This is a genomic window from Nocardia sp. NPDC056952, from assembly GCF_042674185.1.
Lineage (GTDB): Bacteria > Actinomycetota > Actinomycetes > Mycobacteriales > Mycobacteriaceae > Nocardia.
Genome location: NZ_JBHURA010000018.1, coordinates 1 through 52,445, shown reverse-complemented (window position 1 = coordinate 52,445; position 52,445 = coordinate 1). Strand labels below are relative to the sequence as shown.

General features: G+C 67.7%; 55 protein-coding genes and 1 tRNA gene. 26 read left to right on the top strand and 30 right to left on the bottom strand.

Going from position 1 to position 52,445, the window contains the following annotated elements:
• Positions 1 to 162: 162 nt before the first annotated feature.
• Positions 163 to 1,098 (bottom strand): cobalamin biosynthesis protein, encoded by a 936-nt coding sequence (locus ACFTS5_RS33370; RefSeq protein WP_378639128.1) that lies wholly within the window; start codon positions 1,096 to 1,098, stop codon positions 163 to 165.
• Between the two features lie 117 nt (positions 1,099 to 1,215).
• Between ACFTS5_RS33370 and sigJ the strand changes: the two genes are divergently transcribed.
• Positions 1,216 to 2,142 carry an RNA polymerase sigma factor SigJ gene (gene sigJ / locus ACFTS5_RS33365; RefSeq protein ID WP_378639125.1) on the top strand — a complete coding sequence of 309 codons (927 nt, stop codon included), beginning with the start codon at positions 1,216 to 1,218 and terminating at the stop codon, positions 2,140 to 2,142.
• 17 nt (positions 2,143 to 2,159) lie between these two features.
• Here the strand turns inward: sigJ and ald are convergent, their stop codons facing one another.
• From ald to ACFTS5_RS33350, 3 genes are all read right to left on the bottom strand, one after another.
• Positions 2,160 to 3,272 (bottom strand): alanine dehydrogenase, encoded by a 1,113-nt coding sequence (gene ald / locus ACFTS5_RS33360; protein WP_378639123.1) that lies wholly within the window; start codon positions 3,270 to 3,272, stop codon positions 2,160 to 2,162.
• Positions 3,273 to 3,338: 66 nt separating this feature from the next.
• Complete coding sequence (locus tag ACFTS5_RS33355) at positions 3,339 to 3,923, bottom strand: hypothetical protein (RefSeq protein ID WP_378639122.1); 585 nt, start codon at positions 3,921 to 3,923, stop codon at positions 3,339 to 3,341.
• Between the two features lie 95 nt (positions 3,924 to 4,018).
• The gene (locus ACFTS5_RS33350) at positions 4,019 to 4,789 is read right to left on the bottom strand and encodes an MBL fold metallo-hydrolase (RefSeq protein ID WP_378639119.1); all 771 of its coding nucleotides are present in this window, start codon (positions 4,787 to 4,789) and stop codon (positions 4,019 to 4,021) included.
• A gap of 71 nt (positions 4,790 to 4,860) precedes the next feature.
• Here ACFTS5_RS33350 and ACFTS5_RS33345 point away from each other — a divergent pair, with 71 nt between their 5' ends.
• The 4 genes from ACFTS5_RS33345 (at position 4,861) to ACFTS5_RS33330 (ending at position 7,276) form a co-directional block, all read left to right on the top strand.
• On the top strand, positions 4,861 to 5,817 hold the full coding sequence (locus tag ACFTS5_RS33345) for a GlxA family transcriptional regulator (protein ID WP_378639117.1): 957 nt from the start codon (positions 4,861 to 4,863) through the stop codon (positions 5,815 to 5,817).
• An 8-nt stretch (positions 5,818 to 5,825) separates the two neighbouring features.
• Positions 5,826 to 6,341 (top strand): gamma carbonic anhydrase family protein, encoded by a 516-nt coding sequence (locus tag ACFTS5_RS33340; protein WP_101469311.1) that lies wholly within the window; start codon positions 5,826 to 5,828, stop codon positions 6,339 to 6,341.
• A gap of 115 nt (positions 6,342 to 6,456) precedes the next feature.
• Entirely contained in the window at positions 6,457 to 6,645 is a 189-nt protein-coding gene (locus tag ACFTS5_RS33335; RefSeq protein WP_378639113.1) for a hypothetical protein, read from the top strand.
• A gap of 7 nt (positions 6,646 to 6,652) precedes the next feature.
• On the top strand, positions 6,653 to 7,276 hold the full coding sequence (locus ACFTS5_RS33330; RefSeq protein ID WP_378639111.1) for a TetR/AcrR family transcriptional regulator: 624 nt from the start codon (positions 6,653 to 6,655) through the stop codon (positions 7,274 to 7,276).
• Here ACFTS5_RS33330 and ACFTS5_RS33325 read toward each other — a convergent pair.
• Positions 7,244 to 9,034 (bottom strand): Eco57I restriction-modification methylase domain-containing protein, encoded by a 1,791-nt coding sequence (locus ACFTS5_RS33325; RefSeq protein ID WP_378639108.1) that lies wholly within the window; start codon positions 9,032 to 9,034, stop codon positions 7,244 to 7,246. The two genes, ACFTS5_RS33330 and ACFTS5_RS33325, sit on opposite strands and share 33 nt — an antisense overlap.
• A gap of 194 nt (positions 9,035 to 9,228) precedes the next feature.
• Here ACFTS5_RS33325 and ACFTS5_RS33320 point away from each other — a divergent pair, with 194 nt between their 5' ends.
• Positions 9,229 to 11,064: a VWA domain-containing protein gene (locus tag ACFTS5_RS33320; protein ID WP_378639105.1), complete on the top strand. Its 1,836-nt coding sequence runs from the start codon at positions 9,229 to 9,231 to the stop codon at positions 11,062 to 11,064.
• A gap of 115 nt (positions 11,065 to 11,179) precedes the next feature.
• The gene (locus ACFTS5_RS33315; RefSeq protein WP_378639103.1) at positions 11,180 to 11,875 is read left to right on the top strand and encodes a nitroreductase; all 696 of its coding nucleotides are present in this window, start codon (positions 11,180 to 11,182) and stop codon (positions 11,873 to 11,875) included.
• Between the two features lie 22 nt (positions 11,876 to 11,897).
• Here the strand turns inward: ACFTS5_RS33315 and ACFTS5_RS33310 are convergent, their stop codons facing one another.
• From ACFTS5_RS33310 to aceE, 8 genes are all read right to left on the bottom strand, one after another.
• Positions 11,898 to 12,362, bottom strand: coding sequence for a winged helix-turn-helix transcriptional regulator (locus ACFTS5_RS33310; protein WP_378639100.1), 465 nt, complete (start codon positions 12,360 to 12,362; stop codon positions 11,898 to 11,900).
• 99 nt (positions 12,363 to 12,461) lie between these two features.
• Positions 12,462 to 12,857, bottom strand: coding sequence for a hypothetical protein (locus tag ACFTS5_RS33305; protein ID WP_378639097.1), 396 nt, complete (start codon positions 12,855 to 12,857; stop codon positions 12,462 to 12,464).
• A 377-nt stretch (positions 12,858 to 13,234) separates the two neighbouring features.
• A complete protein-coding gene (locus ACFTS5_RS33300; protein WP_364410755.1) occupies positions 13,235 to 14,665 on the bottom strand; it encodes a carboxyl transferase domain-containing protein in 1,431 nt (476 codons plus the stop codon).
• Between the two features lie 117 nt (positions 14,666 to 14,782).
• Positions 14,783 to 16,039, bottom strand: coding sequence for a KasA/KasB family beta-ketoacyl-ACP synthase (locus ACFTS5_RS33295; RefSeq protein ID WP_266299014.1), 1,257 nt, complete (start codon positions 16,037 to 16,039; stop codon positions 14,783 to 14,785).
• Positions 16,040 to 16,048: 9 nt separating this feature from the next.
• Positions 16,049 to 16,354, bottom strand: coding sequence for a meromycolate extension acyl carrier protein AcpM (acpM, locus tag ACFTS5_RS33290; RefSeq protein WP_056821158.1), 306 nt, complete (start codon positions 16,352 to 16,354; stop codon positions 16,049 to 16,051).
• Between the two features lie 81 nt (positions 16,355 to 16,435).
• Positions 16,436 to 17,350 carry an ACP S-malonyltransferase gene (locus ACFTS5_RS33285; protein WP_378639093.1) on the bottom strand — a complete coding sequence of 305 codons (915 nt, stop codon included), beginning with the start codon at positions 17,348 to 17,350 and terminating at the stop codon, positions 16,436 to 16,438.
• A gap of 127 nt (positions 17,351 to 17,477) precedes the next feature.
• On the bottom strand, positions 17,478 to 18,779 hold the full coding sequence (locus tag ACFTS5_RS33280) for a PucR family transcriptional regulator (protein ID WP_378639139.1): 1,302 nt from the start codon (positions 18,777 to 18,779) through the stop codon (positions 17,478 to 17,480).
• A gap of 44 nt (positions 18,780 to 18,823) precedes the next feature.
• On the bottom strand, positions 18,824 to 21,706 hold the full coding sequence (gene aceE / locus ACFTS5_RS33275; RefSeq protein WP_378639091.1) for a pyruvate dehydrogenase (acetyl-transferring), homodimeric type: 2,883 nt from the start codon (positions 21,704 to 21,706) through the stop codon (positions 18,824 to 18,826).
• Positions 21,707 to 21,922: 216 nt separating this feature from the next.
• Between aceE and ACFTS5_RS33270 the strand changes: the two genes are divergently transcribed.
• The 5 genes from ACFTS5_RS33270 (at position 21,923) to ACFTS5_RS33250 (ending at position 23,891) form a co-directional block, all read left to right on the top strand.
• The gene (locus ACFTS5_RS33270) at positions 21,923 to 22,471 is read left to right on the top strand and encodes a hypothetical protein (protein WP_378639088.1); all 549 of its coding nucleotides are present in this window, start codon (positions 21,923 to 21,925) and stop codon (positions 22,469 to 22,471) included.
• A 127-nt stretch (positions 22,472 to 22,598) separates the two neighbouring features.
• Complete coding sequence (locus ACFTS5_RS33265; protein WP_101469203.1) at positions 22,599 to 23,021, top strand: DUF3052 domain-containing protein; 423 nt, start codon at positions 22,599 to 22,601, stop codon at positions 23,019 to 23,021.
• A gap of 73 nt (positions 23,022 to 23,094) precedes the next feature.
• Complete coding sequence (locus ACFTS5_RS33260) at positions 23,095 to 23,559, top strand: peroxiredoxin (protein ID WP_067456651.1); 465 nt, start codon at positions 23,095 to 23,097, stop codon at positions 23,557 to 23,559.
• Positions 23,560 to 23,591: 32 nt separating this feature from the next.
• Positions 23,592 to 23,663, top strand: a tRNA-Val gene (locus ACFTS5_RS33255).
• 15 nt (positions 23,664 to 23,678) lie between these two features.
• Positions 23,679 to 23,891 carry a hypothetical protein gene (locus tag ACFTS5_RS33250; protein WP_378639084.1) on the top strand — a complete coding sequence of 71 codons (213 nt, stop codon included), beginning with the start codon at positions 23,679 to 23,681 and terminating at the stop codon, positions 23,889 to 23,891.
• Positions 23,892 to 24,237: 346 nt separating this feature from the next.
• On the opposite strand, the gene ACFTS5_RS33245 is transcribed toward ACFTS5_RS33250, so the two are convergent.
• Positions 24,238 to 24,990 carry a GTP-binding protein gene (locus ACFTS5_RS33245; RefSeq protein ID WP_378639082.1) on the bottom strand — a complete coding sequence of 251 codons (753 nt, stop codon included), beginning with the start codon at positions 24,988 to 24,990 and terminating at the stop codon, positions 24,238 to 24,240.
• A gap of 119 nt (positions 24,991 to 25,109) precedes the next feature.
• Between ACFTS5_RS33245 and ACFTS5_RS33240 the strand changes: the two genes are divergently transcribed.
• Both ACFTS5_RS33240 and ACFTS5_RS33235 read left to right on the top strand, forming a co-directional pair.
• Positions 25,110 to 25,556, top strand: a complete 447-nt coding sequence (locus tag ACFTS5_RS33240; RefSeq protein ID WP_378639079.1) for a Zn-ribbon domain-containing OB-fold protein — start codon at positions 25,110 to 25,112, stop codon at positions 25,554 to 25,556.
• Positions 25,549 to 26,751: a lipid-transfer protein gene (locus tag ACFTS5_RS33235; RefSeq protein WP_378639076.1), complete on the top strand. Its 1,203-nt coding sequence runs from the start codon at positions 25,549 to 25,551 to the stop codon at positions 26,749 to 26,751. Before ACFTS5_RS33240 ends, ACFTS5_RS33235 begins: the two co-directional genes overlap by 8 nt.
• A 69-nt stretch (positions 26,752 to 26,820) precedes the next feature.
• Here ACFTS5_RS33235 and ACFTS5_RS33230 read toward each other — a convergent pair whose 3' ends face one another.
• A complete protein-coding gene (locus ACFTS5_RS33230; RefSeq protein ID WP_378639074.1) occupies positions 26,821 to 27,474 on the bottom strand; it encodes an FMN-dependent NADH-azoreductase in 654 nt (217 codons plus the stop codon).
• Positions 27,475 to 27,607: 133 nt separating this feature from the next.
• On the opposite strand from ACFTS5_RS33230, the gene ACFTS5_RS33225 reads away from it, so the two are divergent.
• The 5 genes from ACFTS5_RS33225 to ACFTS5_RS33205 all read left to right on the top strand — a co-directional run bounded on the left by ACFTS5_RS33225 (position 27,608) and on the right by ACFTS5_RS33205 (position 31,820).
• Entirely contained in the window at positions 27,608 to 27,949 is a 342-nt protein-coding gene (locus ACFTS5_RS33225) for a winged helix-turn-helix transcriptional regulator (RefSeq protein WP_378639071.1), read from the top strand.
• A 208-nt stretch (positions 27,950 to 28,157) separates the two neighbouring features.
• Positions 28,158 to 29,930, top strand: coding sequence for a hypothetical protein (locus ACFTS5_RS33220; RefSeq protein WP_378639136.1), 1,773 nt, complete (start codon positions 28,158 to 28,160; stop codon positions 29,928 to 29,930).
• A complete protein-coding gene (locus ACFTS5_RS33215; protein ID WP_378639068.1) occupies positions 29,927 to 30,121 on the top strand; it encodes a hypothetical protein in 195 nt (64 codons plus the stop codon). The genes ACFTS5_RS33220 and ACFTS5_RS33215 overlap by 4 nt, the downstream gene beginning before the upstream one ends.
• Entirely contained in the window at positions 30,118 to 30,495 is a 378-nt protein-coding gene (locus ACFTS5_RS33210) for a hypothetical protein (protein ID WP_378639065.1), read from the top strand. Before ACFTS5_RS33215 ends, ACFTS5_RS33210 begins: the two co-directional genes overlap by 4 nt.
• Positions 30,492 to 31,820: a hypothetical protein gene (locus tag ACFTS5_RS33205; RefSeq protein ID WP_378639062.1), complete on the top strand. Its 1,329-nt coding sequence runs from the start codon at positions 30,492 to 30,494 to the stop codon at positions 31,818 to 31,820. The genes ACFTS5_RS33210 and ACFTS5_RS33205 overlap by 4 nt, the downstream gene beginning before the upstream one ends.
• 5 nt (positions 31,821 to 31,825) lie before the next feature.
• On the opposite strand, the gene ACFTS5_RS33200 is transcribed toward ACFTS5_RS33205, so the two are convergent.
• A complete protein-coding gene (locus ACFTS5_RS33200; protein ID WP_378639059.1) occupies positions 31,826 to 32,968 on the bottom strand; it encodes a serine hydrolase domain-containing protein in 1,143 nt (380 codons plus the stop codon).
• A 186-nt stretch (positions 32,969 to 33,154) separates the two neighbouring features.
• Here ACFTS5_RS33200 and ACFTS5_RS33195 point away from each other — a divergent pair, with 186 nt between their 5' ends.
• Entirely contained in the window at positions 33,155 to 33,799 is a 645-nt protein-coding gene (locus tag ACFTS5_RS33195; RefSeq protein WP_378639057.1) for a GNAT family N-acetyltransferase, read from the top strand.
• Positions 33,800 to 33,850: 51 nt separating this feature from the next.
• Here ACFTS5_RS33195 and ACFTS5_RS33190 read toward each other — a convergent pair whose 3' ends face one another.
• From ACFTS5_RS33190 to ACFTS5_RS33180, 3 genes are all read right to left on the bottom strand, one after another.
• Positions 33,851 to 34,123, bottom strand: a complete 273-nt coding sequence (locus tag ACFTS5_RS33190; RefSeq protein ID WP_378639054.1) for a hypothetical protein — start codon at positions 34,121 to 34,123, stop codon at positions 33,851 to 33,853.
• Positions 34,113 to 34,679, bottom strand: a complete 567-nt coding sequence (locus ACFTS5_RS33185; protein WP_378639051.1) for an RNA polymerase sigma factor — start codon at positions 34,677 to 34,679, stop codon at positions 34,113 to 34,115. Before ACFTS5_RS33185 ends, ACFTS5_RS33190 begins: the two co-directional genes overlap by 11 nt.
• A gap of 232 nt (positions 34,680 to 34,911) precedes the next feature.
• Positions 34,912 to 35,673 (bottom strand): class I SAM-dependent methyltransferase, encoded by a 762-nt coding sequence (locus ACFTS5_RS33180; protein ID WP_378639049.1) that lies wholly within the window; start codon positions 35,671 to 35,673, stop codon positions 34,912 to 34,914.
• A 153-nt stretch (positions 35,674 to 35,826) separates the two neighbouring features.
• Here ACFTS5_RS33180 and ACFTS5_RS33175 point away from each other — a divergent pair, with 153 nt between their 5' ends.
• Positions 35,827 to 36,717 carry a ribonuclease Z gene (locus tag ACFTS5_RS33175; RefSeq protein ID WP_378639046.1) on the top strand — a complete coding sequence of 297 codons (891 nt, stop codon included), beginning with the start codon at positions 35,827 to 35,829 and terminating at the stop codon, positions 36,715 to 36,717.
• A gap of 38 nt (positions 36,718 to 36,755) precedes the next feature.
• Here ACFTS5_RS33175 and ACFTS5_RS33170 read toward each other — a convergent pair whose 3' ends face one another.
• Together ACFTS5_RS33170 and ACFTS5_RS33165 are read right to left on the bottom strand one after the other, a co-directional pair.
• Positions 36,756 to 37,166: a hypothetical protein gene (locus ACFTS5_RS33170; RefSeq protein ID WP_378639045.1), complete on the bottom strand. Its 411-nt coding sequence runs from the start codon at positions 37,164 to 37,166 to the stop codon at positions 36,756 to 36,758.
• Between the two features lie 74 nt (positions 37,167 to 37,240).
• A complete protein-coding gene (locus tag ACFTS5_RS33165) occupies positions 37,241 to 37,894 on the bottom strand; it encodes a TetR/AcrR family transcriptional regulator C-terminal domain-containing protein (protein WP_378639043.1) in 654 nt (217 codons plus the stop codon).
• A gap of 93 nt (positions 37,895 to 37,987) precedes the next feature.
• Between ACFTS5_RS33165 and ACFTS5_RS33160 the strand changes: the two genes are divergently transcribed.
• A complete protein-coding gene (locus tag ACFTS5_RS33160; RefSeq protein ID WP_378639040.1) occupies positions 37,988 to 38,359 on the top strand; it encodes a nitroreductase family deazaflavin-dependent oxidoreductase in 372 nt (123 codons plus the stop codon).
• A 42-nt stretch (positions 38,360 to 38,401) separates the two neighbouring features.
• Here ACFTS5_RS33160 and ACFTS5_RS33155 read toward each other — a convergent pair whose 3' ends face one another.
• Together ACFTS5_RS33155 and ACFTS5_RS33150 are read right to left on the bottom strand one after the other, a co-directional pair.
• Positions 38,402 to 38,938 carry a DUF3145 domain-containing protein gene (locus ACFTS5_RS33155; protein ID WP_378639037.1) on the bottom strand — a complete coding sequence of 179 codons (537 nt, stop codon included), beginning with the start codon at positions 38,936 to 38,938 and terminating at the stop codon, positions 38,402 to 38,404.
• A 103-nt stretch (positions 38,939 to 39,041) separates the two neighbouring features.
• Positions 39,042 to 39,857: a serine hydrolase domain-containing protein gene (locus tag ACFTS5_RS33150; RefSeq protein ID WP_378639035.1), complete on the bottom strand. Its 816-nt coding sequence runs from the start codon at positions 39,855 to 39,857 to the stop codon at positions 39,042 to 39,044.
• 39 nt (positions 39,858 to 39,896) lie between these two features.
• Between ACFTS5_RS33150 and ACFTS5_RS33145 the strand changes: the two genes are divergently transcribed.
• Positions 39,897 to 41,093, top strand: coding sequence for a serine hydrolase domain-containing protein (locus ACFTS5_RS33145; protein ID WP_378639032.1), 1,197 nt, complete (start codon positions 39,897 to 39,899; stop codon positions 41,091 to 41,093).
• Positions 41,094 to 41,170: 77 nt separating this feature from the next.
• Here the strand turns inward: ACFTS5_RS33145 and aztD are convergent, their stop codons facing one another.
• The 3 genes from aztD to aztB form a co-directional block, all read right to left on the bottom strand.
• On the bottom strand, positions 41,171 to 42,331 hold the full coding sequence (gene aztD / locus ACFTS5_RS33140) for a zinc metallochaperone AztD (protein WP_378639029.1): 1,161 nt from the start codon (positions 42,329 to 42,331) through the stop codon (positions 41,171 to 41,173).
• 26 nt (positions 42,332 to 42,357) lie between these two features.
• A complete protein-coding gene (gene aztC, locus ACFTS5_RS33135; RefSeq protein ID WP_378639134.1) occupies positions 42,358 to 43,278 on the bottom strand; it encodes a zinc ABC transporter substrate-binding protein AztC in 921 nt (306 codons plus the stop codon).
• 104 nt (positions 43,279 to 43,382) lie between these two features.
• Positions 43,383 to 45,539 carry a zinc ABC transporter permease AztB gene (gene aztB, locus ACFTS5_RS33130; protein WP_378639026.1) on the bottom strand — a complete coding sequence of 719 codons (2,157 nt, stop codon included), beginning with the start codon at positions 45,537 to 45,539 and terminating at the stop codon, positions 43,383 to 43,385.
• On the opposite strand from aztB, the gene aztA reads away from it, so the two are divergent.
• On the top strand, positions 45,531 to 46,208 hold the full coding sequence (gene aztA / locus ACFTS5_RS33125; protein WP_378639024.1) for a zinc ABC transporter ATP-binding protein AztA: 678 nt from the start codon (positions 45,531 to 45,533) through the stop codon (positions 46,206 to 46,208). The two genes, aztB and aztA, sit on opposite strands and share 9 nt — an antisense overlap.
• A gap of 10 nt (positions 46,209 to 46,218) precedes the next feature.
• Entirely contained in the window at positions 46,219 to 46,575 is a 357-nt protein-coding gene (locus ACFTS5_RS33120; protein WP_378639022.1) for an iron chaperone, read from the top strand.
• Here ACFTS5_RS33120 and ACFTS5_RS33115 read toward each other — a convergent pair whose 3' ends face one another.
• The 3 genes from ACFTS5_RS33115 to ACFTS5_RS33105 all read right to left on the bottom strand — a co-directional run bounded on the left by ACFTS5_RS33115 (position 46,576) and on the right by ACFTS5_RS33105 (position 49,470).
• The gene (locus ACFTS5_RS33115; protein WP_378639020.1) at positions 46,576 to 47,706 is read right to left on the bottom strand and encodes an NDMA-dependent alcohol dehydrogenase; all 1,131 of its coding nucleotides are present in this window, start codon (positions 47,704 to 47,706) and stop codon (positions 46,576 to 46,578) included.
• Positions 47,707 to 47,810: 104 nt separating this feature from the next.
• A complete protein-coding gene (locus tag ACFTS5_RS33110; protein WP_378639017.1) occupies positions 47,811 to 48,335 on the bottom strand; it encodes a DinB family protein in 525 nt (174 codons plus the stop codon).
• Between the two features lie 70 nt (positions 48,336 to 48,405).
• The gene (locus ACFTS5_RS33105; protein ID WP_378639131.1) at positions 48,406 to 49,470 is read right to left on the bottom strand and encodes a phosphotransferase family protein; all 1,065 of its coding nucleotides are present in this window, start codon (positions 49,468 to 49,470) and stop codon (positions 48,406 to 48,408) included.
• Positions 49,471 to 49,540: 70 nt separating this feature from the next.
• Here ACFTS5_RS33105 and pabB point away from each other — a divergent pair, with 70 nt between their 5' ends.
• Positions 49,541 to 51,601, top strand: coding sequence for an aminodeoxychorismate synthase component I (gene pabB, locus ACFTS5_RS33100; RefSeq protein ID WP_378639015.1), 2,061 nt, complete (start codon positions 49,541 to 49,543; stop codon positions 51,599 to 51,601).
• 66 nt (positions 51,602 to 51,667) lie between these two features.
• On the opposite strand, the gene ACFTS5_RS33095 is transcribed toward pabB, so the two are convergent.
• Complete coding sequence (locus tag ACFTS5_RS33095; RefSeq protein ID WP_378639012.1) at positions 51,668 to 52,159, bottom strand: hypothetical protein; 492 nt, start codon at positions 52,157 to 52,159, stop codon at positions 51,668 to 51,670.
• Positions 52,160 to 52,445 lie beyond the last annotated feature (286 nt).

Genomic DNA, 52,445 nt, shown 5'->3' with positions numbered 1-52,445 from the left:
GTTAGGCGCCGCGGAGATGCGACGAAGGAGCGATTCCGCGGCGCCTAACCGGCGGCCCCTCAGGGCCGCGGACACGCGCGCGCCAGCGCGCCAATAAACACAGCCTCAAACCGTCTGGGACTACTTATCCCCCGTCATCCCGCTCACTACCAACCCGCACGCCTACCGCCCGCCCCGCATCCAGGCGATCACACCCGCAACCACAACCGCCCCAACCTGCACAGCCCCGGACATCCGCACCGCACGCCGCAGATCCGCAGCAGTAGGTATCGGCCCGTCACCCAGCGTCGGCCGAAGTTCGGTCCCATGCCGATACTGCGTACGTCCACCCAACCCGATACCGAGGGCTCCCGCCATAGACGCCTCGACAACCCCCGCATTGGGACTCGGATGCCCGGCAGCGTCACGCCGCCATGAGCGCAACGCACCCGAAGGTTTCCCGCCGACCACCGGAGCGAGGGCCGCCGTGAGCAGCCCGGTGACACGGGCAGGAACAAGATTGGCAACATCGTCGGTACGGGCAGCAGCCCAGCCGAACCGCTCGTACCGCTCGTTCCGGTACCCGACCATCGCGTCGAGAGTGTTGACCGCGCGATACCCCAGCACCCCCGGCACACCCGCGACCGCACCCCACAGCAACGGCGCGACCGCCGCATCCGAGGTGTTCTCGGCGATGGATTCGAGCGCGGCGCGCGCAAGCCCGTCGGCATCGAGCACCGACGGGTCCCGCCCACACAGCGAAGGCAACAGGTCACGGGCACCGGCGAGATCGCCGGCGTCGAGACGATCGGCCATAGCGTGTCCGGCACGAACGAGGCTGCGACCGCCCAACGCGGTCCACGTAGCCACCGCGGTCAGCAGCACAGCACCAGCGCCCCTGCTCCGGGAAGCCAGCACACCGATCCCGATCACCGAGCCGACCGCGATCACCTCGTGCACCACCCCGGCACGTCGATCGTCGGCATAGGTCTTGGCTTCCAATGCCACTGCCGCCGAACCGAACCCGGCGACCGGATGCCACCGCTGCGGATCGCCGAAGACCCGATCGAGCACAAATCCCAGCACCAGCCCGACCGCCGTCGATGTCCCGTTCCGCACCGGCCGAGGGTAGCCCTCGACCCGAATGTCACACCCGCGACCACTGCTTCGTCATCACTGTGACGGCGCTTCTAGACTCGCCGGGACCGAGCAAGATCAACCGAACGGGCGCACATCATGACCGCACCGCAGCCTCTCGATCAGGCCGAACTGGCCCGCCGCTTCGAGGAACACCGCCCCTACCTGCGGCGTCTCGCCTACAGCACACTCGGCAGCATCAGCGACGCCGAAGACGTGGTGCAGGACGCGTGGCTGCGCCTGCAACGGCAGTTCGACGCGGGCAAGGCGGACGAGATCGACAACCTGCGTGCCTGGCTCACCACCGTCATCGGCCGCCTCGCCCTGGACCAGCTCGGGTCCGCGCGCGCTCGCCGCGAACAGTACGTCGGCGAGTGGCTGCCCGAACCCGAGGTCACTTCCTGGGACGATCCGGCCGACCGCATCTCCCAGGACGAACGCGTCACCACCGCGCTGCTGGTCGTGCTCGAGTCGCTCTCGCCCGCCGAACGCACCGCGTTCGTATTGCAAGACGTGTTCGGCATGACCGGCCCCGAGGTCGCCGAGGTGGTCGGGCGTACGCCTGCCGCGGTTCGGCAGCTCGCCTCCCGCGCCCGCAAGCACGTCGAGAACGGCACTCCACGTTTTCCCGCTTCGCCCGCCGAACAGGAGAAGGTCGTCTCGGCGTTCTCGCTGGCCTGGCGCTCGGGTGATCTGAGTTCGCTGCTCGGCATTCTCGACGAGAACGTGGTCCTCACCGCCGACGGCGGCGGCAAGGTGCCCGCCATCCGTCAGCCGGTGCGCGGGGCGGAGCTCATCGCCAAGATGCTGCTCGGCTGGTACACCGCCGCGAACGGCTGGGGTCGGGCGGTGCTGGTCAACGGCATGCCGGGCCTGGTCGTCTTCGACGGCACCAATGTCGGCGTCTTCTCGTTCGTCATCGACGCCGGTCGCGTCGTCGCCATCAATGTGGTGCGCAATCCCGACAAGCTGCGCGACCTGCCCATCGACGGCGATCCGGACTGGTACCTGGGCGGCGGCCGGTAGCCGCGACGCGGCCCCGGTTACGCGCCGAGGGAATATCCGTGCGCGGCCGCGACTTCGGCGGACAGCAGCTTGCCGTCGACAGCCGTGAGTCCCGCGGCCAGACCGGGGTCGGCGGCACAGGCTCCGCGCCAGCCCTTGTCGGCGATCACCGTGGCGAACGGCAGGGTGGCATTGGTGAGCGCCACCGTCGAGGTGTGCGGCACCGCGCCCGGCATGTTCGCCACGCAGTAGAACAGGGAATCCGCCACGGCGAAGGTCGGATTCGCGTGGGTGGTCGGCCGGGTCGAGGCGAAGCAACCGCCCTGATCGACGGCGATATCGACGAGCACCGAGCCGGGCCGCATCCGCGCGACGAGTTCGTCGGACACGAGTTTCGGTGCCCTGGCCCCCGGAACCAGCACCGACCCGATCACCAGATCCGCGGCGACAACGGCTTTTTCGATCTCGAGCGCGTGCGAGGCGAGGGTGCCGACCCGACCGGCGAAGCGAGCGTCGAGCTCGCGCAGGCGCGCCAGGTTCGTATCGAGCACGCTCACCACGGCGCCCATCCCGACCGCGATACTCGCGGCGTTCGTCCCCGCGACGCCGCCGCCGAGCACCACCACATCGGCCGGCCGCACCCCGGGCACTCCGCCGAGCAGCACGCCGCCGCCCCCCATCGGCGCCATCAGGTGATAGGCCCCGACCTGCGTGCTGAGCTTGCCCGCCACCTCGCTCATCGGTGCGAGCAACGGCAGCGACCCGTCGGGCCCGCGCACCGTCTCGTAGGCGATGGCGACGACTCCCGCGGACAGGATCGCGTCGGTGCACTCCTTCGATGCCGCCAGGTGCAAGTAGGTGAACAGCACCTGATCGCGGCGCATCAGTGAGTATTCCCGCGCGACAGGCTCTTTCACCTTCACCACCAGATCGGCCTGTGCCCAGACCTGATCGGCGTCGGCCACGATCCACGCACCCGTGGCGCGGTAGTCGTCGTCGGCGAAGCCGGACCCGACACCGGCCCCGGCCTGTACGAGCACCTCGTGCCCGTGCGCGACCAGTTCGGTAGCGCCCGCCGGAGTGAGCGCCACCCGGAACTCCTGCGGCTTGACCTCCGTCGGCACCCCGACGACTACGCCCGTTCGCGTCATCCGGCAAGCCTAGGACCTGGGCCGGAGCTCAGCCGTCGGCTCGATCGCGTGTCGCGGTCGCGCCGACTACGCCGGGGCCGGAACCGGCGGGCTGGACGTGGTTTCCGGGGCTGTCGCCGGGACGGTGGTGGTGGTCGGCGGTGCTGTTGTCTGCGTCGAGGTCACCGCGGGTGGCGTGGTGGTCGGGGCGAGGGTCGTCGTGACCGGCGGGACCGTTTCACCACACTCGTTGTGACCGCAGGAGTCTGTTCCGCACTCCGGGCCGGGCACACAGTTGTACCCGGGTGGGATGCCGCATTCGTTGTGACCGCAGGAGTCCGTTCCACACTCCGGCCCCGGCACACAGGTGTACCCGGGCGGGATCTCCCCTTGCGCGGGCGACCCCGGCGCGGCCTGCGTGGGTGAGTGGTAATACGACGACTCCGGCGTCGACCCACCACCCGAACCTCCCGGAACAGTGGATGCCGCAGGCGAACTCGTCGGCGTCACGGACGGCGTCGTGGTGGCCGACGTCTTCGATACCGAAGTCGATCCCGAATCACCGGAGTCACCACCGCCCGACGAACAGGCACCGACAGCGAACACCACCAAAGCCATCAGCACACCGAGCACGATCCGGAACAGGTTGCCCCTCGGTAACTTCCGCGACATGTCTTCTCCTCAGCCCAAGGCCCCGCACCTGGCAGGACCAGGTGCGGGGCCGCACGAAAGATGTTAGATAGCAGAACTATTCGTTGAATCGCCGCTCACACGGAAAACATTTCACCTCGCACCGGCACGATCAGCTGGTGCGCGCGCTCGGCGTAGGCGAAGGTGCGCTCGAGATAGTCCAGCGACTCGCTGAAGTGACCCCACCCCTCCGCGTGCACGGCGACGATCACGGCATCGCCGAGCACCGCGGCGGCCGCGACGGCGGTGCGGGCGTTCAACGTGACATCACTGTCGCCGAACCGCCCCACATTGGCCCCGCCGATGTTCAGCACCGCGGCATCGATGCGCCCGACCCGCTCGACGATCCGCTCCACCAACTCCACCGAGGCGTTGTCGCCGGAGACGTACACCGTGGGCTCACCCGGCGCGCGCAGCACGAATCCGGTGACCACACCGCTGAACGGCTCGCATCCCGGCGGCCCGTGCAGTGCGGGCACCGCGGTGATCTCCACCGCGCCGACGGTCACCGTCTCCCACGGCGCCAGGCCACGCACATCCTCGATCCGGCTGGCGGCATCCGGTGTCGAGAGGACCGTGTGGACCTCGGCGAGAAGCGCACGGCCGGCGTTGTCGAGGTTGTCGGCGTGCTGGTCGTGCGAGAGGAGCACCACGTCGATCGTCCCGATCTCCTCGACCGGTACGGCCGGACCGCTGAGTTTGTGCAGGGTGATCGGACCCGGGTAGTCGCCGGGCTCGTCGAAGGTCGGATCGGTGAGCCAGGTCAGTCCGCCGTAGCGGAAACGCAGGGTCGGGCCGCCGATATGCAGGGCGGCTGCCAGGGCGGGGCGGGTGATCATCTCGGTCATGCCGATAACTTTCGCCGAGCGGGCCACCACCCGACAGTGGCCTGCAGGCCGTACAACGCTAAGATCGGGCCATGACCTCGGTGGCCGTGATCGCGTTCGACGGAATCAGCCCGTTCCACCTGTCGGTGCCGAGCCTGGTGTTCGGCAGATCCGGTACCGGCGTCGACGACACGTCGCCCTATGACGTGCGGGTCTGCGCCGAGGAACCCGGAACACTGTCCACCGCGGCCGGTTTCGACATCACCGTCCGACACGGTCTCGATACCGTGAGCACCGCCGGCCTGGTGGTCTTTCCCGGATGGGTCCGCGACCAAGGGATTTCGCCCGCGCTGAACGAGGCGGTCCACATCGCCCACGCCAGGGGCGCGCGGCTCGTCGGCCTGTGCCTCGGCTCCTGGGCGATCGCGGCGACCGGACTCGCCGACGGCCGCGAGGTCACCACCCACTGGGCCGCCGCCGACGCACTGGCTCTGGCCTACCCCGACGTCCACGTACGCGCCGACACCCTGTGGAGCGACCTGGGCGACGTGATCACCTCCGCGGGCGTCGCCGCCGCACTGGACTGCTGCCTGCACATCGTCCGCACCGACCTCGGCGTCCGCGCTGCCACCGAACTGGCGCGATCGCTGGTCACCGCACCGCACCGCCACGGCTCGCAGGCGCAGTACATCCCGATCGCGGTGCCCGACGACGACCCCGACGACCCGATCGAATGCGCGATGGCCTGGGCTCGCGCCCGCCTCGACACCGCCGTCGACCTCGACCATTGGTCCCGCGAGGCGCTGATGTCGCGGCGCACCTTCACCCGCCGCTTCCGCGATCGCACCGGCACCAGTCCCCAGCAGTGGCTCCTGCAGCAGCGCATCGACCATGCCCGGCTGCTGCTGGAATCGACCGACGACACCGTCGACCGGGTCGCCCGCGATACCGGCTTCGGCAGCACGGTGAGCCTGCGCCACCACTTCCACCGCGTGCTCGGCACGTCTCCGGCGGCCCACCGCGCGCAGTTCCGCGGTGCGGCGCAATAATGACGTTCATGATCATCAAGGTGAGCGGGTTCACTCCCGAGATCGACGACACTGCCTGGATCGCGCCGAACGCGACCGTGATCGGGCGGGTCCGCCTGGGCGCCGAGGTCGGCGTCTGGTACTCGGCGGTGCTGCGCGGCGACCTCGAACAGATCAGCATTGGCGCGCGCACCAATATCCAGGACGGCTGCGTGCTGCATGCCGACCCCGGTTTCGCCCTCACCGTCGGCACCGGGGTCTCGGTGGGACACAACGCGATTCTGCACGGCTGCACCATCGGCGACGATGTTCTCGTCGGCATGGGCGCGACCGTGCTCAACGGCGCGGTGATCGGCGCGGGCAGCCTGATCGCGGCCAATGCCCTGATTCCCGAGGGCGCGCAGATTCCGCCCGGCTCACTCGTGGCGGGCGTGCCGGGCAAGGTGCGCCGCGAACTCACCCCAGCCCAGCAGGACGGCATCAAGCTCAACGCGGCGGTGTATCTGCACAATCTGACCAACCATCGCGACGCCGAGGTGTTGTGACCCGTCACACTGAGCAAGTGACCAGTAGGGAACCCTGATAGCATTTCTCCTGCGTATTGCGTCCGATCATAAGAGTGGCGGTCGGCACCGGATACGCGAGGCAGGAGGTATCACGGTGGCTTACGTGCATTCCGGTGTGCGCCGAGCGGCGGGACGGCTCAGCGTGGCCGATATCGCGGCCCAGCCCGGCGGGGTCGAGGCACTCCAATCCCGTGTTCACGAACTCCGTTCTCGCGGAGTACATTTCGCGGCCAATGCGATCGAGCAGGAGATGGCCGCCTTGGATCTGCCGCCGCGGGGATAATGGGGTAATGCCTACCGTTACGTCGATCCTCGCGCGGATACTCGAAAAGCCCGTCACCGACGGGGAGAAGCTGCTCGACAGCGCGCTGTCGGCATTTCTGGACTTCGGGATCAAGCGCACGAGCATGGGCGAGATCGCGCGGCGGGCCGGCATCAGCCCGGCCACCCTCTATCGGCGGTACGAATCCAAGAACGAGCTGGTCGAAGCGGTCGGCGTGCGCGAGGCGCAGCGCTATGTGACCGAGATCGATGAGCGAGTACGCGCGGTCACCGAACCCGGCGAGCAGCTCGTCGAGATCTTCGTCGCCTTCGTCACCACCATCGCAGGCAATGAGCTGCTGCGCCGGTTGCTCAGCACCGAGCCGGAGATCATCCTGCCCCGGCTCACCACCGACGCCGGGCCGATCCTCGCCGTCGGGCGCGCGTATCTGGCCGAGAAGCTGCGCGAGCTCCAGGTCAGCGCGCCGGTGCCCGAATTCGATCCCGATCTGGTCGCCGAGATCATGGCGCGGCTCGCGCTGTCGCTGGCACTGACCCCCGACGGACTCATTCCGCTCGACGACGCGGAAGCCGGGCGGGAGTTCGCGCGGCGCACACTGCTACCGATGGTCGGCCTCCGCGACATCCGCTGACACGCCGAAGGCCGCCGCCACCACCTCGTCGATGCCCGAATCAGCCACCGGTACACCGTCTTCCAGCAGTGCGCGCACCCTTCGCACGACCTCACCCGCCGCCGGGCAGCCAGGATCGGGCACCGGCAGTCGCGCCACGTACTGGGTGATCCAGCGGCGCCGGCCCGAGTACAGCCGGTTGCCGCAGACGGCGTCGTAGAACCGCAGTCCCAGTGCCGAATTCGCCACGCCCATCAGCAGATACGCCAGATCGATGGCCGCGCGACCCGCACCGAGATCGGTGAGCGAGATCCAGTAACAGTCACCGTTGACCACCGCACCCGATCGGTCGAGGGCGAATCGCGGACGTTCGCTGATGTCGGGAAACACCAATTTCGGTGCGCCCCAGAGGTGTGGGCGCTGGGGAACCCAGATCTCGAACCACTTCCGGCCACCGTCGAGCACGTAACGTCTGCCCGACAGAGCTTGTTCGTGCGACTGTAAATATGCTGCTGCACAGGGGAATTCGGATAGGTCGATCGGGGTGCGGCGGGGCTGCAGCAGATCGTAGGGATAGAGCACCTTCGTGCCGCGTGCCATCGCGACCCGCCAGGGTTGCAGATCGTGGTGAGTGATCAACTCCCGCAGCAGTTCCGGTTCCGGCGTCGGGTCCATCTGATCCCAGCGGTCCGAGATGAACACCCGATCGGCTGTCGTCTTGATCCCCACCCGGATCCGCGCGGCCTCCCCGAACGAGCGCCAGGTGCGGTCGGCGATCCGGCCGAGCCAGTCATCGACAGCGGGGCGCGACATGCGCCACGCGGTGTCACCGTGACGGCCGGAGCGGATACCGCCTCGCGGGGCGACCAGCCCCGCCGACTCCGCGTTCACCGCCGGTGGGGCCAACGACTTCGCCGGCCGCACCTCTGTCACGGGCGCACGGGCCACCGCGTCGCCTGTCGCCAGCACCCCGACCTCCACCGCGAACACCCGCCCCCCAGCGCCGACGCGGCAGGCATCCTCGCCCGCCAGCGCGTCGAAAAGCGCGGTGGTGCAGTCGGGTTCGACCCCCGATTCCTCATAGACCGAGACATAGCGGCAGTCGGGTGGTCCGGTGGCACGCAGGGCGACGGTGATCGCGGGCAGCACCGCGGCGGCGAAGAGTTTGGTGTCACCGAGGTCGTAGAGCTCCACCGGTGTCAGTTCATCGGTGAGAATTCGGCGCAGGTTCGATCCGGCCCGCGTGGTGAGAAAGCGGTTGGCACAGAGCAATCCGAGCACTCCCCCGGCAGTCAGCAGCCGCGGCGCGATGGCGACGAAGGGATGGGTGAGGTCGATCCGCCCGCGCAGGCCGAACTGTTTGCTCAGCAGTTGTGCGGTCGCGCCGCCCAACTGCTGGGTGCGGACATACGGCGGATTGCTGATGATCAAATCGAACGAGCCGTCGGCCAGCTGGGCCGCTGCTGCCAGGAAATCGCCGCCGCGGCACTCTATTTCGATGCCGAGCGCGGCGGCCCGGTCGGCGGTTTCGGCGACCGCGTGTCGATCCAGGTCAAATCCCGTCAGGCGTACCGCCATATCCGGTGCAGTCGAGGCGACTTCCCGACGTACGGCCAGCAACAGCTCGCCGTCCCCGCACGCCGGGTCGAGCACGCGCAGCACGCCGGCGCGTGGGGTGTACCGCAGCGCTCGTCGCGCCAGGAACCGCGCGAGCTCCGGTGGCGTGTAGTGCCTGCCGTGCCGTTTACGCTCCTGTGCGTCGCGGGCCTGCAAAGCCATGCGTTCGATTGTGCCCCGGAACCGCCCCGATGCGCCGCAGGCGCGAGCCGGGCCGCAGCGCGACGACCTCACCTGCGCAAACCCGATCGAGTGTTTCAAACAGTGGTTTGCGCCACTTGATCAGGGGTGGAGCGAGCAGTGGGCGATAGGTAACGTCTGTCCGGTTTCACCCCGCTGCACCGAAGCCGAGGACGATGCCGAGACTCAGCACGCTGACCGCCGCACTCACCGCCGTAGCCCTCACCGTGCTGCCCGCGTTACCCCCGGTCCTCGCGCAGGCCGACCCCGGCCGGTACGCACCGACCATGCTCATCCTCGATGCCTCGGGCTCGATGGAGCGCCCCGATCAGGGTGGCACCATGATGGATTCGGCGAAGCGGGCCGTGCGCGCGTTCGTCGCCTCGGCGCCCGCCGAGTCCTCGGTCGGACTCACCACCTACGGCACCGGCACCAGCAATGCCGAGGCGGACAAGGCAGCAGGGTGCCGCGACGTCCAGGTGCTGCGGCAACCGACCACCATCGACAAGCCCGCTCTCACCACCGCTGTCGACGGTATCCACGCGCGCGGCTGGACCCCGGTGGGCACCGCGCTGCGCCAGGCCGCCGACGCGCTGCCCGATTCCGGACCGCGTTCGATCGTGCTCGTCTCCGACGGTGACGACACCTGTTCACCGCCGGACCCGTGCGAGGTCGCCGAGGAGTTGAAGGCGCAGGGTCTGGACCTGATCGTGCATTCGATCGGGTTCGCCGTCGACGACAAGGCGCGCGCCCAGCTCACGTGCACGGCCCAGGCCACCGGCGGCACCTACAGCGATGCCGCCGACGGTGCCGCGCTGGAACGCATTCTGCCGCGGGTGAGTTCGGCCGCGCTGCGCAACTACCAGGCCACCGGCACACCCATCACCGGCACCGACGAATACCGGACCGCGCCGGTCGCGAAACCCGGCCAGTACCTCGACACCATCGGTCAGCAGCAGAAGCGCCTCTACGCGGTCGACGTGCCCGCGGGCGCGACCGCCCACTTCACCGGGATCGTCTCGTTTCCCCGGGCGAAGGGCGTCTCCACGACCGAGGACATGAACGCGCTGGAACTGCGGGTCTTCGGCCGCGACGGCGCCGACTGCGGTATTCGCGAGCGTGAACTCGAGACCAGGGCCAGCGACGGTGTCGCACTCACCGTCGCCAAGACCTTCGAGGGGGCGGCCGAGGAACCCACCAGCGCTGATTCCGCCAAGTGCAAGGGCGGCGGCCGCTACTACTTCGAGCTGAACTGGGATCTGGTGGCCAAGGGCTCGCCCGCGCGACTGCCGATGGAAATCCTCATCGGCATCGAACCCGGGGTCACCGATCCCGGGCCGGCCGCGATGAGCACCCCGGTGACCTTCACCGATCCGGCCGGGCCCGCCCAACCGATGAGCGGTGGCGGCTCGTTCACGACCGCCTCCACGCTGCCCGGCGGCGGCAACTTCACCGACACCCTCCAGTCCGGTGAGTACGTCTTCTACCGCGTGCGGCTCGACTGGGGGCAGGGACTGGCCTACCGCGTGCGGTTCGCCGAGACCGGCGGCGCGAACAGCACCGCCGCGTCGAATGTGGAGACCACCCTGTATTCGCCGCTCGGTCGCGACATCGACTCCGACACCACCGTTTACACGGGCAGGTCGAGCGCTGAGCTCGCGCTGGCGTCGGTGCCGGTCCGGTATGCCAACCGGGATCAGTCAGATTCGCAGGTCCAACGGCAGGCGGTGGCCGGCTGGCACTACATCGCGGTCAAACTCGGCATCCCGATGGGCGCGGACGCGATGCCGCCGACGCCGATACAGCTCGACGTCGCCGTGTCGGGCGCGGCCGAAGCAGGGCCGACCTATGTCGGCGTCAGCGCTCAGCCGGAAGCCGAACAGACTGTCGCCGTGAGAGGTCCGGCGACGGTCGCGCGGCCGTGGGCCCTGTACGCCCTGATCGGGGCGGGCGCGGCGCTGGTCGTCGGCGTCGGTATCGCGATCCTGGTCGTCGCTCGTCGACGCGACTGATTCCGGCTTCCGCCGGCACCCGAGTCCGTGGTGCCGGCGGGTTCCGCCGCGGTGACCGAACTGCTAAATTAGTCTCAAAATGAGACCAGTTCTCCGTACCGTAGGGAGCCGCGCGATGGCGCAGACCGAGCACGACAGCAGCGATTTCGCCACTCTCCAGCGGCTGGCCGACGAACGCTGGAGCTGCCGTCAGTTCACCTCCGAGCAGGTCGACCGCGCGACCATCGAACAGCTGCTGACCCTCGCCCAGCGCACGCCGTCGTGGTGCAATACCCAGCCCTGGCAGGTCGTGGTCACCGCGGGCGAAGGCACCGAGCGGTTCCGCAAGGAACTCCTCGACCACATCCGAACCGCAGGCAACACACCTGATTTCGAATTCCCCGCCGCCTACGAGGGCATCTACCGGGACCGTCGCCGTGCCTGCGGGTTCCAGCTCTACGACAGCGTCGGCATCGTCAAGGGCGACCACGAGAAGACCATGCGCCAGATGGTGCGCAACTTCGAATTCTTCGACGCCCCGCACGTCGCCATCGTCACCTCCGAAGCCGACCTGGGCATCTACGGCGCCGTCGACTGCGGCCTCTGGCTCGAGAACTTCCTCCTCGGCGCCCAAGCTCTCGGCCTCGGCGCCGCTCCCCAAGCCGCCCTGGCCTCCTACGCCCCCTTCATCCGCGACTACTTCGCCATCCCCGACAACCGCAAGGTCGTCTTCGGCGTCTCCTTCGGCCACCCCGACACCACCCACCCGATCAACGCCTTCCGCACCGCCCGCGCCCCCCTCGACGACCAGGTCACCTGGCACACGTCCTGACCGGGCGGATCACCGCGCCGCGTCAGGCAGGGTGCCCGGCCGAGGACATTCCGGGACCGGCTTGCGGTTCGACGTCGCGCGCGGTGATCTCCGCCGCGCATTCGTCGCACGTCAGATGCGCGTGCGCCTCCCCCGCGCAACCACGATGCCGGTATTCCACGGGCGGCCCATCCGGCGCCATGTAGGCATCGCCCCAATCGCGGATCGCCATCAGAATGGGGTAGATCGCGTGCCCCTTCTCGGTGAGGCGATACTCCTCGTAGACACCGTCATCAACCGGCCGCTTCACCAGAATCTCGTGTTCGACCAGCCGATCGAGCCGATCCCGCAGCCGACTCCGCGAAATCCCCAGCGCGCTCTGGAACGCGTTGAAACGCCGTACCCCGGCGAAGCTGTACTTCAGGATCAGCAAGGTCCAGCGATCACCGAAGATCACCAGCGGCCGCGTGATAGAGCACGGGACGTCTGCGAGTTCCTCATAGCGCACCCTGCCATTATGCGCGTGGGCGCACTATAGCGAGCGGGCACCGACCCAGCCGGTGGTCCCGGCATACAGTGACAGTCTCCCGCTCCAGGGGGCACCTCGTTATCTCGAGATGCCACCTTGCGTATTCGAGTACGCGGCCGCAGCTTCTCTGCCGACCTTGTCCCGCTCGGCAGCCATCGCGACTCGATGCGCGCGGCGCCGCAGCTTGTAAGCCACCATCGCACGCAGCGGAATATCCGGCTTCTTCTGCCACCGCGCCGTCTGCCACTTCGATCGCGCCAGTAGGTCTACCTCGTACTCTTCGGCGGCCTCCAGGTCGACAGGCCCGCAAGCTTCGGCCGAGCCGCTGTCGCGGTGCCGGTCGGCGCGGTTCCGGATGCGCTTGTTGCGCGGAATGTTCTTGCGCGAGCTCTTGTCGTTCTCGCCGTAGCCGTTCCGACGATCCTTGGCGTAGCTGAGCGACTTCTTCTCCTGTGGACTTCGCCGACGCACCATCTCGAACCCCTCTGATCAGCGGCAAGATTACGGACTGACTGCCTCAGATGCACGCCGGTATTCTTCCGCGGAGATTGCTTCGGCTCTTCCCCAGGTGATTTCGCTGGTACAGCAACCAGGTCTGAGCGCGAGCATGCAGGTCGTGCGTTACTACGACGATCCAGATGGTGTGTAGGGGGCACCGTGGGGACGCCCTGCGCAAAGGCGCACACCTGGCCGCGTCCGCTTGGGTGGCACCTGTCGTCGCCCGTGCTCCTACTCGCGACCCGTGCGGAACTCGATATCGACGAATACGACATGAGCGAAAGCGAAACGACCGCCGCCACTTCCTGAGTCAGGAAGATGGCGACGGCCGTCGAACTGATGGCACAGTCAGATCACAGTGGGATGTTCTTGTGGTGGCTCTTGCGGGCCGGAGCCGCCGCGAGGGCCGCGGCGATGATGCTGCGGGTTTTGGCGGGGTCGATGACCTCGTCGACGACGCCGATGGCGACGGCGCGTTCGACGCCGCCCGCGAGCTGCTCGTGTTCGGCGGTGAGGCGCTCGTGGAGGGCTTCGCGCTCGGATTCGGGGGCGGCGGCGAGTGCCTTCTTGTGCAGGATGCCGACGGCGGCCTTGGCGCCCATGACGGCGACTTCGGAGCCGGGCCAGGCGTAGACGGCGGTGGCGCCGAGGGCGCGGGCGTTCATCGCGATGTAGGCGCCGCCGTAGATCTTGCGGGTCACCAGGGTGACGCGGGGAACGCGGGCTTCGGCGAAGGCGTGCAGCAGCTTCGCGCCGCGACGAACCACGCCCTCGAGTTCCTGGCCGACACCGGGCAGGTAGCCGGGAACATCGGTGACCACGACCAGCGGGATGCCGAACGCGTCGCACAGTCGCACGAAACGTGAAGCCTTCTCAGCACTTTCGGAGTTCAGGCAGCCGCCGAGGCGCAGCGGGTTGTTGGCCAGGACGCCGACGGTGCGACCGCCCAGACGACCGAGACCGGTGACCATGCTGCGGGCGTAACCACCCTGGAGTTCCTCGAAGGAGGACTCACCGTCGACGTTGTCGAGCAGCTCGTGCACGATCGGCTTCACGTCGTAGGCGCGCTTGGCCGACTCCGGCAGCATCGCCTTGAGATCGACATCGCCGTGCTCGGCCGCGACCAGGTCGAACTCGCCCTGCTCGGCGAACATCGACACCAGCCGGCGCGCGCGGTGCATGGCATCGGCCTCGTCGTCGGCGGCGATGTGGCAGACGCCGGACTTCTTGAAGTGTGTGGTGGGACCACCGAGGGTCTCCATGTCGACGTTCTCGCCGGTCACCGAGCGCACCACGTCGGGCCCGGTGACGAACACGCGGCCCTCGGGCGCCATGATGACCACATCGGTCAGCGCGGGACCGTAGGCCGCGCCACCGGCGGCGAAGCCGAGCACCACCGAGATCTGGGGAACGAGACCGGACGCGCGAACCATGGCCTCGAAGACCAGGCCTACCGCGTGCAGCGCCTCGACACCCTCGGCCAGGCGCGCGCCACCGGAGTGCCACAGCCCGACGACGGGAATGCCGGATTCGATCGCGGTGTCGATCGCGTCGACGATGTGCTTGCAGCCCTCCACACCCATCGCGCCGCCCATGACGGTCGCGTCGGAGCAGTAGGCCACGGTGCGGACCCCGTCGACCTCGCCGATCGCGGCGAGCACGCCGGAGCGGTCACGCGGATGCAGCGGCAGGACGGTGCCGGGGTCGAAGAAGCGCTGGAGCCGACCCAGTGGGTCGCGCGGATCGGTGGTGGTGTCTTGAAACGCGGGAGCAATGATGGTCATCGCGCTCACTCCTTCGTAAAGATTGCCGCGGCGGCGGCTGCTGTGGCGAACCGCCGGTGGGAGTCGAACCATTCAGTTGGCACGACCCCCACCGGGGATCGGAATGCAGTCGGCGGCTTATGCCCGACCGAAGGCGAGCGCGACGTTGTGCCCACCGAAACCGAAGGAATTGTTGATCGCGTACTCGATTTCCTGGCGACGGGCTTCCCCGTGCACCACATCGAGATCGATCTCCGGATCCTGGTTGTCCAGGTTCAGTGTCGGCGGAACAATGCCGTCCCGGATCGCGAGCACCGTGAGGATCGACTCCAGGGCGCCGACGGCGCCGATCGAGTGACCCAGTGCCGACTTCGGCGCGTACACCGAAGCGTGCTTACCGATCGCCTTGTGGATCGCGTTCGCCTCGGCGGAGTCACCGATGGGCGTCGCGGTCGCGTGGGCGTTGATGTGGGTGATGTCGCTCTTGGTCAGACCAGCGGTCTGCATCGCGCGAGTCATCGCCCTGGCCGCACCGGTGCCCTCGGGATCGGGAGCGACCAGGTGGAACCCGTCGGAGGTGATACCGGCACCCAGCAGACGAGCGTGGATGGTGGCACCGCGCGCCTTGGCGTGCTCTTCGGTCTCGATGACCATGAGCGCGCCGGCCTCACCGAAGACGAAACCGTCGCGATCCTTGTCGAAGGGACGCGAAGCACCCTTCGGATCGTCGTTGCGGGTACTCATCGCGCGCATCATGGAGAACGCCGCGATCGGCACCGAGTCGATGAAGCCCTCGACACCACCGGTGACGACGATGTCGGCGTCACCCATCACGATCATCCGCCACGCGTTGGCGATGGCCTCCGAACCCGACGAGCACGCCGAGACCGGAGTGACCACTCCCGCCCTGGCCTTCAGCTCGAGACCGACGACCGCCGACGGACCGTTCGGCATGACCATCTGAACAGCCAGCGGCGAGATCTTGCGATAGCCACCGTTCTTCAGCTTGTCGACCGAGTCGATCAGGGCGTCGCCGCCGCCGAGTCCGGTGCCGATCGCGACGCCGAGACGGTCGTTGTCGACCTCAGGGCTGCCCGCGTTCTTCCACACCTCGCGACCGAGAACGGTCGCCAGGCGCTCGACATACGCCATGCGGCGGATCTCGACCCGGCTCAACAGGGTGTCGGGGCTGACCTTCAGGTGACCGCCGATTCGCACCGGCAGGTCGTATTCCTCGATGAAGGAATCCTCGAGAACGTCGATTCCGCTCTCACCGTTGAGGAGTCCCTTCCACGTCGCATCGACATCACCAGCGATCGACGTGGTCGCCGCCATCGACGTGACGACGACGTTGGGGAAGTTCCCGTTCAAAGTACTGGGAGCAGGAGTGGTCAAAGTTCGGCCCTACTCGCCGGCGCTGTCGAACTTGGCCTTGAGCTCGGCGGCGACGTCGGCGTTCTCGGCCTCGAGCTTCTGGACGTAAGCGACGGAGTCGCCGACGGTCTTCAGGCTGGCCAGATCCTCATCGGGGATCTTGACGCCGTACTTGTCTTCCATCTGCACAGCGATCTCGACCATGGACAGCGAGTCGATGTCCAGGTCGTCGACGAAGGACTTCTCGAGGGTCACCTCGGAGGGTTCGATACCCGTAACCTCTTCGATGATCTTGCCGAGTTCTTCGACGATCTGTTCCTGGGTCAGAGCGGCCACTTTGGTGGCTCCCTTCTTGTTGCTATTTGTAGGGTTCGTGAACGGCCTGCACTTCGCTGTGCACGACCGCCGGGGGGAAAGCTAGCCCGAGGTGGTCAGTTCGGCCAACGCGGGGAGGTCTTCGGGGGTCTTCAGGGCCAGATTGGGCGTGCCCTTCAGTTCCCGTTTGGCGATGCCGACCAGCGTGCCCGCCGGCGGCAACTCGACCACGGCCGAGACGGCCGCGGCGCGAATGGTCTCGTTGCACAGGTCCCAGCGCACGGGGCGAGTGACCTGAGCGGCAAGTTTTTCGATCGCGTCGGCGCCCGAGGTGACCGGTTGTCCGTCGAAGTTCGACAGCAACGTCCGGATCGGGTCGCTCGGCGAGATCTGGGCGATGGCATCGGCGACAGCTTCCTGTGCCGGGGCCATGAAGACGGTGTGGAACGCACCGGCGACGGGCAACGCGCGGACCCGTGCCTTCTCCGGCGGGTTCGCGGCGAGCTCCGCCAGAGCTTCCAAGCGACCCGCTGCCACGATCTGACCTACCGCGTTGCGGTTGGCCGGGACGAGATCGAGTTCGGCGAGCCGTGCGAGCACGGTGGCCTCATCGCCACCGAGCACTGCGGACATGCCGGTCGGCTCCAGCGCACAGGCCTTGGCCATCTCCCGGCCGCGGATGGCGGCGAGGGCGACTGCCTCGTCGGCGGTGATGACACCGGCGACAGCGGCTGCGGCGAATTCGCCGACCGAGTGTCCGGCGACGACTGTATCCGCCGGAATCGCCCCGGGGGTGATTTCGGCGAACGCGAGGAGTGCGGCGGCGACCACGAGCGGCTGCGTCACCGCGGTGTCGACGATCTCCTCGGCCGTCGCGGTGGTACCGAGACGGACCAGATCTAGGCCTGCGGCCTTCGACCAGAGCTCGAGGCGATCAGTCGCACCGGGAAGTGCGAGCCACGGCGTGAGCATGCCGGGTGTCTGGGACCCCTGTCCAGGGGTGAGCAACGCGATCACCCCCTAAGACAACACTGTGACCCCCGCCGCATGAGATGTCGGCGCGAATGAAGCTTTCCGATCGCTTTTGTAGGGGTCCCACAAAATCCGAGGTGGGGTGCCGGGATCGACCGATTCCCCAATCCCGTTACAGGGGGTCGTGAGCCAATGGGACAGGCGGGGTTTCTGTGACAGGAGGAGACGATTCGTTATGCGTTCGTGTCAAACGGCCCACTGTGGCTGCGATTCGGAGCACATAGGCGTCCCGGGGATTCATGGGATCGCGGCCGGTGACCTCACCGATTCGTTTGAGTCGGTACCGAACGGTATTTGGATGGACGTACAGCTGCCGAGCGCAAGTTTCTACTGCTCCGCCACAATCCAGGTAGGCGTCGAGTGTGTCGGATAACGAAGATCCGGCAGCAGCCAACGGGAGCACAAGATACTCGTTCAACGCCTCTATCGCAGCTCTATCGCCCAGCAACGCGCGTTCCGGGAGCAACTCCGTGGCGTGAACGGGCCTTGGCGCCGCGCGCCAGCCCACCACGGCCTCCATTCCCGCCAGCGCCTCGATCGCCGACGCGTGCGCGGCGCCGAGGGTACGCATCGTCGGACCGATCACCACCGGACCGTCGGAGAACACCTCGGCCAGCAGGTCGGTGAGGAACGGCGAGCCCATGCCCGACTCCCCCAGGTGCCCGCTGACCACCATCACCAGCCGCGCACCCTGCACCACCGCCAGCGCGGCCCTGCCGTGTTTGGTCGCGATGGTGTGCACCGCACCGACCGTCGACACGCCCTGGTCCAGCGGCGGTGTGCCGACCAGCACTGTGGCGGGCGCCGTGGCGTCCCAGTTCAACGTGGCGGCCCGGGAAAGCATGTCCGGGCCCGTGTCGCCCCGGACCACCGCGTCGACCACCAGGGCCTCCAGGCGGGTATCCCAGGCGCCGCGCGACTCGGCGGCGCTGGCGTACACCGAGGCGGCCGCGAAGCCGAGCTCACGCCCGTACCGCAGCACCGCCTCGGTGAGCGCCACCAGCTGCCGATCGTTGCGCGCCAGCGCGGGCAGCCACTGCTCGAAGAAGTCCATGGCGACCCGCACCATGTCCACGGTCTGGCGCAGCGTGAGCCGCCGCGCCAGATCCTGTGGAATCACCTGGAACGCGTCCAGGCTGAAGCGGATATCGGAATCGGGATCCTGCAACCACTCCAGGAAGTTCACGACCGCCGTCTGCACCAGCATCTGCACGCCCGCTCGCTGCGCGGCGTCCAGATCGGCGAAGAACGGCAGCCGATCCTGCATCGACCCCACCGCCTCGGTGGACAGCCGGCCCGAGAACTGCTTGACCCGCTTGAGCAGCGTGTCGGGCAGCGGATCACGGGTCTGCCGATTCGGGGACAGAGCCCCCGTCGGCAGATAGACCTCGTGTTCGCTGGTGCCCTCGGTGATCCGACGGGGCCGCGGCGGTTTGCGCTCCACAGTCCAATAGTCCGCTACGCGAGTTCCTCTGCCGCGTCCGCACTCGGCTTCGGCGCGGCGGCCACGCTGTCGATGCCGTATTTCGCGGCCGCTTCCACCGCCTTGGCCTTGTCGAACGTGCCGTCCCGGACGAGACCCTCGAGCACCGCGACCACGATCGACTGCGCGTCGACGTTGAACACCCGGCGCGCGGCCGTGCGGGTGTCGGAGAAGCCGAACCCGTCGGTGCCGAGGGTGATGTAGTCGCCGGGCACCCACTGCCGGATCTGATCGGGCACCGCGCGCATCCAGTCCGTCGCGGCGACCACCGGTCCCCGCGCGGCCGAGAGCGCCTGGGTGACGTAGGGCGAACCCGAATCCGCGTCGGGGTGCTTGAGCGCCGCGATCTCCTTGTCGAGCGCCTCCCGGCGGAGCTCGCCGAACGAGGTCACCGACCACACATCCGCGGCCACACCCCACTCCTGGGCCAGGATCTCCTGCGCGCGCAGGCCGTCGGGCACGGTCACGCCGGACACGAGGATCTGGGCACGAACCTCGCCCTCACCGCCGCCCTGGTACAGGTACAGACCTTTGAGCAGACCCGCGACGTCGAGGTCGTCGGGCTCGGCCGGCTGCTGATAGGGCTCGTTGTACAGGGTGATGTAGTAGAAGATGTTCTCCCCGCCGAACGTGCCGACCGCGGGCACCTCGGTGCCGGGCAGCTGACTGGCCGGGGCCTCGCCGCCGCCGTACATCCGGCGCAGACCGTCGCGCACGATGTGCGCGATCTCGAACGAGAACGCCGGATCATAGGTCACCACAGCGGGATTCGACGACGCCAGCAGCAGCGACTGCCCGTCGTTGTGCTGCAGACCCTCACCGGTGAGGGTGGTGCGGCCCGCGGTGGCGCCGAGGACGAATCCGCGCGCGAGCTGGTCGGCCGCGGCCCAGAAGCTGTCGCCGGTGCGCTGGAACCCGAACATCGAATAGAAGATGTAGAGCGGGATCATCGGCTCGCCGTGGGTGGCGTAGGAGGTGGCGACCGCGGTGAACGAGGCGGTGGAACCGGCTTCGTTGATGCCCTCGTGCAGGATCTGGCCGACCGCGCTCTCCTTGTAGGCGAGCATCAGTTCCGCGTCGACCGAGGTGTAGAGCTGGCCGTTGCGGTTGTAGATCTTCAGCGTCGGGAACCACGAGTCCATGCCGAAGGTGCGGGCCTCGTCGGGAATGATCGGCACGATCCGCTTGCCGATCTCCTTGTCGCGCAACAGTTCCTTGACCAGGCGCACCAGCGCCATCGTCGTGGCGACCTTCTGCTTGCCCGAACCCTTGCGCACCGAGCGATAGGCCTCGTCGCCCGGCAGCTTCAGCGCCTTGGCGGACGAGCGACGCTCCGGCACGAAACCGCCGAGCGACTTGCGCCGGGCCAGCATGTACTCGATGGCCGGATCGTCCATGCCGGGGTGGTAGTACGGCGGCAGGTACGGGTCCTTCTCCAGCTCGGCGTCGCTGATCGGGATGCGCTGCAGATCGCGGAAGTCTTTGAGATCTTGCAGCGCCAGCTTCTTCATCTGATGGGTGGCGTTGCGGCCCTCGAAGTGCTTGCCGAGGGTGTAGCCCTTGATCGTCTTGGCCAGGATCACCGTCGGCTGGCCCTTGTGCGCCATCGCCGCCGAATACGCCGCGTAGACCTTGCGGTAGTCGTGGCCGCCGCGCTTGAGATTCCAGATCTCGCTGTCGGACATGTTCTGCACCAGCGCTTTGGTGCGCGGGTCGCGGCCGAAGAAGTGGTCGCGCACGTACGCGCCGTCATTGGCCTTGTAGGTCTGGTAATCACCGTCGGGGGTGGAGTTCATCAGGTTCACCAGCGCGCCGTCGCGGTCGGCGCCGAGCAGCGCGTCCCACTCGCGACCCCAGACCACCTTGATCACGTTCCAGCCGGCGCCACGGAAGAACGACTCCAGTTCCTGGATGATCTTGCCGTTGCCGCGCACCGGGCCGTCGAGCCGCTGCAGATTGCAGTTGATCACGAAGGTGAGGTTGTCGAGCGCCTCGTTGGCGGCCACCTGGATCAGGCCGCGCGACTCGGGTTCGTCCATCTCGCCGTCGCCCAGGAAGGCCCAGACGTGCTGGTCTGAAGTGTCCTTGATGCCGCGATCGGTGAGGTAGTGGTTGAACCTGGCCTGGTAGATCGCGTTCATCGGGCCCAGGCCCATCGACACCGTCGGGAATTCCCAGAAGTCCGGCATCAGCCGCGGGTGCGGGTAGGACGGCAGTCCCTTGCCCAGGCCGCCGTGGCTGTACTCCTGACGGAATCCGTCGAGCCGGTCCGTACTCAGGCGCCCCTCGAGGAAACCGCGCGCGTAGATGCCGGGCGAGGCGTGGCCCTGGATGTAGACGTGGTCGCCGCCGCCGGGGTGATCCTTGCCGCGGAAGAAGTGGTTGAAGCCCACCTCGTAGAGCGCCGCCGAGGACGCGTAGGTCGAAATATGGCCGCCGACACCGATTCCGGGGCGCTGCGCGCGATGCACCATGATCGCGGCGTTCCACCGGATCCAGGCGCGGAAGCGGCGCTCGACTTCCTCGTCACCGGGAAACCACGGTTCGTTCTCGGTGGGAATCGTGTTGACGTAATCGGTGGAGGTGAGCGCCGGAATCGAGACACGGCGTTCGCCCGCTCGCTCGAGCAGGCGCAACATCAGGTAGCGGGCGCGACCCGGGCCTTCCCGGTCGAGCATGTCGTCGAAGGATTCCAGCCATTCACTGGTCTCTTCGGGGTCGATATCCGGTAGATACGACGCCACTCCTTCGCGGATGACCCGTACCCGTTCACCGGTGGGTTTGGTGGTGGATTCACCGCCCCCGGTGGAGGTCGCTACTGGATCGTTGGAAGCTGCAGAGTGGATCAGGTCGGTCAAATCTGCTCCTCGTGATGGGGGCTGAACTGCTTGGTCGGCGTCGCTATCCCCGGGCCTGCCCGCTTGGTGTGCGGACCACCCGTTGCGAAAGGTTCGGGTGCACCCCCCATCCTTACCGAAACGGCTGCCGAGGTCATCACCTCAACGCGAATACCATTAGGTAGGTTCTGCGGGGAAATACGAGTCGCGCACGTGAGTGAGAGGGAACGCCGGACGATGAGGGTGCTGCACGCGCGCCGACTGGGGCTGATCTGTGCCTTTGTCGCCGTGACCGCGGGTTCGGTGGTGGCGGGTTGTGCCGAGCAGATCCCCGGCACACCGACGACCGACGCGGCCGAAGTAGCCGCCTACAAGACCACCGCCGCGGCGTCGTCCTCGGCCGCCGCGTCCTCGCGCGCCGCGGCCGCGCGCGAGCGCGCGATCACCGACAACTGCGGCCAGTTCGCCACCACCACCGGCGCCGGCGTCACCGCGTACAACGACTTCGTCTCCGCACACGACACCAACGCTCCCGACTACGCCGCCAAGCGCGAGTCCGCGGCCACCACCCTCGACAACGCGGCGACCAAAGTGGAGTCGGGCGTCGTCGCCGCGGCAGGCGCGTTGCCGACCGAACTGGCCGACAAATTCACCGCGTATGTGGTCGCGGCACGCGAGCTGGCCGTGCAGACCAGAAAGATGACCTACAACTCACCTGTCGGCAAGCTCAACGAGGCCAGCCGCACCATCAACCAGGCACGCACCGCGGTCCACGACGCCTGTTGAGACGGCCGATTTCGCCCTCCCGACACGCGGCATACGGTCCCAATTCATCCGATCAGCTTGCGCTACGGCCGATAACCATGTTCGCTTGCACCTATCTTACTGTCGGAAGTTTAGGGAGGACACCACCGTGGTCGCCGCGGCGGACGCGCAGAACTACGCTCAGAAGCTTGGCATTTCTCACGGCTTGGTTGTTCAGGAATTGGGCTGGGACGAGGACACCGACGACGCATTGCGCGCCGAGATCGAGGAGGTCAGCGGCGGCGAAATGGTCGACGAAGACTCCGATGAGGTCGTTGACGCCGTCCTGCTGTGGTGGCGAGAAGGTGACGGCGATCTGGCCGACGAGCTGATGGATGCCATCAGCCCGCTGGCCGATGAAGGCTTCATCTGGGTCCTCACCCCCAAAACCGGTCAACAAGGCCATGTCGATCCGAGCGAGATCGCCGAAGCCGCACCCACGGCCGGCCTGACCCAGACATCCACCATCAGCCTCGGCAGCTGGACCGGCTCACGCCTCGTTCAGCCGAAGGCACCGTCCAAACAGCGCTGAATCCGCCGTTCGCTAGGGTCTCAGTTGGGCTCGCATGCCCGGCTGGGACCCGACACGACGGAGGATTCGTAGTATGCCGCTAGAAGTTGGCACTCTCGCGCCGGATTTCACGCTCAAGGACCAGAACAACCAGCCCGTCACCCTGTCGGATTTTCGCGGCAAGAAGAACGTGCTGCTGGTGTTCTATCCACTCGCCTTCACCGGCATCTGCCAAGGCGAGCTGTGCAAGGTCCGCGACGAGCTGCCCAAATTCCAGAACGACGACGCCGAGATCATCGCGATCTCCGTCGGACCGCCACCCACCCACAAGATCTGGGCCGCGGAACAGGGCTACCTGTTCCCCCTGCTGTCGGACTTCTGGCCGCACGGCGCCGTCACCCAGTCCTACGACGTCTTCAACGAGAAATCCGGTTACCCCAACCGCGGAACCTTCGTCGTCGACAAGTCCGGCTACATCACCTTCGCGGAGATGAACGGCCCCGGACAGGCCCGTGACCAGGCGGCTTGGGAGAAAGCTCTCGCCGCGCTAGATTCATAACCCGACACCGCCGGTACTCCCCGGCGGTGCCAGGGCGTATAGCTCAGCGGTAGAGCACTGGTTTTACACACCAGCGGTCGGGGGTTCGATCCCCTCTGCGCCCACATTTCACGTTGCAGGTGGAAGGCAATCGTCCTCGCACCGGCGCTGCGGCCCTCGCCATCACTGCCGGACTGGTCACCGCCGCCGGGCCCGCCGCCGCGGAAGCACCGTCGGGTTCGGGCAGCAGCTCGTTGGGCACCGGCTCCTCCGCACTGGCGCAGTCCGTGCTCACCGCGATCGGATGCGCCGTCGGCGCCAATTCCTGCGGGCCCATCGTCATCCCTCTGTAAATCGTTCACCGGACAGGGATTTCGGTCGGCGCAGGGCTAGTGCTCGCAGTCGTTGTGGATCGGCGGGCAGTAGATGGTCGTGGCGCAGGCCAGGCAGGTGTGCGTTCGGTGGTGTCCGCCGATTCGGACGCAGGGCAGCACGCTGACGAGCGACCGGCCTGTCCCGAGCCGGTGTCCGTTCGGGCAGAAGCGCGGCGCTGGTTCCGTCCAGCGTCCATTGCGCAGGTAGAGCCGAATCGAGTCGCACATACGTTCGATTATGCACTTCGCTGGGTTGATGGCGCGACTGGGCACACCGCCGCCACTACGACTGAGCCACGTCCCCGATCAGGTCCGAACGCGGCGGTCAGTAGTCGAGGGCGTGTTCCGGCTGACAGACGTACAGGGGCGAGGGCAGGTAGCGGACGATGGCGTCCAGGAGCGGGGCGATGTCGTCGCGCGCGAGGGGTGTGGCGCACAGAATGGGCACGATGTCGCCGTTGCGGGTGCGGCGGCGGATGCGGGTGTGCAGGTCTCGAACAGTGAGCGAGTCCGCAGGGTGCTGTTCGGTCAGGAGAGCTACGAGTGAGCGGCACCACCGCTCGGCGGGTTGCCCTGGGCTTCCCAGGGATTCGGTTGCCGCGGCGTCTAGCGCCGACAGCGGGACCAGGTCGATGACGTCGAAGCCGACACCGGCGCCGACGGGGATCTGGAGGGCCAACGGTGCCGCCCCGCGAGCGTCGGCGATCGTACGGACACAGCGGTCGAAGTCGGCGGTGGGTTGATCGAGGCCGCCGACCAGGCACAGCCGGGCGACCTGGTGATCGTCGGCGACGCGCAACATGGTTTCGAGTCGCGGGGTGGCGTGCGCGGCGGCGTCCACGACAACGATGACCGCGTCGGCTACGCGGATGGATCGTTCGAGGTCGGCGATGAGCGCGTCGCCCGATAGCTCGGTGACGCGAATCGTGTGCTCGATTCCGTCCATCGACCAGCGGACCGTGTTCTCGCTGTCGCCGAAACATCGGCGCAGGCGATGGACCACCCGCGCCGTCCCGTCGACATCGCCGATGATCGTGACGTTGCGAATCGACTGCGGGTCAATAGCTTTGGTGCCCATCGCGCGGTACTCCAGATCGATGTCATCGCATCCTCGATCCGCTCACCGTACCTGCGCCCGAGCAGCGCTGGAACGGAATTCCGCCCCAAAGTAGAACGTGTTCCTATACCGTCGGCCACGTGCAGAAAGAACAACGCCCCGCCGTGGCTGACTGGTTCACTGCGGACGACGGCCAGGTACGCCTCAAAGGAACTCGCTGCGACGACTGCGGCACGCCGTACTTCCCGAAGAACACACTCGCCTGCCGCAACCCCCAGTGCACAGGTGCCCACGACGGCTCCGAGCTCGTCGAGTACCTGTTCTCCACGCGTGGCCGGATCTGGTCGTACGCGGACGCCCGGTACAAGCCGCCCGCGCCCTACGTCTCGGCCGATCCCTTCGTGCCCTACGTCGTCGCGGCAGTGGAGCTCGAGGTCGAGCAGATGGTGATTCTCGGGCAGGTCGTGCGCGGTCTCACCGTCGATGATCTGGCCGTCGGCATGCCGGTCGAATTGACCGTCGGGACGCTGTACGAGGACGAGGACGCGGAGCACACGGTGTGGATGTGGAGGCCGGTCAATGACTGACACGAATGATCGCGACATCGCCGTCCTCGGCGCGGGCATGCACCCGTGGGGCAAGTGGGGACGCAACTTCGTCGAATACGGCCTGGTGGCCGCGCGTGCGGCGCTGGCCGACGCCGGGCTGGACCACCGCGACGTCGGCTACATCGCCGGCGCCGACACCATCCGCAACGGCTACCCCGGCTTCGTCTCGGGCGCGACTTTCGCTCAGGCGCTCGGCTGGTCGGGTGCGCAGATCTCGAGTAGCTACGCCGCCTGCGCCTCCGGTGCGCAGGCCATCGCCAATGCGCGCGCCCAGATCCTGGCCGGGCTGTGTGAGGTGGCACTGGTAGTCGGCGCGGATACCACGCCGAAGGGCTTCTTCCAGCCGGTCGGTGGCGAGCGCCGCGATGACCCGGACTGGCTGCGCTTCCATCTGCTGGGCGCCACCAACCCGATCTATTTCGCGCTCTACGCCCGCCGCCGCATGGCGTTGCACGGCGCCACTCTCGACGACTTCGCCGCGGTCAAGGTGAAGAACTCCCGGCACGGCCTGAACAACCCGAATGCCCGCTACCGCAAGGAAGTCTCGGTCGAGGAGATCTCCGCCTCGGCGATCGTGTCGGATCCGTTGCGGCTGCTCGACATCTGCGCGACCAGCGACGGCGGAGCCGCGCTGGTGCTGACATCGATGGACTACGCACGCCGCCACGGCATCGCCGATCCGGTGCGCATCTCCGCGCTGTCGACGGTGACGCCGACGTTCCCGAAAACCGTGCTCGATCTGCCGGATTTCTCGACGGATTCGGCTGTGTCCGTGGAGCCCCCGTCTCGCACCTTCCGGTCGGCCATCGCGCACGCCGCCTACGAAGAGGCCGGAATCGGTCCCGCCGACCTGTCCTTCGCGGAGGTCTATGACCTCTCCACCGCACTGGAACTGGACTGGTACGAGGACATCGGGCTCTGCGAGACGGGTGAAGCGGAGGCTCTGCTGCGCAGTGGCGCAACGACATTGGGCGGACGGGTGCCGGTGAACCCCAGCGGCGGCCTCGCCTGCTTCGGCGAGGCCATCCCCGCACAGGCCATCTCCCAGGTCTGCGAGCTCACCTGGCAGTTGCGTGGCCAGGCCGACGGCCGCCAGGTGGACAACGCCCGCGCGGGCATCGCGGTGAATCAAGGTCTCTTCGGCCATGGTTCGGCGATCATCGCCACTCGCTGACCCTGCATCACTCAGGTCGTTACCGAAACCCCGGGCTATGTCCGGGGTTTCGGCGTCAACCGGGTGCGCTCAGCCCGCTATATCGACGACTTCGCGCTCAGAAGTCAGGTCGGCTACCCGGTTGCGGGCGCGTTCGAGGGATCGCTGTAGGCGCTCGCCGCCGAATTCGTCGTTTCCCGTGTAGACGAACTCGACCTCCTCGATGCCGATGAAACCCAGAGCCGTGCGCAGGTACGGCTCCACGTGGTTCAGGCTCGCCAGCGGACCGCCCGTCTCGTAGCCCGCGTCGCCGGTGCCGACGATGACGAAGGCGCGCTTGCCGGAGGTGAGTGGTGTGTACGGAGCCGCGGCCTCGGGATCGAAGGAGAAGGTGCGGCCGACCCGGACGATCTGGTCGATGTAGGCCTTCAGCATCGCCGGTACCCCGAAGTTGTACATCGGCACTCCGAGCACCAGCACGTCGGAGGCGAACAGCTCGTCCACCAGCTGGTCGCTGTAGGCCAGGGTGTCGCGCATCGGCGCGGTGCGCTCCCCCGGCGGCGTGAAAGCGGCGGCGATCCAGTCCTCGGTGAGGTGCGGAGGTGGTTCGTGGCCGAGGTCGCGGCGGATCACCGCGTCACCGGGCCTGCCCTCGCTCCAGCGCGCGACGAACTCCCCGACCAGCGTGCGGGTGTGGGAGCGCGATCGGCGCGGGCTGGCATCGAGCTGAAGTAGCTGGGCCATCTCTGAAACTCCTGTCGGGACCGGGTCTGCTTGCTGGATCGAGCCTGCCCGACAGGGAATATCCGCGTAAGAACGCACATTTCTGTTACCCAGTACCCTTTTCCATACCTGTGCCGGTGAGACGAGGATGTGCATGGCGAGACGTAAGCAGGATCTCGATTTCGACTGCCCGGTCGAGGTCACCCTCGATGTGATCGGCGGCAAATGGAAGGGCATGATCGTCTTCCATCTGAGCGAGGGAACGGCCCGGTTCAACGAGATGCGCCGAGCCATGGCGCACGTGACCCAGCGAATGCTGACCGCGCAGCTGCGCGAACTCGAGCGCGACGGCGTACTCACCCGCACCGTGTATCCGGAGGTTCCGCCCCGCGTCGAGTACGAGCTGACCGAGTTCGGCCGCGGTCTCGTCCCGATCATTCTGCTGATGGAGACCTGGGGCGAGCAGTACCGTGAGCAGCTACGTCCGGCCGGGTAGCACCTCGCGCGGCTGAGCGCCGACCCGCGACCTGTGCGCGCGGGGTATCGGCGTAGCGCGGAATTCGGGATACTGTTCGTTACCCCGCAGACCGGGCGCTTCGACATATCGGAGGACTGCCGTGGCCACAGTGTTGAGCGATCCGTCGACGATCCTGGCCGCGCCGGGCACCGAGGGCGGTGGCGCTGCCCTCGATCAGGTGGCGCTGATGACCGGCGCTGCCGCGGTGGTCGGTGCGGTGCTGCTGTGGGTGGCCTACCTGCACCGGACGCGACGCATCACCTGGCTGCAACGGCTGGCCGACTTCAGCGGCCGCCTCATGAACCGTCCCGGCTGGGTGGCGCTGCCGATCGCGATGTTCCTCGCGACCATCCTGACCGCGTTTCTCGGCTTCATCTGGGACGTGAGCCTGCATGTCGGCAAGGGCCGCGACGACGGGCCGCTGGCCAACCCGGCGCACTATTTCATCCTCGTCGGCCTGTTCTTCCTCTTCATGGCGGGCATGCTCGCGATCATCCTGCCGCTCGACGAGAAGCCGGGCAGGGCCGCGGTGAAGATCACCCGCGACTGGTACGCCCCCGTGGGCGGCATCTTGATCGCCGGTGCCGGTCTGTACGCGCTGATCGGCTTCCCGCTCGACGACATCTGGCACCGGCTGTTCGGCCAGGACGTCACGCTCTGGGGACCCACCCACCTCATGCTCATCGGCGGCGCCGGCCTGTCGCTGATCGGTGTGCTCCTGCTCGAACTCGAGGGCCGCTACAACCGGCCCGACCCCGAACGCACCGACGGGCGGATGCTGTGGGCGATCCAGGCCTTCGCCTTCGGCGGCCTGGTGATCGGGCTGTCGGTGTTCCAGGTGGAGTTCGACTTCGGCGTCGAACAGTTCCGGCTGGTGCTGCAACCGATGTTGATCGTCTTCGCCGCCACGATCGCGCTGATCTCGGCGCGATTGACGCTCGGACCACTCAGCACACTGCTGCTCGTGGCCTTCGCCTTCTGCGTGCGGTACATCGTGGCGGTCCTCGTCGGCACCGGATTCGAGGCACCACGCAATGTGTTCCCGCTCTACCTCGGTGCCGCGATCGTGGTCGAACTGCTCGCCCTCCTGCCGCTGATCCGCCGACCGCTCTGGTGGGGCGCGCTCACCGGGCTCGGTGTGGCGACGGTCGGCATCTGGCTCGAATCGCTGTGGATCGAGCGGATGTTCGTCAACCCCTGGGTCGGCGGGATGTGGCTGGAACTGCTCGCGATGGCGGTGCCCGTCGGTGTGGCCGGCGGTGTGATCGGCGCGATGCTCGGCACCGTCTTGCGCGGCGAGGCACTGCCCAGACCCGCGGTGCGGCGTGGACTCGTGGTCGCCGCGGTGGTGATCGCGGCGGCGGCGACCGCGAACGGGCTGATCATCCGGGTACCGGAGAACGCTACGGCGACCGTCGCACTGACCGACGCCGATCCCGAGCAGGGTGGGCGGATGGTCACCGCCGACATCCGGCTCTCCCCCGACGATCTCATCGGTTCCGATCCGGAGTGGGTGCAGATCCTGGCCTGGCAGGGCGGTACCGGCGACGACAGCCCCGGCCACGGCCTCGTCGTGGACAAGCTGCGTCGCGTCGCCGACGGCCACTTCGTCTCCACCCGGCCCGTCCCCGTGCACGGCACCTGGAAGACGGTGCTGCGCCTGCAGGACGGGCGCATGCAATCCGCGCTCCCGATCTTCATGCCGCTCGATCGCGGCATCGGCGCCGCGGAGGTGCCCGCGCCCGCGAGCTTCACCCGGCCGTTCGTCGAGGAGATCTCGGTCCTGCAGCGCGAGCGGTCCTTCGATCACCCGTCCTGGCTGATCGGTCTGGCGGGCCTGGTGGTGCTGGCGTGCAGCCTGGCCTTGATCGCGGCGATGGCGTGGGGTGCGGCCCGCGTCAACGACCGCTATCTGGCGGCGGGCAGCACACCGGACCAGAAGGCGACGGCCGGACCATGATTCGCCAGGAGAACGTCGACATCCTCGCCGACCACTCCCTCCTGCTGGCGATCCCGGCTTTCCTGCCCGCGGTGGCACTGGTCGGCCTGGTGCTGTTCATCGCGATGCGTGACCGGCGCGCGGAGAAGCGCGAAAACGAGGACGCACGAGCACAATCCGCGCCGATCGACCGCACCGAGGAGAATCCGTGACACATCGTCGGCTCCGGTACGGCCTTGTCACGATCGTCGCGGGTTCGCTGCTGGTGGGCTGCTCATCGGGTGCGGAGTCCGAGCCGGCGGACGAGCCCGCGAGCACGGCCCGCACCATCGACATCCGAATCGCGAACGGCGCGGTGTCCCCGGCCAATACGCGCACCGAAGCCGCGGTCGGGCAACGCATCGAGTTGCGGGTCGACAGTGACGCCACCGACGAACTGCATGTCCACTCGGCCCCCGCGCACACCTTTCCCGTCGCCGCGGCCTCCGGCCAGCAGTTCGACTTCACCGTGACGGTGCCGGGCCGGGTGGAGATCGAACTGCACCACCTCGGACGGACGGTGACGACGCTGCTGGTCCGGCAGTGAACCTCCTCGCCCATGGCCTCAACGGTGCCGCTGACCTGCCGATTCCGCTCACCTACGCGTTGATCGGCGCGGCGTGGGCGCTCACCTTCTCGTTCGCGCTGCTGTTCCTCGCCTGGCGTCGACCCCGGCTCGACCCCGACTCACCGGGATTTCCGCTGCCCACGCCGGTTCGCCGGATGATCGACGCCCGCGCGACGCGGATGGTCATCGCCGTGGCGAGCGTGGTGGTCACTGTCTGCGTGCTCGTCATCGCGGTGTTCGGCTCCTCGGATCCGGCCCTGAATCCGGTGCCGGGAGTGCTCTACATCGGCGTCTGGGTCGGGGTGATGGTGGCGTCCCTGCTGATCGGACCGGTCTGGAAGGTCGTATCCCCGGTCAGGGCGATCCATCGATTCGGCTGCGTACTGCTGCGACGCGCGCCGGAGCAGGGACTTCTCCGCTATCGCGAGGGGTGGGGCTACCTCCCGGCCGCTGCGGGCCTGTTCTCCTTCGTGTGGCTGGAATTGGCCTGGCGCGCACCGGGGTCGGTGAGCTCGGTGCTGACGTGGCTGCTCGGCTATCTGGTCGTGACCGCGATCGGTCTCACGCTGTTCGGCACCGTCTGGGCAGAGCGGGCCGATCCGCTCGAGGTGTACAGCACGCTGCTGGCGTACCTGAGCGCCTACGGCCGCGACCGCGCGGGGCAGCCGGTGTTGCGGATGCCGCTGAACAATCTCGCGGGGACTCCCGGACTCGCCGGATCTGTCGCGGTCGCGGCGACGCTGCTCGGATCCACCGCCTTCGACAGCTTCTCGACTTTTCCGCGGTGGCGCGAACTGGTCGACGACCTGGCCCCGGTCGTCGACGCGACGCTGGTGCGCACGGCCGGACTACTGATCTTCATCGGGGTGGTGGGCGGACTGTTCTCCGTCGCCGCGCGCGCCACCGGCGGCCTCTCCCGCGCCGATCGAGCGCTGCTGCCGCGGCGGCTGGCACTCAGTCTCACCCCGATCGTGGCGGGCTATCTGATCGCCCATTACCTCACGTTCCTCCTCGAGAAGGGGCAGGCGACAGTACTGCTGTTCGCGGACCCGCTCGACCGTGGATGGAACATCGCGGGCCTGGCCGATCGCGAGGTCGCCTACGTGCTGTCGAGTCATCCGAGTGTGCTCGCCACCTGCAAAGTGCTCGCGGTCCTGATCGGCCACGTCCTCGGTGTCGCCGCCGCCCACGACCGCTGTCTAGTGCTTCTCCCGCCGCGTCACCGGCTGACCGGCCAGCTGGCATTGATGCTGACCATGGTCGGCTTCACGTTCACCGGGCTGTATCTGCTGTTCGGGGGTTAGCGGTGTCAGGGGCACAGGGCGCGGGTCAGGATGGCCATCATGTCCGGCTGTTCGCTGGGAGGCTCGGTCCAGACGATCGTGGCGGCCCGCCCGTCGGTGGTGGCGCCGGAGAAGGTGGCGTATCCGGTGATTCCGCCGGTGTGCCCGATATAGCTGGTGCCGCAGGACAGTTCGGCCGACATCACGCCGAGACCGTATTCGGGCATGCTGTCCACGCCGGTCGGCAAGGTGGCCAGCATCTGCTGTAGTTCCGGTTCCGCCACCACCTTTCCCGCCACCAGGTCGAGGAAGTATCGGTTCAGGTCGTCGCCGGTGGAGACCAGTGCACCTGCCGCCCACGGCACCGAGGGTTCGATCCGGGTGACGTCCGTGCGAGTACCGTCGATCGGCGCGTAGCCGTGCGGGTGCGGACCGCGGATATCGTGCTCGCCGGTGGGGGGCAGATAGGTATCGGCCAGGCCCAGTGGGCGAATGATCCTGTCCTGCAAGGCATCCGTATAGGGGCGTCCGGTGATCCGCTCGACGAGCATCGCGGCAACCAGGTAGTTCGTGTTCGTGTAGGTGAAGCGGGCACCCGGTGCGAACTTCGCCGGCCGCCGCAGGGCGATGGCGAGCTGTTCGGCGGGTGTGAACGTCCGGTGGTCGAGAGCGGCGCGGTATTCGTCGATCTCCGGTGCGTCGGCGAACTCCGGTAATCCGCTGCGGTGCTGCAGGATCTGACGCACCGTGATGGCCCGTCCGTCGACGCCGTCACCGACGATCGAGCCGGGCAGGTAGGTATCGATCGGCTCGTCGAGCTGTATTCGCCCCTCGGCCACGAGTTCCAGCACGATCGCCGCGACAAAGGACTTCGACACGCTGCCCACCCGAACCCGCTGCGGCGGCTCGACCGGAATCGGCACCCCGGTGGCCTGATCGCCGACACCGGCCGCCAACGTGGTGGTCTTGCCGTTCTCGGTGAGCGTCGCGATCACCCCCGACACCCCCGAGGCCACTGCCGCGTCGATGTCGTCGCGCACCCGCTGCACCCGGTCGGACGATTCCGCGCGGTTCTCGGTGGGCGAGACCTCGGGACCGTCCTCCGGATTCGCACACCCCACCAAGGAGACGACAACCGCCATCGCGGCAAAGATCGAGAATCTGCGCATGATCCGACCCTAGGAATCCCGCACCGCTGACACATCCGGAACAACCCTGGACCACACCCGGAGATCACGCTGTCGCCCCGTCGGGCCCTGACGACCATCGACCCACTCGCATCCGCTGCGGCGCTGCGAGATTCACCTTCGCGAAAATGAGATGAGCCGGCTCTGGTCCGCCGGGCAGAATGACTCGTGCTCATCGACCACTGGCCGCTGCTCGGACTGCGACTGTCCACACCCCGCCTGGAACTCCGCCTGCCCGCAGACGCGGAGCTCGCCGCGCTGGCCGATCTCGCGGCGGAAGGCGTCCACGACCCTGACCGCATGCCGTTCGCCGTCCCGTGGACAGACCTCCCTCCCCGCGAACGAGCACGCTCGGTGGTTCAACACCACTGGCTCCAACTCGGCAACTGGTCCCCCGACAACTGGACGCTGAACCTCGCGGTGTTCGAGCACGGCCGAGTCGTCGGACAGCAGACGATCGCCGCCCGCGATTACGCGAGTTTGCGTGAGGTCGACACCGGCTCCTGGATCGGTCTTCGACACCAGGGGCGAGGTATCGGCACCGAAATGCGCGCAGCGGTCCTCCACCTGGCCTTCGCTGGGCTCGCGGCCACCGACGCGACGTCCGGCGCATTCGCCGACAACTCGCCTTCGTTGCGAGTCTCCGAGAAGCTCGGCTACGAGCCGGACGGGCTCCGGCGCCTCACTGTGCGCGGGAAGGCCACCGTCCAGCGCCGAGTACGTCTCTCGCGCACGAAATGGGAGAGCCTGCAGCGGACAACCGTCGGGATCGACGGGCTCACTCCGTGTCTGCCCCTGCTCGGCGCGGCGTGAGCTGTCTTCGAGCGGTCGGCCGGATTGTCGACCGCTCGAAGCCGTCAGCTTCTAGGAAGGGACTCGATGGCTGTCACTGACCCTCAGCGTGCACTGACCGCCGTCACAGGAGCGCTGTAGCCGCCCCCTGGAGATGGTCTGCACCAGTCCGATCGCCCAGCACGTCGGACACCCGCGCAACGCGACCGAACCCACGGGCAACAGCAACAAGCTGAGCGGCCCGACCACCGGGATCAGCGCCACCGACCCGATGAGGGCACCGAACCCCACCCCGCCGCGCACCAGGTGCTCGAACATGGATTTACTCGCGAAATCATCGCTCATCATTTCCTCCAGGAGCCTCGTCAGGCGTGGCCCGTAGCGCTTGTTGAACTGTCGCCCGCGCCCGGTGCAGCCGAGATTTCATCGCCGCCGTACTGAGCCCGAGCGCATCGGCGACCATCCGCCCGCTGTAGCCCTGGATATCGCGCATGATCAGCACGCTGCGCTGGTCGGCGGGCAGGTCGGCGACCGCGGCCGCCACCCGGCCCGCCTCCAGACGTCGCAGTACTTCGTCCTCGGCCGAGGCAGCCGAGATGTTGTCCTGCACGAGGATTCGTCCCGGCAGACCCGTCCGTGCCCGCCGCAGGCACTCGTTGCGAACGATCCGGAACATCCACGACGCCAGCGCACCGGAGGCCCGCAACATCCCGATCTTGCGGTACAGGATGATCAGCGCCTCCTGCGCCGCGTCCTCGGCGTCTTCCGGTGTGGCACACAAGGAATGGGCGAACCGCTGGATATGCGGATGCGAACCCGACACCAGCGCCGCGATCGAATCCACATCACCACCCTGTGCGGCGGCGATCAATCGCTCATCGGGCCACCGCGACTCACCCACGCCCAGCTCGTTTGCGCTTCACGACCACCATGCACGTGCAGAGCAACACCAGACCGACCACAACACCGATACCGACGACCACAACAAACCTCCGTGTCCTGTCCCGACGTCCGTCGCGACACACATAAGAGGCACCGGCGACCCGAAAGGATTCACCCGTCCCGAAACTCGTCGGCAACCGCCGCGCACCTCGATATCGTTCGAATCACGCACACAGGCACCTCGAAGCCCGTCAAGGCCGACGAGCGGTGATGAGCCAAGAGCGTGAGTCGAAATACACACCGGTTTCGGTCTCGTGGTCGGCCAGAATTTCACGCAGCCGGGCGCGGGCTCGGTCGGCTTTGGTGGGCTCGAGCGCGGTGAGGAAGGCGGTGAACCCTGTCAGGCGGAGGAGGTTGTCGTAGGCGGCCGCGCAGTCGGGACCGTAGTAGACGGGCTCGTCGAGCTCGGTGAAGTCGATGTCGGTGAAACCCGCTGTCGTCAGCATGGGTTCGGTCACGGTCGGGTCGGCCAGCGAGAACGGTCCGCGGCCGGGCGTGGCGATCGACGCGGCGAGGACGTCGCTGAACACCGTCGCCCATTCGTTGCGGTCGTGGCTTTGCCAGACCAGCCACGCGAGACGACCGCCCGGACGTAGAGCGCGCGCGATGTTGGTGAAAGCGGCGACCGGATCAGCGAAGAACATCACACCGAACCTGCTGATGCAGAGGTCGAAAGCGGCGGGCGGGAAGGTATTGTCCTGCGCATCGGCCAGCTCGAAACTGACATTCGACGGCCCTTCGTCGGCGCTGATGCGACGGGCCTGTTCGAGCATCACCTCCGAGATGTCGACCCCCACCGCACTCCCGTCGACGGCCGCGCGAGCCGCCTCCCGCGTCGTCTGCCCTGTGCCACACCCGATGTCGAGCACGCGATCACCGGTGCCGACCTTCGCTGCCGCGAAGAAGTGTGCCTGATGCAGACGTAGTTCGGCGTCGTAGTCGAACAGATCCATCGTTGTCCTCCGGAAGCTGTGTGATCGGTGCGGGCCTCGGCGGGCGGCACGCACTCGGTCCATCTCACCATCACCGTCGTCCGCGTACCCGCTCATCGCGTCCGACGGTCGAATCGACGTGACACCGACACGGCGACCCGCCAGGATGGGTCGATGTCGACACGAGAACTCGTCGTCCTCGGCACAGCCGGAGCTGTGCCCACCCGCCGTCGCAACCACAACGGCTACCTACTGCGCTGGGACGGGCAGGGCGTGCTGTTCGATCCCGGCGAGGGCACGCAGCGTCAGATGGCGCACGCGGGCGCCTCCGCAACCGAACTGAATTGGTTGTGTATCACCCATTTTCACGGTGACCACTCACTGGGTGTGCCAGGCATCGTGCAGCGACTGGGACGCGATGGGGTGCCCCACGGCGTGCACGCCGTCTACCCCGGCGAGAATGCCGAGTATTGGGACCGGCTGCGGTACGCGACGAGCTACTACGGCTCTCCCACGCTGATCGAGCACCCGGTGAGCGGCCCCGGCGAAACGTTGCAGGGCAACGGTTTCACCCTCACCGCGCTTTCCCTCGCCCACAGCATCCCCACGTACGGCTATCGCCTCGCCGAACCGGACAGCCGGACGTTTCTGCCCGAGAAGTTGCGTGAGCACGGCATTTCCGGCGCCGCGGTCCGCGAGCTGTCAGGTCCACTGCTGGAGGAATGCTCGGCGCCGAGGCCCGGCCAGAAGGTCGCCTTCGTCATGGATACGCGCCTGTGCGACAACGTCTTCGAGCTCGCGGATGGCGTCGACATGCTGATCATCGAGTCCACCTTCCTCGACTCCGAGACGGATCAGGCGCACGAACGCGGCCATCTCACGGCGCGTCAGGCGGGCGAGGTCGCGCGTTCCTGCGGCGTCAAAACTCTTGTTCTGACCCATTTCTCGGAGCGCTACACCGAAAGCGAGGACCACTTGTTCATCGAGCAGGCGAACTTCCCCGGCGCCGTCCTCGCCCACGATCTCGACCGTGTCGCCCTCCCACCGCGACGCACAGGCGGCTGAGGACAGCCGCGGCACACCGGCCGCGGCTGTCAGCGAACCTAGAAGCCGAAGCTTCCGGTCGAGGGCGTCGCGGCCGGAACGTTGACCGTGACCAACTCGGAGAACGCGAACTCGGCGCCGTTGACGCAGCCACCGCGGGCGGTGATCGTGGTGCCGGGCTCGAGGCCGTCGAGCGAGGTCACGACCGTCTTGCCGGGGTCGGCCAGTGATTCCGGGGCGCTGTCACCGAAGAACACGTGGTTGTTCTCGGGACCGACGCCCGCTTCGGCCCAGCACTGCCCCCGGTCGTTGGGGTTGCGCAGGGTGGCGGTGACGGTGCCCGCCGCGGTACCGGCGAAGGTGATCTCGGGCGCTACGAACGGGGTTGCCGCGCCCGCGGGCGCGCCGGGACCGAAGGCGACAACCGCGGCTGACGCGGCCAGGATGGCTCCAGAAATTCGTCTGTTCATCACATGTTTGATGCTGCACCACAACGGATTTCGACACAAGGACAGCGCTGCCCCAGCAATCGGGGGCTGGCGCCTCAGCGCGAAACCCGGCGTGCCTCGAGCGCATCCAGGATCAGGTCCAGACCGAAACCGAACTCGCTCGAGTAGTCGTACCCCGGTTGCAGCGCGTGGTCGACGATCATCTCGGTGAGATAGGGCAACTCATCTGCCGGAAGGTTCGCGAGAATGCCGCCCGCGACTTCCTCGACGTCGGCAGGCACGGACACGGGCAGGTTCGCCTCCTGCAGGACGAACCCGCCGACGTAGCTGTCGATCAGCGAGACCGCGTGCGCGGCCATCGGCAGCGAGAACCCGGCCTCGCGAAGAACTCCGAGAACAGCATCGTGATGACGCAGCGTCGCCGATCCGGGATTGCGGCGGGAATCCATCAGCCCGAGCGCCCAGCTGTGTCGCGCCAGAACCGAACGCGCCGAACAGGCCCTGCCCCGGATCGCATCCCGCCACTGCGCACTGCCCGCCTTCGGCAACTCGATCGCCGCGAACACCGCGTCGACGACCCCGTCGAGCATCGCGTCCTTGTTCGGCACATGGTTGTAGAGCGACATCGCCTCCACGCCGAGCTCCTGCGCCACCCGCCGCATCGTGATGGCCTCCACTCCCCCACGATCGGCGACCCGAATCGCGGCCTCCAGCACACGATCGCGGCTGAGCGGTTGTCGTACGGGCATGGAACCTCCTCGGTGACGAAGTGTTGACAAGCTTACAACCGTAAGTCAGCCTTACAGGTGTAAGTTCACACCGGCCCGAACAAGGGAGCACCCATGCCTATGCCGATTTGGTGGGGCCACATCAACAAACGCGTCTTCAACCCACGCGCTGTCGCAGGCGGAAAATGGCCGGTCCTCACCCACACCGGCCGCTCCTCGGGACAGACCTACCGCACCCCACTCGACGCCCACCCCGTCGACGGCGGCTACCTGTTCGTCCTCGTCTACGGATCAGCCGCGGACTGGGTGCAGAACATCCTGGCCACCGGCACCGCGCAACTCCGCAAGGACGGCCGGGAGGTGGCCCTCACCGCACCCCGCGTCGTCGGCAGAGACGAAGCGTTCCAGGCACTTCCCCCGGAAATCCCCCGCCCCCCGAAACTCCTCCGCATCACCGAGTTCCTCCGCATGGACCTCGCCGACTGACCTCAACCGGCCCGGCCACGATGAACGCGCACGGATCGGGTGTCAGCCCACATCCCGTCGCAGCCAGGTGACTTCCGCGCCGACGTTGTCGGTTCCCTGACGGAATGCCTCGAGATCCTCGTCCCAGGGTGCGCCCAGCGCTCGGTCGAGTTCGGTGGAGAGGTCGAAGGTTCCGTGGACGTCCAGTTCTTTGGCGGCTTGGAGTAGGGCGCGTAATCGCATTTCGCCCAGCATCACGTCACCGTTGGCGCCGGTGGATCCGTGCCAGAGGCCCAGGGTGGGGACGAAGCTGTAGCGTTCGCCGTCGACGCCTTCGCTGGGGTCCTCGGTGACTTCGAAGCGGAGAACAGGCCAGGTGCGCAATGATTGGGCTATCCGGGCCGCGGTGCCGACGGGGCCTATCCAGTCGCTGCTGGCGCGGAGTTGCCCGTCGGCCGGTTGGGTGTTCCAGCGCAATTTCGCGGGGGACGACAGCGCAGTGGACAGCGCCCATTCCACGTGAGGGCACAACGCGGCGGGCGATGAGTGGATGTAGACCACACCCGCCGTCGCGTCAGCGAACTGACTCGATGCGCGCACTTACCAACACCTCCAGCCTCGACAAGGAACGTCTTCCCCAACGGCCCGTCGTGGTCTGGCGTGGCACGAGTGTACTGAAGTGTGCGGTGTTGCGCGTGTTACTTTACTGCGTGTTATGTGTCTCTGCGATAACGGAATCGCTGAATTTCGGCCACGCCGCTCTGGCCCAGTCACCGAAATTCTCGTCGCTCAGCGCGATTGTCGCCACTCCGATTTCCGGGTCGACCCAGAGGAACGTGCCGGACTGGCCGAAGTGCCCGTAGGTGCGGGCGGAATTGGTTGTCCCAGTCCAGTGCGGGGTTTTCCCGTCGCGGATTTCGAATCCCAATCCCCAGTCGTTGGGGCGCTGGGAGCCGAATCCGGGGAGGACGCCGTTGCGGTCGGGGAATTGCACCGAGGTCGCGTCGTCCAAGGTTTGCCGGGATATCAATTGAGGTGTCAGCAACTCGGCGGCGAATAGCGTGAGGTCGGCGAGGGAGGCGCTGCACGCATGGCCGGCGGACCCGTCGAGGACCGCCGTGCGCATACCGAGCGGCTCGAAAACCGCCTCGCGCAGATACAGCGGAAATTCGATCCCGGTCACGTCGGTGAGGAAATCGGCGAGCAGTTCGAAGCCCGCGCTCGAGTAGATGCGCCGCGCCCCGGGTGCGGCGAGAACTTCGGGAGTGGCGAACGCGACGCCCGAAGTGTGGGCCAGCAGATGCCGCACGGTAGAACCGGGCGGACCCGCCGGTTGGTCGAGTTCGACCGCGCCTTCCTCGAGCGCCACGAGGGTGGCGTAGGCGACGAGCGGTTTGGTGACCGAGGCGAGCCGGAACACCCGCTCGGTGTCGCCGATGCTCGACACACTGCCGGCCGTGACCACGGCGGCGGCGGCGTTCTCGACCGGCCAGTGCTGAACCTGCTGCAACGATCGCATATCGGCAGCGTACGAGACGCGGCTACGATCGTGGACACCATGAGTCCCGCACCATCGATCCACGGCGACGTGGCGGCCGGTTTCGGCCCCGTCGCCGACGCCTTCCGCCGCAACTTCACCGATCACGGCGAGATCGGCGCCGCCGTCGCCGTCTACTCCGGTGACCAGCCACTGGTCGACCTGTGGGCGGGCCATCGCGACCGACAGCGCGAGGTGGCCTGGGAGCGCGACACGATCGTGCCGGTGTTCTCCTCGTCGAAGGGAATGTCGGCGTTCACCCTCGCGACGGCGGTGTCGCGGGGGCTGCTCGACTACGAGGCGCCGGTGGCGAAGTACTGGCCGGAGTTCGCCGCGCACGGCAAAGAGCGCATCACGGTGCGTCAGCTCATCGACCATCAGGCCGGTCTGTCGGGACTGGACCGGATCGTGAAACTGCGCGAACTGGTCGACCGCGACGCCCTCGGCGAGCTGCTGGCCGCGCAGAAGCCGGCCTGGGAGCCGGGCACCCGGCACGGTTATCACGCACTCACACTGGGCCTGTATCAGAGCGAATTGCTGCGGAGGGTGGATCCGGCGGGCCGCAGTCTCGGGCGGTTCTTCGCCGAGGAGATCGCGCGCCCGGTCGGCGCCGATCTGTTCATCGGACTGCCCGAGACCGAGTCGATGGACCGGGTCGCCCAGCTCTCGGCGACCAAGGGCTGGGACATCTGGCGCTACGAGCGGCGTGATCTGCCGCTGCGCATCGGCGGTGAGGTCTATGCCAAGCGCGGACACTCCTACGCCGCGCTGACCAATCCGCGCCCTGGCGCCCCCGCCCGCGCCGCGCGACGGGAGTTCCTGGAAATCGAATGGCCCGGCATGAACGGCGTCGGCAATGCCCGCGCGCTGGCGCAGGTCTACGGCGCCGCCGCGGGCCGCACCGGCGTGCTGCCGATCAGCGAGGACGTTCTCGACCTGCTGGCCGCCGCCGACACCGCCGACGATGTGCCCGCCGAAGACCTGGTGCTGCACACCAAGAGCCGCTACCACCTCGGTTTCCGCAAGTCGCGCGGCACGTTCCGCTTCGGCTCGGACAAACGCGCGTACGGCACCACCGGTTTGGGTGGCTCCTTCGGATTCGCCGACCCGGCAACCGGAGTGGGCTTCGGCTACAGCATGAACCGTCTCGGTATGGCGATTCTCGACGATGTGCGCAGCCGTAACCTGCGCGAGGTCGTCGTGCGGTGCGCCGCCTGAGTCAGCGATCCGAACTGACGAGCACCACGCTCGCCGGTGTTCCGTGAGACGAACACGGGCGAGCGTGGTGACCTCGATCAGTGCGCGGTAACGCCGGTCAGCTCGTTCGGCGTGGCTGCCAGAGTCGCGCTGGCGGTGATGTTTCCGGCGGCCAGGTCGACACGGTGCACCTGCTTGGACGCGGGGTCGCTCACGTAGGCGACGCCGTCGCGAACGAACAGGTTCGGGCGGGCGACCTGCCAGTCGAGCGGCTCCTGCCAGCTGCCGATCACCGGAATGGTGCGAACCACCGCGCCCGCGACGGGGTCGATGACGTGGATCTTGCCGTCGGTGCCCAGCACCAGCGCCTCACCCTGCGGGCCGCGAGCCAGCGAACGAAAGGTGTAGCTGGTGCCGATATCGACCAGCCGCAGCGTGCCGTCGACGGTGTTCACCAGCGAAATCTGCTGCGGGCGTTCGAGTTCGGCGTCTTTGTCCTGCTTGTAGTCACCGAGCACGATCGGCGACGCGTCGCTGCCGGACATGTTGCCGATCCGCCCGTAAGCGGTCGGGCTGGTGACCTTGGTGATCTTGCCGTCGCGGTAGACGACGGCGCCGGTCTGGCAGCCGATCACGACCGCCTCGCCCTGAGCCGCCGCTTCACCGTGCACGCCGGGGCAGTCCTCGTTGCGGGTGAGCTCCTTGCGGTCCTTGTCGAGCGCGACGACGCCGACCCGCCTGTCCTCGGTGCCGAGGGTGAGCACCATGTTCCCGTTGCTCAACTCGATCGCGACACCGTGGTGCGGAGCGGCGGCCTTGTAGACCTCCGTCGGCTTGCCGCTGTCGACCTGCGCGGTATCGAGCACGGTGACCTCACCGGAGCCGTCGGCGAACAGCACCGTCTTGCCCGCGTGCCGGACGACATGGCCCGGCTTGGCGGCGGGGAACTGGGTTCCGGTGAACGCGGCGTCGTAGGCGTCGAAGACGCGGAAGCCGTCCTTGGTCGACACCATCAGATGGTCGTCGTCCCCGACCGGGTTGAGCCGGTTGTAGCCGTCGATCTTCACCTCGCCCCGCTGGGCCAGTGACGAGCCGTCGAGGACGTAGATGCCGCCGTCGTAGGTGAGGGCGATCGGTTCGGCGCCCGGCGTGTGCGGGTGATCGTGACCGGAATCGTCTGTGCCGCAACCGCTCAGCGCCATCGCCGAGGCGAGTGCCGCGGACATGGCCACCATGGTGGTGGTCCGTGACCTGTTCATGTAGTGCTCCATCTCTTGTGCGTGAATTACGTGCTCGGCCCGGATAGACCACGGGCGATGGCCTCGGTGTTGGCGCGAGCCATCTCCAGATAGGTGGCCGCGCCGTCACCGGGTGCGGTGAGCGACTCGGTGTGCAGGGCGATCACCTGCACCTGTAGCCCGGTGTGTTCGGCCAGGACGCGCGACAGCCGATCGGGCTGTGCGGAGTCGGCGAAGATCGCACTCACACCCGCGGTCCGGATCGCGGTCGCGAGGTCGTCGAGATCGGAGGCGCTCGGCGAGGCCAGGGTGGTGCCGCTGGGGATCACCGCGCCGATCACCCGGAATCCGAATCGCTGTGCGAGATAACCGAAGACGTGATGGTCGGTCACCAGCTGCCTGCGCTCGGCCGGGACGGCGGCGAACCGATCGGTCATCCACCGGTCCAGCTCGTCGACCTCGCCGAGGTAGCGCCGCGTGTTCGCCCGCACCGCGTCGGCGTCGATGCCGTCGACCCGGGCGAGCACCTCGGTACTGATCGCCTCGACGGCCGTGCGCACCCGGCGCGGATCGGTCCAGAAGTGCGGATCGGGTTGTCCCGCCGACTCATCGGAGGCATAGGTGATCGGATCCACCCGCTCGGCCACGGCGAGGGTGGGAACCCCGGCACTGGTGGCAGCCCCCACATGCCGGGCCACGCCTTCCTCGAGCCCGAGCCCGTTGTGCACCACCAGCGCCGCCCGCTCGATCTCGGCTGCTTGACGTGCGGAAATACCGAACGAATGCGGATCGGCGCCCGCCTGCATCAGCACTGTCACCGGCACCGTGTCACCGACAACGGCCCGGGTCAGATCGCCGAGGATATTGGTGGTCACCACGATCCCGGACCGCTCGGCCCCGCTGCTGCACGCACTCACCAGCGGCACGAGCAGGGCAGCCGCGAACAGGAGCGGGACTGCGCGGCGGATCGTCCCCGTGATTCGACCAATGTCGTAGCGGCGCAACGGTATAGACGGCACGGCAGTTGCCCGCCGTCGGCTCGAGGGGAGAACGTGAGAGATGTGCGCGCGCTTCACAGGCCGGTCTCCACCATCAGCGAGGGCGCGATGTCCAGCGAGAACGTGCGCGCGACGCGAAGATTGTCGTTGTAGGCGATCTCGTGGACGGTGCGCGCCCGAGAGTCGTTGATGTAGGCGCGCTCCGGATCGACACTGATCACCGGATCTCCTTCGACCGCCCCGGCGATCAACGCGGTCCGCGTTGTCTCCGTGCCGGTTACGGGGTCGATGCCGTGCAGCACACCATCGCGGGTGAGCACCAGCAGCGGCGATCCCTCACCGGCGGTGTTCACCGCGACCGCGTCGGAGATCGCGGTTCGAGTCCAGGTCTTCTTCCTGATGTCGAGCGTCCACACACCGTCGCGTCCGAGCGCGGTCAGTGTGGTGCTGCCGGGGCGGTGGGTGAAGGCGCTCGCCCGGTCCGAGGTCTGCGCCGGATAGGGAATCTTCTCGGCGACGATCTCGCCCTCGCGCTGGGCCACCACGAGCGCGCCGTCGGCACAGCCGACAACAACTCCGCGCCTGGTCACGGCCTGCCCTTTCGGCTGCGGACACGGGGGAGCCTGCACTTGCCCCGCCGCGCCGTCACGCCCGCGCACCTCGACTCGACCCGAACTGTCAGCCACCACGATCCGCTCGGCATACGGCACCGCGATGCCTTCGATTCGGCGTTGCGTCTGGGCGACACCGCCGTCCAGAGCCGGACGGTCGAACAAGATCGACGCGCCGGAGTCCAGCACCACCGACGCGACGGCAGCATCGCTGTACGCCCCGACGACCCCGCGGCCGCCTTCCGGTGCGGGAGAAACGCTCCCGGCGCCGGGCCCCGTATCCGCACCACTGTCGGCCGCGGCGATCACCCCGATCTCCCGGACGGGTGCCTTGTAGTAGTGCCGATGGTCGCCATGGTCGACGGTCCACGCCCCGCTGTCCACGACCTGGATCGACGCACCTGAACTCAGGTACGCGAAACGCCCGTCCCCCACCGCTCCAACGGTCGACACCTTCTGGTCGCCACTGTTCGGCGACGGCGCGGTGCCACCCGGCGCGCTCGAATGCGGCTGCGCTCGACCACTTTCCGCTGAGCCGGCGTCAACGGCCGTGACCTCCCCGCTCAACAGATCGATCACCCGCACAGCCCCGGCCTCGTCGGCGACAACCACGCGTGTCTGTGCCTCGCTCATCTCCTCCGCGCCCGCGACGAACCCGTGCGGCGCCGTCTCCTCGACGACCGGCACCTCTGTTGCCCCGCAGCCCACCAACGGCACAGCGGCGAGCGCGACCACGCCCACCCGGCCGACCCGTTCCCGCACCGCGGAAATGAGCGCGGACACGAAGAACGAGCCGACGGCCACCGCCGCGATGGTGGCCCCCGCAGCGGTTCCCGCGTGCCACGAAATGACCAGGCCCCCCACGGTGGACAGTCCACCGATCAACGCGGCAACCGCCATCACCACCGGCACCCGGTTCGACCAGAACACCGCGGCGGCGGGCGGCGCGATCAGCAATCCGAAGACGAGCAGCGTCCCCACGACGTGAAACGACGCCACGATCGCCAGGGTCACCAAACCCACCAGCGCCGCGTGCGCCAGCTTCGGACGCAGCCCGAGGGTGTGCGCCTTGCGTGCATCGAAGGTGAGCGCCACGAACGCGCGATGCCCGAGCACCGCCACCACCAGCGCGACGACAAGGGCCGCAACTAGATACCACAGGTCGACGGCGCGCACGGCCAGCACATCACCGAACAGGAACCCGGTCAGGTCCACCGCGAAGGACTGCGACCGCGACACGATGATCACCCCGGTCGCGAGCATCCCGACGAACAACAGGCCGATCGCGGTATCCGGCGCGAACCGCTTGCCACGACTCAGCACCGACACCCCGGCGGCCATGGCGGTGCAACTGATCGCGGCGCCGATCATCAGGTTCCCGCCGAGCAACGCCGCGACCGCGACGCCGGGCAGCATCCCGTGCGCCATCGCGTCGCCGAGAAATGCCATGCCGCGCACCACCACCCAGGTCCCGGCGAGGGCGCACACGCACGACACGAGCAGCCCACCCCACAGCGCGCGTTGCACGAAAGCCACCTCGAACGGGGCGAACAGCCAATCCATAGCGCGAGACGATATACTGAAAATGATTATCGTTTCAATTGAGGTGAGATGCAGCACACAGATGACGCAGCAATCCGGATCGAGCGGCTGACCGCCGGTTACGCCCGGCGGCCCGTACTCCACGAGGTGACGGCCACGATCCCGCGCGGGCAGGTGACCGCGATCGTCGGACCCAACGGCTCGGGGAAATCGACCCTGCTCGGCGTTCTCGCCGGCACCGTGACCGCGCAGGACGGGACGGTGCACCGCACCACCACCCGGCGACCCGCCTTCGTGGTGCAGCACACGGCGATTCCGCAGACTCTGCCGATCACGGTGCGAGAAGTGGTCGCGATGGGGCGCTGGGCGCACCGCGGACCGTGGCGGCGACTGACCCGTGCGGATCGCGAGATCGCGCGCACCTGCCTGGAACGAATGGAGCTCACCGATCTGGCGACCCGGCGGCTCGACACCCTCTCGGGCGGTCAACGCCAACGCACGCTGCTCGCACAGGCTTTGGCGCAGGAGTCCGATCTACTGCTGCTGGACGAGCCGGCGGCGGGCTTGGACGAGGCGTCTCAGGCCGAGATCTCCGGGGTCCTGGCGCAGATCAGCGCGGCCGGTGTGACTGTCGTCCAGGCCACCCACGACCTGGACGAGGCGAGCCGGGCAGACCACTGCCTGCTGCTGCGGGACGGGCGGCTGAAGGCCGCGGGTCATCCGGAGAAAGTGCTGGTCAGAGCCTAGAGTCGAGGACATGACCGAGAAACCCGACTCCGTCGACGCCTATCTGGCGGCCCAACCGCCGTCAGAGCGCGCTGTCCTGCAGCGGATCCGCGAAACGATCCACCGCGCGGTGCCCGACACGGGCGAGAAGATCAGCTACGCCATCCCGGCCGCCACCATCGACGGCCGGGTGTTCATCTTCTTCGCGGGCTGGAAGTCCCACGTGAGCGTGTACCCCGTCCCCGAGGGGGACGAGGCGTTCGAGAAAGCCGTCGAGCCCTACAACTCGGGCCGTGGCACCTTGAAATTCCCCCTCGGCGAACCGATTCCGTACGACCTGATCGCCCAGGTCGCGGTCCGCCTCGCCGAGCGGGCGGGCAAGAGCTGACTACCAGTCGGCTTCGGTGAAGCGGATGATGCCGCGGATGTTCTTGCCGTCCAGCATGTCCTGGTAGCCCTGGTTGATCTCTTCGAGCGAGTAGCTGCGCGTGACCATGTCGTCGAGATTGAGCTGGCCCGCCTTGTAGAGCGAGAGCAGGCGCGGCGCGTCCTGACGGGCGTTGCCGCCACCGAAGATCGTGCCCTTCACCGTCTTCTGCAACATCGACAGCAGGAAGCTGTTCATCTTGACGTCGCCGGCGTCCATGCGCCCCATCGAGGTGACGACCAGAGTGCCCGCCTTGCCGGTGAGGATCAGGCCCTCTTCGACGTAGTCGCCATGCATCTCACCCATGGTGAGGATGACCTTCTCGGCCATCCGCCCCTCGGTGGCCTCGATCATCGGCATGATCGCGGCGGCCATGCTCTCGTAGGTGTGGGTGGCGCCGAACTTCTGCGCCTGTTCGCGCTTCCACGGATTCGGGTCGATGGCGATGACCTTCGACGCGCCGGAGAGCACGGCCCCTTGCAGCGCGCTCATGCCGACGCCACCGATACCCGCGATCACCACGGTCTCACCCGGCTGCACCTGTGCCACATGGGTCGAGGATCCGAAGCCGGTCGGCACGCCGCAGCCGACGAGGCAAGCCACCTCGAACGGGATGGTGGGATCGATCTTCACCACGGACGTGTGGTGCACCGTCATGTACGGGGAGAACGTGCCGAGCAGGCACATCGGGATGACATTCTCGCCACGCGCCTGGATGCGGTACGTGCCGTCCGAAATAGCCTGCCCCATCAGCAGTCCCGCGCCGAGGTCGCACAGCGCCATGTTTCCGGCGACGCACGAGGGACAGCGGCCGCAGGCGGGGATGAACGACAGGATGACGTGGTCACCCACGGCCAGGTCGGCCGGACAGTTCGGGCCGAGCTTGGTGATCACACCCGCGCCCTCGTGCCCACCCATCACCGGGTAGGACGGCATCGGCGTCGCGCCGGTGACGATGTGATGGTCGGAGTGGCACATGCCCGCCGTTTCCATCCGGATCTGCACTTCACCGGCGACGGGGTCGCCGACCTCGATCTCCTCGACCGACCATTCCTGGTCGGTGCCCCACAGGATCGCGCCCTTCGTCTTCATGCCGGTAGACCTCTCGCCAAGCTCGTGCCTCGTTGTGACTGCACTCACCCTAGCCACAAATCACCGGTTTCTGAAACACGTTCTAGAAAATATTCGAGAGATTTCTATCCGCGCACGTCATGGACGTGGTGCACGACGTCGTGCAAGAAGTACCGACCCAGCGAGGTGACCGTGAACAGCGAACCGTCGCTGCGCGCGCCCCGCAGATCGAGCCGATCGGCGGGCACCGCACCGAACGCGGCAGCCACACGATCGGCGGCGAGCGCCAGCTCCCGGGCGACCACGGCGGGATCCTGCTGGTCGTAGCGATCGGCGACGGCGGTCGCGTCCTGATCCCAGTTCTCGAACCGCGGCGCCTCGACCCCGTCACCGTCGAGCATCAGCGCGAGCCTGGTGTCGAAGATCCGGCACACATCGCGCACATGAGCGCCGTACTCGAGGACCGACCAGGTCAGCTCGTCGGGACGCACTCGCGCATCGTCGCGTTCGAGCGCCGTGCCGATCCTGGCGGCGCTGTCGAGCACGAGCTCGGGGACGGCCGAGTACGCGGTGGCCTCGGCATCGAATCCGCACTCCGAGCAGGCGCGTTCGAGGACCCAGGTCCAATTCTTGGTGTCGGGGACGATCATGGAAGTCAGCCTAAATTGTCCTCTTTTTATGCTCCATCAATATCCAGCCAACTATCGACGAGATCCGGCATCATTCGGCGAGCTGATTCGCCTGCTCGAAGAGTTCCAGCGTCACCGCGTGCAGGAAGTCGCCGACCGGTTTCGGCGCCTTGCCCGCGAACGCCCGCGCGTAGGTGCCCTCGAGGACGATGCCCAGCTTGAAGCAGGCCAGCACGGTGTACCAGGTGACGGCACTGAGATCGCGGTCGGAGAACTTGCCGTAGTGCTCGATCATCTCCGCCTCGGTCGGCAGACCGCCGACGGTGCCGAGGGTGCCCATCAGACCCGCCCCGACGGTGCCGGGCTCGGGCCGGGTCGCCAGCTGCCAGCCCAGGTCGAGCAGCGGATCGCCGATCGTCGACATCTCCCAGTCGACCATCGCCGCCACCTCGGGGCCGTCGTAGTCGAACATCATGTTCGCCAGGTGACAGTCGCCGTGCATGATGCCGGGCAGCCAGTCCGCAGGCCGGTGCCGCTCGAGCCAGTCGCCGATCCGCTCGACACCGGGGATCTGCGGGCCGGGGTAGCCCTCGTTGGCGTTGTAGGAGTCGAGTTCGCGCAGCCAGCGCGGGACCTGCCGCTCGAGGAAACCCGCGGGACGGCCGTAGTCGTCGAGGCCGAGCGCCTGATAGTCGAGGGAGCCGAGCCGGGCGATGGCCTCGACCGCGGACAGACCCATCTGGCGCCGGACCTCGGGATCACCAGCGTGCAATTCGGGCAGTTCCGTCTGTGGGTTGAAGCCGCGGATGGGCTCCATCAGATAGAACACCGCGCCGATCACCGATTCGTCGTCGCAGGCCGCGATCACCCGGGGCGAACGCACCTCGGTGTCGGCGATCGCGCGCAGCAGCCGTGATTCCCGGCCGATCACCTCATTGCTCTTGGCGCGCAGATGCTTGGGCCCGCGCCGCAGCACGTACTCACGCCCGCCCCGGGTGAAGCGCAGCATCACATTCTGCGTGCCGCCGCCGAGAGCGGTGACCGCGTCGAATTCCGTCCCGGGCAAGCCCTGTTCGTCCATCCACCGTCCGATCGCCGCGAAATCGGCGATCGCCGGGTCAACATCGACAGGTTGAGAAACAGCCATGCCGCACATTGTGCCCGGAGTTCGGCGGGGGCTGCGCGGGAATGCGCACGCGCACGCCCGGCGTAATGTTTCTGCCACGATGCGCACGCTCTTGATCGACAACTACGACTCGTTCACCTACAACCTCTATCAGCTGATCAGCGAGGTCAACGGGAGCGAGCCGACCGTCGTGCGCAACGACGAGGCCGACGGCTCCCTCGACCTCGATCAGTTCGACAATGTGGTGATCTCGCCCGGACCCGGCCGCCCGGACCGCGCCCGCGACATGGGGGTGTCGACAGCGCTGATCGCGCAGACCGATCTGCCGCTGCTGGGCGTGTGCCTAGGCCATCAGGGGATCGTGCTCGGCGCGGGCGGAACGGTGGAGCGCGCGCCACAGGCCAGGCACGGTTTCCTCGACCAGGTGACCCACGACGATCGGGATCTGTTCGCCGGTCTGCCGCAGGGCTTCACCGTGGTGCGCTACCACTCGCTCGCGGCGCGGGAGCCGCTGCCCGCGTCGCTCGAGGTGACCGCGTCGACCAGCGATGGGGTGATCATGGGGGTGCGCCATCGCGAGCGGCCGCAGTGGGGTGTGCAGTTCCACCCCGAGTCGGTGTCGAGTGAATTCGGCGCCGCGCTGTTGCGCAACTTCGCCGATCTCACCAAGGCGCGCACACGGGTAGCCGCACCGGTGATCGTGCGCGGACCCGCGGTCGTGGCGCCCGTTTCCCATGAACGCTCATTCAGCCTGCGGCACAAGGTGATCGAACGCGCGATCGATACCGAAGCGATCTTCCTGCGCCGTTGTGCCGACGCTCCGAGCGCGTTCTGGCTCGACAGTGAGCACGTCGAACCCGGTCTGGACCGGTTCTCCTTCCTCGGCGACGCGCGCGGGCCGCATGCCGAAATCGTCGGTTACCGGGTCGGCGACGCCCGCGTCACCGTGACGGACGTCGCGGGCACCCGTACCGTCGCGGGCACGGTCCTGGACTATCTCGATCGCGAACTCCGGGCGCGGCGCTGCGATATCCCGCCGTTGCCTTTCGATTTCGCGGGCGGCTACGTCGGCTATCTCGGTTACGAGGTGAAGGCCGACTGCGGTGCGAACATCGCGCACCGCTCCCCCACCCCCGATGCCCAGTGGATCTTCGCCGACCGGCTGATTGTCGTCGACCACGAGGCCGGGCGAACTCACCTGCTCGCCCTGTGCGAACCCGCCACCGCCAGCGACGCCGAGCAGTGGCTGCGCGAGACTTCCGAGTCCCTCGACGATCTCCCCACCTGGGCCAATCCCGCCGACCTGCCCGTGCCCGCCGATCCCGACGCCGTGCAGGCGCATCTGGTGCGTGGCCGCGACCGCTATCTCGCGGATATCGCGGTGTGTCAGGACCGGCTGCACGCGGGCGAGTCCTACGAGATCTGCCTGACCGACGCGGTCGCCGTCGCCGCGGCGCCCGAGGACGGATTCGCCTTCTACCGGCGACTGCGTCGCTGCAATCCGGCACCGTACGCCGCCTACCTCCGCTTCGACGGTCTGGATGTGGCGTGTTCCTCGCCGGAACGGTTCCTGAAGATCGACCGGGATCGGGTGGTCGAGAGCAAACCGATCAAAGGCACCGCCCCGCGCGGACGGACCGCCGACGAGGACGAGCGCCTGCGTCGCGCGCTGGCCGACGACCCGAAGACCCGGGCCGAGAACCTGATGATCGTCGACCTGTTGCGCAACGACCTCGGCCGCGTCTGTGACGTGGGTTCGGTGCACGTCCCGAAGCTGATGGACACCGAAACCTATTCCACCCTGCACCAATTGGTGTCGACCGTGCGTGGCACGCTGCTTCCCGGCGCCGGGGTGATCGACTGTCTGCGCGCCTGCTTCCCCGGCGGTTCGATGACCGGCGCGCCGAAGCTGCGGACCATGGAGATCCTCGACGAGCTGGAAACCCAAGCGCGCGGCATCTATTCGGGCACCATCGGTTTCCTCGGCCTGAACGGCACCGCCGACCTCAACATCGTCATCCGCACGGCAGTCCGCTACGACGACGAGTGGCGGATCGGCGCGGGCGGCGCGATCGTCCTCGATTCCGATCCCGAGGACGAGTACGCGGAGATGGTGCTCAAGGCGGCGGCGACATTCCGGGCTCTGACTCCCGGGATGTGAGTTCGACGCCCACGCTGCAATACCGGTCGGGCCACGTCGCGGCCGGATCGGACGGCGTTCGAGGAATCAGCGTCGCCGACGGCCGCGTTTGTCCGGCTCCGGTGCCGGTGCGGGTTCCTCGCCCCCACGCCCCGTGATCCGCCCGAGCAACCCGACACCGGGCAGCTTCGCCACCGCGCCGAACACGTCCTCCCCCAGGGAGATCATCGCCTCGAGCCGTGGCAACAACCGGTCATAGGTGGCGAACACCGGATCAGCCAGCGCCAACGTCCGATCGAGCCGATCGATCGTGCTGTTGAGCCGATCGACCGCGATCGACAGGTTCTCCACCAGATCCGGCAACTGCGCGGCCAGCTGCGCCGACGCGGGCGGCAACCGAACCGCCGCGTCGAAGGCGTACCCCGCTGTCTGCTGAGCGGCATCGATAGCCTGCCCCGCCGCAGTCTGCGCCGCCCCCACCGCCGCCTGAGCCGCCGACAGCAACTCCGCCCCCGGCACCTTCCGCGCCTGCGCCGGAGCAGGCTCCTCCGCGCGCCCCCGTCTCCTCGGGTTCGTCATAACACCACTGTGCCCCAAGGACGCCACAGACGCAGGGAAGCACACCCCGCACCGCCTCGTGTCACGCCAGAACTCCGCCGCCTACCGCACCACCCCAAACCCGCAGACCGCCCTCACCCCCGACCACACGGTCCACCCCAGCCGATCCCCCTCTTCAACAACCCACCCAACCCACCCACCGCACTCCCGACCCCTAGGGAGGGACGGCCACGAAGTGGCCGGTCCGCGGCCGGGCCGCCGGTCAGGCGCCGGTGCGTAGGCGACGAAGGAGCAAGCACCGGTGCCC

Coding starts and splice junctions, on each gene's coding strand:
- ACFTS5_RS33175 (WP_378639046.1), top strand. CDS start 35,827: ATGTCGACACGAGAACTCGTCGTCCTCGGCACAGCCGGAGCTGTGCCC.
- ACFTS5_RS33330 (WP_378639111.1), top strand. CDS start 6,653: ATGCCTACCGTTACGTCGATCCTCGCGCGGATACTCGAAAAGCCCGTC.
- ACFTS5_RS33350 (WP_378639119.1), bottom strand. CDS start 4,789: ATGACCGAGATGATCACCCGCCCCGCCCTGGCAGCCGCCCTGCATATC.
- ACFTS5_RS33145 (WP_378639032.1), top strand. CDS start 39,897: ATGAGTCCCGCACCATCGATCCACGGCGACGTGGCGGCCGGTTTCGGC.
- ACFTS5_RS33220 (WP_378639136.1), top strand. CDS start 28,158: ATGACCGGCGCTGCCGCGGTGGTCGGTGCGGTGCTGCTGTGGGTGGCC.
- ACFTS5_RS33355 (WP_378639122.1), bottom strand. CDS start 3,923: ATGTCGCGGAAGTTACCGAGGGGCAACCTGTTCCGGATCGTGCTCGGT.
- ACFTS5_RS33110 (WP_378639017.1), bottom strand. CDS start 48,335: ATGATCGTCCCCGACACCAAGAATTGGACCTGGGTCCTCGAACGCGCC.
- ACFTS5_RS33180 (WP_378639049.1), bottom strand. CDS start 35,673: ATGGATCTGTTCGACTACGACGCCGAACTACGTCTGCATCAGGCACAC.
- ACFTS5_RS33245 (WP_378639082.1), bottom strand. CDS start 24,990: ATGGGCACCAAAGCTATTGACCCGCAGTCGATTCGCAACGTCACGATC.
- ACFTS5_RS33200 (WP_378639059.1), bottom strand. CDS start 32,968: ATGCGCAGATTCTCGATCTTTGCCGCGATGGCGGTTGTCGTCTCCTTG.
- ACFTS5_RS33235 (WP_378639076.1), top strand. CDS start 25,549: ATGACTGACACGAATGATCGCGACATCGCCGTCCTCGGCGCGGGCATG.
- ACFTS5_RS33270 (WP_378639088.1), top strand. CDS start 21,923: ATGAGGGTGCTGCACGCGCGCCGACTGGGGCTGATCTGTGCCTTTGTC.
- ACFTS5_RS33315 (WP_378639103.1), top strand. CDS start 11,180: ATGGCGCAGACCGAGCACGACAGCAGCGATTTCGCCACTCTCCAGCGG.
- sigJ (WP_378639125.1), top strand. CDS start 1,216: ATGACCGCACCGCAGCCTCTCGATCAGGCCGAACTGGCCCGCCGCTTC.
- aztD (WP_378639029.1), bottom strand. CDS start 42,331: ATGAACAGGTCACGGACCACCACCATGGTGGCCATGTCCGCGGCACTC.
- ACFTS5_RS33105 (WP_378639131.1), bottom strand. CDS start 49,470: ATGTGCGGCATGGCTGTTTCTCAACCTGTCGATGTTGACCCGGCGATC.
- aztA (WP_378639024.1), top strand. CDS start 45,531: ATGCAGCACACAGATGACGCAGCAATCCGGATCGAGCGGCTGACCGCC.
- ACFTS5_RS33320 (WP_378639105.1), top strand. CDS start 9,229: ATGCCGAGACTCAGCACGCTGACCGCCGCACTCACCGCCGTAGCCCTC.
- ACFTS5_RS33260 (WP_067456651.1), top strand. CDS start 23,095: ATGCCGCTAGAAGTTGGCACTCTCGCGCCGGATTTCACGCTCAAGGAC.
- ACFTS5_RS33340 (WP_101469311.1), top strand. CDS start 5,826: ATGATCATCAAGGTGAGCGGGTTCACTCCCGAGATCGACGACACTGCC.
- ACFTS5_RS33165 (WP_378639043.1), bottom strand. CDS start 37,894: ATGCCCGTACGACAACCGCTCAGCCGCGATCGTGTGCTGGAGGCCGCG.
- ACFTS5_RS33150 (WP_378639035.1), bottom strand. CDS start 39,857: ATGCGATCGTTGCAGCAGGTTCAGCACTGGCCGGTCGAGAACGCCGCC.
- ald (WP_378639123.1), bottom strand. CDS start 3,272: ATGACGCGAACGGGCGTAGTCGTCGGGGTGCCGACGGAGGTCAAGCCG.
- ACFTS5_RS33225 (WP_378639071.1), top strand. CDS start 27,608: ATGGCGAGACGTAAGCAGGATCTCGATTTCGACTGCCCGGTCGAGGTC.
- ACFTS5_RS33345 (WP_378639117.1), top strand. CDS start 4,861: ATGACCTCGGTGGCCGTGATCGCGTTCGACGGAATCAGCCCGTTCCAC.
- ACFTS5_RS33305 (WP_378639097.1), bottom strand. CDS start 12,857: ATGGTGCGTCGGCGAAGTCCACAGGAGAAGAAGTCGCTCAGCTACGCC.
- ACFTS5_RS33300 (WP_364410755.1), bottom strand. CDS start 14,665: ATGACCATCATTGCTCCCGCGTTTCAAGACACCACCACCGATCCGCGC.
- ACFTS5_RS33170 (WP_378639045.1), bottom strand. CDS start 37,166: ATGAACAGACGAATTTCTGGAGCCATCCTGGCCGCGTCAGCCGCGGTT.
- pabB (WP_378639015.1), top strand. CDS start 49,541: ATGCGCACGCTCTTGATCGACAACTACGACTCGTTCACCTACAACCTC.
- ACFTS5_RS33120 (WP_378639022.1), top strand. CDS start 46,219: ATGACCGAGAAACCCGACTCCGTCGACGCCTATCTGGCGGCCCAACCG.
- ACFTS5_RS33215 (WP_378639068.1), top strand. CDS start 29,927: ATGATTCGCCAGGAGAACGTCGACATCCTCGCCGACCACTCCCTCCTG.
- ACFTS5_RS33190 (WP_378639054.1), bottom strand. CDS start 34,123: ATGAGCGATGATTTCGCGAGTAAATCCATGTTCGAGCACCTGGTGCGC.
- ACFTS5_RS33160 (WP_378639040.1), top strand. CDS start 37,988: ATGCCTATGCCGATTTGGTGGGGCCACATCAACAAACGCGTCTTCAAC.
- ACFTS5_RS33230 (WP_378639074.1), bottom strand. CDS start 27,474: ATGGCCCAGCTACTTCAGCTCGATGCCAGCCCGCGCCGATCGCGCTCC.
- ACFTS5_RS33115 (WP_378639020.1), bottom strand. CDS start 47,706: ATGAAGACGAAGGGCGCGATCCTGTGGGGCACCGACCAGGAATGGTCG.
- ACFTS5_RS33095 (WP_378639012.1), bottom strand. CDS start 52,159: ATGACGAACCCGAGGAGACGGGGGCGCGCGGAGGAGCCTGCTCCGGCG.
- ACFTS5_RS33325 (WP_378639108.1), bottom strand. CDS start 9,034: ATGGCTTTGCAGGCCCGCGACGCACAGGAGCGTAAACGGCACGGCAGG.